The sequence below is a fragment of the Streptomyces sp. NPDC005393 genome (genome assembly GCF_040606675.1).
GTDB lineage: Bacteria > Actinomycetota > Actinomycetes > Streptomycetales > Streptomycetaceae > Streptomyces.
Genome location: NZ_JBEXFG010000014.1, coordinates 62461 through 119250 on the forward strand (window position 1 = coordinate 62461; position 56790 = coordinate 119250).

The window sequence follows — 56790 nt, forward strand, 5'->3', positions numbered from 1 at the left end:
CTGCGTGCGGCGCCGATCCCACCGGACGGCATGTACGAGGGGCCGCGCGACCTGCGGCGCCTGCCCGAGGGGTGGGAAGAGCGTCCGTACGAGCGGTTCGAACTGGTACCGCACGGGCGCGTCATCGGCGCCGGGATACGTGGCGTCGATCTCTCCCAACCGCTGGAGCCCGCGCTGCGCGAGGAGCTGAACCGCGCCCTGCTGGAGTGGAAGGTGCTCTTCTTCCGCGGTCAGCACCTCACATCGGCGCAACAGCGCGGCTTCGCCCGCCACTGGGGAGAGCTGGAGACCAACCCGCTCCTCGCCACGGGCTCCAGTGAGGATGTCGTCCGCTTCGACAAGAGCGCCGGCACCACCCCGACCTTCGAAAACGTCTGGCACACCGATGTCACCTTCCGCGAGCGGCCCGCGCTCGGCGCCGTGCTCCAGCTGCGCGAGGTCCCGCCCGTCGGCGGGGACACCCTGTGGGCCGACATGGCCGCCGCGTACGACAATCTGCCGCCCCAGGTGAAGGACCGTATCGAGGGCGCCACGGCCGTGCACGACTTCATCCCCGGCTTCGCCCGCTTCTACGGACCCGAGCGGCTCGCCGCGTTCCAGGAGGCGTTCCCGCCCGTGGAGCACCCGGTCGTACGCGTCCATCCGGAGACCGGGCGGCGGATGCTGTTCGTCAACACCTCCTTCACCACCCGGATCACCGGGATGGAGCGGGAGGAGAGCGACCGGCTGCTGAGCTTTCTGTGCCGGCAGGCGCATGTCCCCGAGTACCAGGTGCGTTTCCACTGGCAGCCGGGCGATGTGGCGTTCTGGGACAACCGGGCCACCCAGCACTACGCGGTCAACGACTACGCCCCGCACCGCAGGGTGGCCGAGCGCGTCGCCATCGAGGGCGACCGGCCCTTCTGACGGCGTCTCCGGTATAACCGTGTCCAACGTGGTCAGTTGACGATCCGATGAGAGGCGACGGGTGCGATACCGGGTCCTTGGGGCGCTTGAGCTGTGGGACGGCGACCGATGGACCTCCCTCGCCCCGGCCAAGTGGCGGACGCTGCTCGGGGTGCTGCTGTGCCACGCCAACCGGACCGTGACCACCGAACGGCTGCTGGACGAGCTCTGGGGCGGGGAGCAGACGCCCCAGAGCGCCGCCAAACTGGTGCAGACCTATGTCTCCCGGCTCCGCCAGAGCCTGGGCGACGATTCCGGGCAGATCCTGATCACCCACAAGCAGGGCTACAAGGCGCATGGCTACCGACTGGCCGTGGAGACGGCCGAGTTCGACGCGCACCGCTTCGAGCAGCTCGTCGAGGAGGGGCGGCGCGGGCTCGACCGGGAGGCCCCGGAGGCTGCCGCGGAGCGGCTGCGCGAGGGCCTGGCGATGTGGCGGGGCGACCCGTTCGCCGATGTGCCGACGACACCGTCCGTGGCGGCGGAGACCACCCGGCTCGAAGAGTGCCGGCTCCAGGCCCTGGACGCCCGGATCGAGGCGGATCTGCGCTGCGGCCGGCATGCGGCCGTCCTCGGCGAGCTGGAGGCGCTGACGGCCGAGCATCCCTTCCGGGAGGGGCTGCGCGGCCGGCTGATGCTGGCCCTGTACCGCTCCGGCCGGCAGGCCGATGCCCTGGCCGCCTACCGCGATCTGCACCGGGTGCTGGACGAGGAGCTCGGCGTCGAGCCGATCCCGCCGCTGCGACAGCTCCAGCAGCGGATCCTCAGCGCCGACGCCTCCCTGCTGGCGCCGCCGAACCCCGGGGCGGACCGGCCCGCCCCCGCCGCCGCTCCCCGTCCCGCCACCAGGGGACCGCGGCAGCTGCCGCCCGCCAGCCCCGCCTTCACCGGCCGCCATGGTGAAGTGGCCGTGATCGAGGCGCTGATGGAGGCGGACGCGGACGTCGAGGCCGAGACCAGCGCGGGCGGGCGGCCCGTGGTGATCGCGGCCATCGACGGCACCGGCGGAGTCGGCAAGTCGACCCTGGCCATCCACGCGGCCCACCACCTCGCCGACCGCTTCCCCGACGGCCAGCTCTACGTCGATCTGCATGGCGCCACCGCCGGGCTGTCGGCCCTCGACCCGGGTGAGGTGCTGGGCCGGTTTCTGCGCGCCCTCGGCATGGACGGATCGAGCGTGCCGAGCGACACCGACGAGGCGTCGGCCCAGTTCCGCTCGCTCGTGGCGGGCCGACGGCTGCTGGTCATCCTGGACAACGCGGCCGGTGTGGACCAGGTGCGGCCACTGCTGCCCGGGGGGACGGGCTGTGCCGCGCTGGTCACCAGCCGCGAGATGCTCACCACCCTCGAAGGCGCCACCCATCTCCATCTTGACGTCCTCCCCCGCGACCAGGCCGTCGCGCTGCTGGAGCGGATCGTCGGCGCGGAGCGGGTGCGGGCCGAGCGCGAGCGGGCCGAGGAGATCACCCGGCTGTGCGGCGGGCTGCCGCTGGCGCTGCGGATCGCCGGCGCCAGGCTGGCCGCCCGCCCCGCGTGGCCGCTGCGCACGCTGGTGGCCAAACTGACCGACGCGCGCGGCCGGCTGGACGAGCTGCGCTTCGGCGATCTGGCCGTCCGCACCAGCTTCCAGGTGAGCCACGACGGCTTCCGGCTCGGCCGACGCTCCGACGATCAGGACGCGGTCCGCGCCTTCCGGCTGCTCAGCACCCTGCATGGACCGGATGTGAGCCTGCCGGTGGCCGCCGCGCTGCTGGATCTGCCCGCCGACCGCACCGACAACGCGCTGGAGCGGCTGGTCGACGCACAGCTCCTGGAGAGCCCCGACTCCGTCCGCTACCACATGCACGATCTGCTGCTGCTGTTCGCCTCGGAGCAGGCGGAGCGGGAGGAGTCCGAGGCCGATCGCACGGCGGCGCTGGAGCGGGCGCTGTCCTGCTATCTGGCCACCACACAGCGCGCGGTGACCCTGATCGACCCGAGCCGCCCCTGGCCCCGGCAGCCCGTCGAGGGCCGTGTGGTTCCACTCCAGGACCGCGGCGAGGCCGAGGTCTGGCTGAAAACCGAGCTCCCCAATCTGCTGGCCGCCGTCGCCCACGCCGTGGACCCGGCCCGGCCCGAGCCACTCGTGCGCCTCGGCGTGGGGCTGACGCAGGCACTCCAGTGGTTTCTGTATCCGCGGGCACACGCCCAGGACCTCCAGACGGTCAATGAGCTGGCCATCCGGGCCGCCCGCCGGCTGGGGGACCCGGAGAGCGAGGCATGGGCACTGGACGGGCTCGCGGGTGCGTACTGGCTGCAGCACAGCTATGACGACGTACGGTCCGCCCTTCGGTCCGCGCTGGAGATCTGGCGCGCGCTGGGCCATCGCGAAGGCGAGCAGCGGTCCCTGTGCAACCTCGCGGACGCCCTGTCCGAGCTGGGGCTCTACGACGAGGCCATCGCCGTCCAGGAGCGTCAGCTGGCGCTCGCCCGGGAGACCGGGGATCTGACGGCCGAGGTGATCGGCCTCGGCAACCTCGGCCGGGCGCATCGGGGTCTCGGCCACCCGGAGACCGCCCTGAGCTGCTTCCGGGAGAGCCTGGAGCACGCCCGTCGGACCGGCAACATCCACCATCAGGGCTTCGCCCTGTACGAGATCGGGATCACCTACATGGAACAGGGGAAGTTCCCCGAGGGCCGGGCGCATATGGACCAGGCGCTGCCGGTGTGGAAGCGGCCCGGTACGCACGAGAGTTGGCGGGGGCACACCTGGAGCGGGCTCTTCCCCGCCTGTATGACGCTGCAGATCGGCCCCGGCCCCCGCTGAGGCGGGTTCCGGGGCGGTACGTCGGCGGGGCGGCGGGTCTTGCGGAGCCGGGGTGGCGGTGGTCGGGTGAGGTTGTGCGGGGGTGACGGTGTGCCGGCGTTACGGTTTGCGGGCCACCCCGCCGTAGGCCCACACCCGGCGCGGATCGGACTCGGCGCCTATGCCCGGACGCCACGCGGGCAGCTGCACCAGTCCCGGGGCGAGAAGGTCGAGGCCGGTGAAGAACGTCCCGATCTCGTGGCGGTCGCGCGAGACGACGGCGACCGGAGCCGCGAAGCTGAGGGCCTCCCAGTCCCGCTCGGTGTCCTCGGTGAAGTCACCGGTCGCATGGGAGAGGACCAGACAGCTGCCCGGTGCGGCCCAGTCCATGAGCCGGCCGATGAGGCCGACGGGGTCGTCCACGTCCTCGATGTAGTCGAGCACCAGGGTCAGCACGATCGCGACCGGCTGCCGGGGATCGAGCAGTCCGCGCAGCTCCTCATGGGCCAGGATCGCCGCGGGAGAGCGCAGATCGCCGCTGATCATCGTGGTGCCGCGGCCGGCGAGCCGGGCCTGTCCATGGCTGGCCACGATGGGGTCGTTGTCGACATAGGCGACACGGGCCCGTGGATTCACGGCCTGCGCTATCTCATGCACATTCGGGTTGACCGGCAATCCCGCACCGATATCAAGGAATTGATTGATTCCGGAACCGGCGAGATGCCGCACGGCGCGGTGAAGAAATCTCCGATTGGACAGCGCGGTGTCCCGAACCTCGGGGGCGACATCGAGAAACCGCTGGGCCTGCTCGTAATCGGCGAGATAGTTGTCCTTACCGCCGACGAGATAGTTGTAGACCCTGGCCGGATTCGCCTGGTAGACCGGATAGCGACCGTGATCGGACGGCTGCCATTTCCTTGTCCTGAGCCCGAGACCGGGCCCGCTGCTCATCATCCGAGATTCCCCTACCACTAGCACTGCCTCGCCTCACCGCTTTCCGATCCGGGTTCACCGCGGACGCGGTGCCGGACCGGGACGCCAGGTGACCGTTCTCCGCGGCCCCGGTTCGGCCCAGGCGACCGGGTCCTTGGACCACAGATGGAACGGCAGATCGACGTCCGCGGACACCCGGCTGAGCTGCCCCCAGGAATACGCGCCGGAGTGGACGGCCGTGGCCCGCAGCGCCGCTTCGAGGCAGGCGCGCGCGGTCCGCTCGGCGCGGCAGGTGCCGCTCGGGCCGGACCCTTCCTCTCCGCCGGAGACCTGGAAGGTGCTCCACGCGTACGCGTACAGGGCTTGGTCCTCGGCATGAGGCTGGTGCTGCTGGTCGACGTTCACGGGCCCTCTCCAGACGCATCCCCACCGGGCGGCTGTAGCGATGCGTCCAGCATCGGGGAGGGCAGATCAGCGGCGGTATAGCGGCGGTATAGGTGGCCGCGCCGGCTCCGCCGGTCGCGCCCACCCTTCCTCCCGGGCCGCGCTACGCGCCGAGCGTCACGTTCACTCGGCGAGCCACGCCAGGACCTCGCGGTTGATCCGCTCGGGCTGCTCCAGGTGCAGGAAGTGCCCGGCGCCGTCGACCAGTTCCATCCGGGAGCCCGCGGGGAGGTGGTTCTTCGCGCCCTGGACGACATCGGAGCCGATGCAGCCGTCGGCGGTGCCGTGCAGATAGAGGATCGGTGTCTCCCCGGTCGCGGTGATGGCCGCCTGCTCGGCCGCGTACGCCTCCACATGGCGCGACGGGTCGAACAGGGCCCGGTAGTACCCGATCGCGGCGGCCAGGTTGGCCGGGTCCCGCAGGCTCTCCTTGACGTGCTCGATGTCCTTGGCGGCATCGTGGTAGCCGGGCGACCAGTCGCGCCACAGACTGTCGATGAGGGCCATGTCGTGCGCCGCCGCCCCGGCCTCGGCCAGTGGCGTCTGGAACAGGAAGATGTAGAAGGAGCGCTTGAACTGCCCGTAGTCGTAGTGGAAGAAGTCGGCCAGCACCCCGCCCAGCGGAGGCACGGACATCGTGACCGCCTTCCGCCAGCGCTCGGGGGCGTGGCCGGTGGCGCCGTACGCGGCGATGGCGCCCCAGTCGTGGCCGATGAGCACGGCGTCACCGTCGCCGCCGAGCGCCTCGTGCAGCGCGTTGGCGTCGGCGGCGATCGCGCCCGCCTGATAGGCGCCGTCGGACGGTATGCCGGTGGGTGCGTAGCCCCTCATGAAGGGGGCGACGGCGTGGTAACCGGCGTCCGCGAGCGCGGGCAGCAGATGCCGCCAGCCGTGCGCGGTTTCGGGGAAGCCGTGCAGGCAGAGCGCCAATGGCGCGTCCGCCGGGCCCGCTTCGAGATAGCCGAAATCAAGTCCATTTGCGTTGACGTTCTTCACCTCTGTCACCCCGCAAACGTTAATGCACCGTCAGGAGACCGTCGATACTGGGGGATCCGGCTGCGCGCCGGGCGGGAAGAGTGGCAGACTGCGCGCCATACCGTCCGGAAATTCGCTGACGGCCACCTGTGTGATTCACCGGCCCAGCCCGAGGGAGGCCCCATGACCAGCCCGAGCAGCTCCGTCGCGGACCACCACGATGCCATGGTGCACCGTGGTTTCCTCTACCGTGACGAGGCCGAAGTGGTCGATGTCTGTGTCCCCTTCCTGCGCGAGGGGCTGGAGGCCGACGACGCCGTGGCCGTCGTGGCCGCCATGTCGAACATCACCGCCCTGCGGGACGCCCTCGGGCAGGACGCCGCGTCGGTGCAGTTCGAGGAGGCGCTCAACTGGTACCAGCATCCGGTCCGGACCATCGCGGCCTATGACTCCTTTGTGAAGGCCGAGGCGCCGCGCCGGGTCCGGGTCATCGCCGAGCCGGTGTGGCAGGGGCGCACCCCGCTCGAGGTCGTGGAGTGGGCGCGGTACGAGTCCATCGTCAACGCGGCCTTCGCCCACTCCGGCGCCCGCGCGATCTGCTGTTACGACCGGCGTCTGCTGCACCCCGAGATCCTCACCTATGCGCGCCGGACCCACCCCGAGATCATCGACGGCCAGGGTCCGGAGAAGAGCGACGCCTACACCGACCCCGGGCCCTTCAGCGCCACCTGCGACCGCCGCCCCCTCCCCGCCGCGCCGCGCACGGCCGAATCGCTGCCGATCACCACGGCCGATCCGGACACCGTGCGCACTTTCGTGGCCGAGCGGGCGAGCCGCCACGGCATGGGCCATGAGGCGCTGCGCAATATCGTGGCCGCCGTGGCCGAAGTGGCCACCACCGCCATCCGGCACGGCGGGGCGCCGGCGCGGCTGAGCGTCTGGGCGCAGGAGGGCGATCTGGTCAGCGAGATCGCCGGACCCGGCCACTGGTACCCCGACGCGCTGTGGGGCTTCACCCCGCCGGCCGACTCCGCGCCCGCGTTCGGGCTGTGGGGCGTCCGTATGCTGTGCGATGTGGTCCAGATGCAGGCCGACGCGGACGGTACGCTCATCCGGCTGCGCACCAGGATCTGACATCTCCTCGACCCTCGGCGCCGCGGCCTCAGCATGATCGTCCGCGGGACGGCGAAGGTCACCGGTACGGCCACCGACGCGGCGATCGGCGGGGCCGCGCGGTCCCCGGTGTGCGCGAGGTCGACCAGGACATCCACCCCCGCCGCCGGCGCCTACGGCCCTCGCCGGTGGCGGCCCCGGCCACGGCGGGTGAGCGAACGGGCGCCGGATGCGACGCGTCGGGCACGGCGTAACACTGGAAAAAGGGGGGGCGACCATCGCGAAGCGGGGTGTTTGCCTATGGGTGGGCTGCCGCCCGACCCGCGCCACCGGCGCCGGGGCGCGAAGGGCGTCCCGAAGGTCCGGGACCTGCCCACCCGTATCGACGCCACCGGCTACCGCCGCGAGACGGACTCGCTGGGGACGGTAGGGGTCCCCGCCGACCGGTACTGGGGCGCTCAGACCCAGCGGGCCCTGGTCCACTTCTCGATCGGCGACGACCGGATGCCCAAGGCCGTCTATCACGCCTACGGCTATGTCAAGAAGGCCGCCGCGCTGGTCAACGGCCGTGAGGGCCGGCTGCCCGGGTGGCTGGCGGATCTGATCGCCCATGTGGCCGACGAGGTCGTCTCCGGTGCGCTGGACGACCACTTCCCGCTCTATGTGTGGCAGAGCGGCTCCGGCACCCAGAGCAATATGAACGTCAACGAGGTCATCAGCAATCGCGCGATCCAGCTGGTCGGCGGCGCCATGGGCACCAAGGATCCGGTGCATCCCCATGACCACGTCAACATGGGCCAGTCCTCCAACGACACCTTCCCCACGGCCATGCACATCGCCGCGGTCCGCACCGTGCACGACCCTCTGCTGCGCCAGGTGAGCCTCCTCCAGGAGGCGATCGCCGCCAAGTCCCGCGCCTGGTACGAGGTGGTCAAGACCGGTCGCACCCATCTGCGGGACGCGCTCCCGCTCTCCGTGGGACAGGAGTGGTCCGGCTACGCGGCCCATCTCTCCGATGCGCTCGAACGGCTGCGCGCCACCCTGCCGGATCTGTACCAACTGGCCATCGGCGGCACCGCCGTCGGCACCGGGTGGGGCGCTCCCGAGGGGTTCGGCGCCGCGGTGGCGCGGGAGATCGCCGAGGCCACCGGCCAGCCGTTCCGGACGGCGGCCAACTCCTTCGCGGCGCAGGGCGGTCTGGACGCCATGGTCGCCGCCTCGGCCGGGCTGCGCGGCCTCGCCGTACCCCTGATGAAGATCGCCAACGATATGCGCTTGCTGGCATCCGGTCCCCGCTGCGGCATCGGCGAGCTCGCGCTGCCCGCCAATGAGCCCGGCAGCTCCATGATGCCGGGCAAGGTCAACCCGACCCAGTGCGAGGCGATGATGATGGTGTGCACGCAGGTGCTCTCCGAGGACAACACCGTCGCACTGGCGGGCAGCCAGGGCAACTTGGAGCTCAACACCATGCGGCCGATCGTCATCAACAACTTCCTGCACTCCGCCCGGATCCTGGCCGACGGCTGCGAGAAGCTGCGCATGTACTGCGTCGAGGGCACCGAGCTGAACCGCGAGCGGATCGACGCCTATCTCGCGCGGTCGTTGGCGCTGGTCACCGCGCTGGTCCCGCGGATCGGCCACGACAAGGCCGGTCAGATCGCGCACAAGGCGGCCGACGAGGGCACGACGCTGCGTGAGGCGGCCATCGCCAGCGGCCTCATCGGCGCCGAGGACTTCGACCGTCTCGTCGACCCCCGGAAGATGGCCCGCCTCACCGGCTGAGCTCCCGCGTCCCGTGGTCGGCCAGCGGCCCCACCTCCAGACCGGCCGCCCGGCATTCGGCCACCAGCGCGGGCAGCGCGGCCAGCGTGGCGCGCCAGCAGCCCGCCGCGGCCGTCCGGTCGGAGTCGTGCAGCAGTACGGTGGCGCCGCCGCGCAGATCGCGCAGTACGGTGGCGAGCACCGACCGCGGCGTGGCGTCCGCGGACCAGTCCCGGCCCCACGCCGACCACAGCACCGGCCTGAGCCCGGCCCGTGCCGCCGCGAGCCAGCGGCCGCCCGTCAGGATTCCGTACGGGGGCCGGTACCACCGCGGCACCGCGCCCGTGACCAGCCGTACGGCACGGGCCGCCTGGGCGACCTCGCGCACATCCCGGGCCACCGTCGGCAGCCACGGGCGGCTGTGGGTCCAGCCGTGGACGGCGAGCTCATGGCCGCGCCCGGCGATCTCGAGCGTCGTGCGCGGATAGCGCATCACGTCCTCGCCCAGGACGAAGAAGGTGGCCCGCACCGCGAGCTCGTCCAGGACGTCGAGGAAGCGCGGTGTGGCGTGGGGGTCGGGGCCGTCGTCGAAGGTGAGGGCCACATGGTCGGGCCGGCCGCCGCCGGCCAGGGCCGGGAAGAGGGCGCGCCGCGGCCCGGACAGCCAGGTGCCCGCCGGGGCGATGTGCGCGGCCGCCACCAGCAGCGCCGTGTTCCGCGCCACCGCACGGGACCGGTGGCGCGCGCTCACGGCCTCCTCCCGCCGTCGCCCGGGGTGTCCCGGCCGCCGGAAACCGGTGGCGGTGACGTCCCGGCGCTGCGCTCTGCCGTACAGGGCGGGTCGGGGACGGGGGTGGCCGCGTCCCAGCCGCCGGCCATGGCGGGCGAGCGGGTCAGTCCGACGATGCCGGCCGCCATCAGGGCGATGCCGACCACCTCGGGCAGGGTGCGCAGCCCCAGTTCGACGCGTTCGCCGAACAGCACCCAGCCCAGCGCGATGCTCACCAGGGCGTCGCCGAGGGTGAGTGCGGGCTGGGAGGCGGCCAGGGTGCCCGCGCGCAGTGCGCTCTGGAGCAGCAGAAAGCTCAGCAGGCCGAGGACACACACCGCGTAGAGCGGCCAGCTGGTGAGCACGGCGGCCACACCTCCGGAGAACCTGCCGGTGAATTCCTTGATCAGGGCCGCGGTGCAGGCGAAGCAGACGGCGGTGGCGCACCCGAGGACGGCGGCGCGTGCCGGGCCCCGCAGCGCGCGGGCCACCGCGAGCAGGGTCCCCACGACGAGGGCCACCGCCACGCCCACGGGGAGCCAGCGGCCGTTTCGTGCCATGGCCTCGCCGCGCGAGGGATCGGCCGCGGCGAGGAAGAGCGCGAGCCCGGCGGCGAGCATCACGAACGACAGCCAGGTCCGGCCGTCCGGGCGGTGGCGGAAGACGAGGCTGCCGACCACCAGGGTGAACAGCAGCTCGCTCACCAGCAGCGGCTGGACGACGGAGAGCCGGCCGACCGCCAGGGCGCCCACCTGGGCCACCGCCGACACCACCATCGCGGCGACTCCGGCCAGCCAGTACGGGTGCCGCAGCAGATGTGCCAGCCGCAGCAGGCTCGGCCTGATCCCCCGGGCGCCCTGCTGCTCCCGCTCCTGGTCCATCGCGGCCCGCCGCTGCAGTACGGATGCCGCGCCGTTGCCCAGGGCGGACAGCAGGGCCAGGAGGACGGCCAGGAGGTTCACCGGGGGTCACCCGAAGCGCGAGGCCAGCCGGTGGTACAGGCTCGGAGCCACGGCGCGGACCAGCGCGGGCAGGCGTATCCAGGCCGGTACGTACACCTCGTCGCGCCCTCGTTCGACCGCGTCCCAGACCGCGTCGGCGATCCGCTCGGGCGGCAGCGGGCGGGGCAGCCTACGGGTGTACGGGCTGCCGCGCCGGGCGAAGAACGGCGTGTCCACCACGCCGGGGACCACATGGGTGACGCGTACGCCGGCCCGGCGCAGCTCGTAGCGCAACGCGTCGGCGAAGACGCCGAGCGCCGCCTTGGCGGCGGAGTACACCGCCTCGCCCTGCACCCCGACGCTGCCCGCGACCGATCCGATCAGCACGATGTGGCCCCGTTGCTCGGCCACCATATGCGGCAGGACCACGCGCACGAGCCGCAGGGCGGCGAGCAGATCGACGCGGACCACCCGGTCGATGGCGCTGGGCGGCATCGCGCTGAAGGGGCCCGCCCAGCCCACACCCGCCCCCGCGATGAGCAGATCCACCCGCCCGGCGACCCGGAAGGCGTCCCGCACCAGGTCCCGGCTTCCCTCGGGCGTGGCCAGATCGGCGGGAAGGGCGATGGCCGAGGTCCGCGCGGCCACCCGGTCCAGACGCTCTCGGTCGCGGCCGCTGAGCAGCAGCCGCCAGCCGTCCTCGGCCGCGAACCGGTCCGCGATGGCGGCGCCGATACCCGAGGAGGCGCCGGTCACCAGCGCGACCTTGGTGCCCGTGGCAACGGGACTCCCCGTGTCCCGCACCGGGCCGCGAAGGAGGGGGGCGTCCGGGAGGGGACGGATCATGGCATCTCCCTGTCTCGCTGTCTCGCTGTCTCGCTGCCGGTCGGCGGCGGCGGTCATGGCACCGGCCGTCCGGCGCGCGGTTTGACGGCGCGCGGAGCGGATACCTCCAGTGAGCCATGACGAGCCGCACCTCGCACCATCGGAGGTGATCATGCGCCTGCCGTCCGACCGCGTCGGCGCCCCGGGTGCCGGGCGTGTCCTGGTCGTGAGCGCCGGCATGGGCGCCGGCCATGACGCGGTGGCCCGCGAGCTGGTGCGCAGGCTGGAGGCCCTGGAGTGCGGGGCGCGCCGGGTCGATGTGCTGGAGCTGCTGCCCGCCGGGATCGGGGCCGGGCTGCGTTCGTTCTACCGGACGACGATCCGCCACGCCCCGCTCGTCTACGCGGGCATCTACCGGGCGTTCTTCCGTCCGGGCAGCGGGCTGCGCCCCGGCAGCGCCCCGCTGGCGGCGCTGGCCGAGGACCGGCTGCTGGCCCTGGTCGGACGGGAGCGGCCGGATGTGGTCGTACCGGTGTTCCATCTGGCCGCTCAGCTCACCGGCCGGCTGCGGGCGCGCGGGGCGCTGACGGTGCCGAGCGCCGTCGTCGTCACCGATTTCGCGGTGCACCGCCAGTGGCTGCACCCCGGCAACGATCTGCATCTGTGTGTCACGTCCGAGGCCGCCGACACCGTGCGCCGGGCGTTGGGACGGCCCTCGGTGGCCACCGGCCCCGTGGTGGCCGCGCGGTTCTTCGGCCCGGCGCCGGGAGCGGCGCGGTGGCGGCGGCTCTTCGACGACCGTGCGCCCGGGAGGCCGCCGGTGCTGCTGTCCGTCGGGGCGTGGGGGGCCGGTACGCGGGTGGCGGCCACGGCGCGGCTGCTGGCCGGTGCCGGATATCTGCCGGTGGTGCTGTGTGGCCGGGACGAGCGGCTGCGCCATGAGCCGGCGCGGTCGCCGGGGGTGCTGGCCCTCGGCTGGGAGGCGGATATGCCCGGTCTGATGGCCGCCTCGGGTGCCGTGGTGGACAACGCCGCCGGGCAGACCGCGCTGGAGGCGCTGGCCGTCGGGGTCCCGGTGGTCGGCTACCGCCCCATCCCGGGCCATGGCCGGGAGGGCGTCCTCCGCATGGCCGCGCTGGGCCTGTCGGACCATGCGGCGGATTCATGGGATCTGCTGCGGCTGCTCGACGCGCTCACGGCGCCCTCCGCGATTCGGCGGCGCCGTATCGCGGAGGGCCGCCGGCTGTTCGCCGAGGACGCCGCCGTCCGGGTGGCCGCTGCGGCCGGGAGGACGGCGGCGCCGCGCTGAGACAGGCAGTCGGCGTCTAGCCGGCCTTCTTGACGAACTCGGTGGTGTACGTCTTCTTCAGGTCCACCGTGGCGTTCTTGAGGTTCGGGTTGAACGCCTTCAGGACGCGCTCGACGGTCGCCGGGCCGTCCGCCGGCATGAACCCGTCCTTCGTGAACATCGGCAGGGTGTCCTTGATGGCCTGCGCGTATAGCTTCGCGCCGCCCTGTGCGTAGTCGCCCGGCATCTTGGCGGCGATGTCCTCGGCGGAGTGCGTGGACATCCACTTCAGGGTCTTCACGAAGGCGTTGGCCAGCTTCTGCACCGTCTCCTTGTGGCCGTTCACCCAGTCGGCGTTCATGTAGAGGGAGGAGGAGGGGTACGGGCCGCCGAGCGCCTCCTTGGACCCCTCGGGCGTTCTCATGTCGATCAGGACCTTGCCGAGCTTCTGGTCCACGATCTGCGCCACCGTCGGATCGGTCGTCATCCCGCCCTGGATCGAGCCCTGCTTCAGGGCCGAGATGAAGGTCTGGCCCGCGCCCACGGCCACCGGGGTGAACTCACTGGTCTTCACCCCGCTGTCGACCGCGAGGTACTTGGTCAGGAAGTCCGTGGAGGAGCCGATACCGGTGACACCGAGCTTCTTGCCCTTGAAGTCCTTGGGGGACTTCATCTCGCCGGCCGCCTTGTTGGAGACCACCTCCACCTCGCCGGGGGCGTGGGCGAGCTGGACCACGGACTCCACCTGCTTGCCCTTGACCTGCAGATCGAGGGTGTGATCGTAGAAGCCGACGACCCCCTGCACATCGCCCGCGACGAGCGAGGTGGTGGCCTGCACCCCGGCGGGCTCGGTGAGCAGCTGGACATCGACGCCCTCGGCCTTGAAGTAGCCGAGCCGCTGAGTGAGCATCGCGGGCATGTAGATGACCTTGTCGAGGCCACCCACCATGATTTTCACCTTGCCGCCCTTGCCGCCTCCGGAGGCGCTGGAGTCGCCGCCGCAGGCGGTGAGGGTGGAGAGAGCGAGCGCCGCGGCGACCGCGGCTGCGGAGAACTTGGCAGTGCTGCGCATGGTCACGTCCTTGTGAGGAGGGAGGAAAAAGGGGACGAGGGGAGGAGAGGGGAAGGGAGAGGTCAGCGGTCGGAGCCGGGTTGGGCGGGCTTCCAGCGGAAGAGCCGTTTCTCCAGGAAGGTCAGCAGCCCCTCGGCGAGCAGCGCCACCACGGCGAGGATCGCCATGGCCGCGTAGACACCGGCGGCGTTGAAGGTGCCCTGGGAGGCCGACACCAGCAGCCCGAGCCCCTTGGTGGCGCCGATGTACTCGCCGACGATCGCGCCGATCAGCGCGAAGCCGAAGCTCACATGGAGGCTGGTGAAGATCCATGAGGTGGCGGAGGGAATGACCACCTGGAGCGTGACCTGGCGGTTGCTGGCGCCGAGGATCCGCGAGTTGGCCACCAGATTGCGGTCGACCTCCCGTGCGCCCTGGAAGGCGTTGAAGAAGACGGGGAAGAAGACCAGGACGACGGCCGAGGCGACCTTCGAGGCCGGTCCGAGGCCGAACCAGATGAGGAAGATCGGTGCGAGGACGATCCGCGGCAGCGCGTTGAGCACCTTGATGTAGGGGCCGAGCACATCGGCGAGGAAGGCGATCCTGCCGAACGCGATCCCCAGGACCACACCGGCCACCACGCCGATGCCCCAGCCGAGGAGCGCCTCGTAGAGCGTGTACCAGATCTGCTCCCACAGCGAGCCCTGCGCCGTGCCGTGCAGCGCCCACTGCTTCAGCTGGGCCCAGATCTTGGAGGGCATCGAGAAGTTGAACGGATCGATGACGGAGGCCCGGGCGAGCCATTCCCACAGCCCGATGACCCCGATGAGCACCAGCGCACGGGTGGACTGGACGAGGATCGCGCGGTTGCGGGCGGCCCGCGCCCTGGCCCGGGAGCGGTTCGTACCGGGGGTCTTGGCGATGGCCGGGCCGGCCGCGACGGCCACGGTCTCGGGCATGGCGTCAGGCATGGACGGCTCCCCTCGCGCGGGTGATGCGGACCTCTTCGCCGAGCGAGGACCAGATCTCCCGGTAGATCTCCACGAACCGCGGCTCCAGCCGCACCGACTCGACCTTGCGGGGCCGTGGCAGATCGATCTCGAAGACCTCCTTGACGGTGGCCGGTCCCGCCGTCATCACCACGACCTTGTCGGCGAGCGCGATCGACTCCTCCAGATCGTGGGTGACGAAGACGACGCAGGCGCCCGTCCCCGCCCACAGCTCCAGCAGTTCGTCCGACATCAGCGCCCGGGTCTGGACGTCGAGCGCCGAGAACGGCTCGTCCATCAGCAGGATCTCGGGGTCGTTGACGAAGGTCGCGGCGAGCGCCACTCGCTTGCGCTGGCCGCCCGAGAGCTGATGCGGATAGCGGTCCTCGAAGGACGTGAGTCCGACGCGGGCCAGCCACTCCCGGGCCCGCTCCTTGGCCTCGGCCTTCGGCACACCGCGGAAACGCGGACCGGCCATCACATTCGACAGCACGCTGCGCCACGGAAAGACCGCGTCCTGCTGGAAGACAAAGCCGACCTTCGAGCCGATGCCACGGACCGGCTCACCGGCCACCAGCACCTCGCCCTCGGTGGGCTCCTCCAACCCGCTGACCAGGGTCAGCGTCGTGGACTTTCCGCATCCGGTGGGGCCGACCACGGCGACGAACTCACCGGGCCCGACGGTCAGATCGAGATCCTTGACCGCGGTGTGGAGGGCCCCGGACGGAGTCCGGAACGCCTTGCTCGTTCCCCGCAACTCGATGGCAGGGCTGGTGTGACTGCTCATGGCCGGGAGGCTAGAAGTGACCCGGGCCACACCGGCAGTCTTATGGGCACAGTCTGCCCTTCCGCTCACAAACCCTGTTCTGCTCGTTTTGCTCGCGCCTGGGCAACGAATCCGCTACGGACACTGGGCATCCGGCCCGGTCACGCTTACGGTGCGTTCACAGCACCATAAACGGAGGAATCTCTACCGCTCACGTGCGGGGATGGCACGGGACCGGGAGACGGCGAAACAGGGGTGACCCACATGCGCATCCGCTGGCCTCGACGCGTCTCCGCCCAGGTGCTGGCCATTCAGCTGACCCTCATCGGCGGGGTGATGGTGCTCGCCACCGGTCTGTCTCTCGCCCCGCTCAGCTCCGAGATCGACAACCAGGCGATGCATCAGGCCCTCGCCATCGCCCAGACCACCGCGGCCGATCCGGATATCGCCCGGGATCTGACGACCACCGAGCCCACCGCGTCGGGACCGGTGCAGCGCGCGGCCGAGCGGATTCGCCGGGCCACCGGGGCGCTGTACATCGTGGTGATGGACTCCCGCGGGGTGCGCTGGTCGCACACCAACGCCGTGCGGATCGGTGAACATGTCTCCACCGATCCGAGCGCCGCGCTCGCCGGCCGCGAGGTCATGCAGATCGACGTCGGCACCCTGGGCCGCTCGGCCCGCGCCAAGGTGCCGCTGCGCACTGACGGCGGCAAGGTGGTCGGCGCGGTCTCGGTGGGCATCGGCTACGGCAGTGTGCGCGACCAGTTGCTGGCCACCGTGCCCCGGCTGCTGCTGTACGCGGGCGCGGCGCTCGCGGTGGGCGCGCTGGCCGCGGTCGCCGTCTCGCGCCGGCTGCGCCGCCGTACGCACGGGGTGGCGTTCGCCGACATCTCGGCGCTGCTCGACGAGCGCGAGGCGATGCTGCACGGCATCCGCGAGGGCGTCGTGGCCTTCGACCGGCGGGGCCGGATCCGCCTCATCAACGACGAGGCCGGCCGGCTGCTCAGGGTCGGCGCGGACGCCACCGGGCGCACCCTTGAGGAGGCGCTGCCCCCGGGCCGCACGACCGAGGTGCTGGCGGGACGGGTCGACGGGGCGGATCTGCTGACCGTCAGCGGCGGGCGGGTGCTGGTCGCGAACCGCATGCCGACCAAGGACGGCGGGGCGGTGGCGACGCTGCGCGACCGCACCGAACTGGAGCTGCTGGGCCGGGAGCTGGACAGCACCCGTGGGCTGCTCGACGCGTTGCGCGCCCAGGACCACGAACACGCCAACCGGCTGCACACCCTGCTCGGGCTGCTGGAGCTCGGACTGCACGAGCGGGCGTCGGAGTTCATCGCCGTGCTCACCAAAGCCCACCGTGCCTCCGCCGAGCAGATCTCCGAGCGGGTGCACGACCCGCTGCTGTCGGCGCTGCTCGTCGGCAAGTCGGCCATCGTGGCGGAGCGCGGGGTGTCCCTGCGTATCTCGCCCTCGACGCTGCTGCCCGGCCGCGTGGTGGACCCCCGCGATCTGGTGACCGTGCTCGGCAACCTCATCGACAACGCGCTGGAGGCCGTGGCCGGGCACCCTTGCCGCACCCCCGTCATCGAGGTCGAGCTGCGGGCCGAGGGCACCACCGCGGTGCTGCGCGTGAGTGACAACGGGCCGGGGGTGCCGCCCGCGACGCGCGACCACATCTTCACCGAGGGCTGGTCCACCAAAGAGCCGGCCCTCCCCCGGTCCCCGGATGCCGGCCGACGCCCCGACGAGGAGCCCGCCGCCGTACCGCCGCGTGGCCGGGGCATCGGACTGGCCCTGGTGCGGCGGCTCGCCGAGCGATACGGCGGCATGGCCCGGGTCACCGCCCGGGCTGGTGGCGGAGCGGTGTTCACCATCGTCCTGCCCGAGGCGCTCACCGGGGACGACACACCCACTCATGAGTTCACCGCAGCAGGAGAGTCACGATGATCGACGTACTTGTCGTGGACGACGACTTCCACGTCGCCGAGATCAACGCTGCCTATGTGGCCCAGGTGTCCGGCTTCCGGGTCACCGCCCGCGCCCATACCGCCGCCCAGGCCCTGGCCACCCTCGAGCGCGGCCATGTCGACCTCGTGCTGCTCGACCACTATCTGCCGGACGAGACCGGGCTGACGCTGGTGCGGCGGATGCGGCAGCTCGGCCACCACGCCGACGTCATCATGGTGACGGCGGCCTGCGATGTGGCCACCGTCCAGGCCGCCATGCGCTACGGCGCGCTGCAATATCTGGTCAAGCCGTTCAACTTCGCCGGGCTACGGGCCAAGCTCGACGGCTACGCGGCGCTGCGCCGCACCCTCGAAGGCCTCGGCGGGCGCGGCGAGACCGGGCAGGAGCGGGTGGACCGGATCTTCGGCGCGTTCGCAGCCGCCGACACATCCGGATCCACCCTCCCCAAAGGCCACTCCGCCCCGACCGTCGACCTCATTCGCCGGGCCCTGGACAAGGCCGACCATCCGCTCTCCGCCCATGAGGTGGCGGAGCGCACCGGTATCAGCCGCTCCACGGCCCAGCGCTATCTGAAGTACCTCGAGCACGCGGGCCGCATCAGCCTCACCCTCAAGTACGGCGACACCGGCCGTCCCGAACACCGCTACACCTGGGTGGCGGTGAACTGACCGGTGGGCCGCCCGGCGAACCGGCGGGGTGTTCAGCTCGTGGCCGTGGCCTCGTACAGGCCACGGCCGGAGCGCTGGGCCCGGTCCGTCGTACGCAGCCGCTCCAGGGTGTTGCGCACCGAGTTCACATTGGTGCGCGTCTCGTCGCGGCCCAGGGCGTCGTTGACCTCGGAGGCGCGCATGGGGCGGCCGGCCTTGCGCAGGGCGGCGAGCACATTCTCGGCGAGCCCGGTGGAGCGCTCGGACGCGGTGGCCGTCTCCTTGGGGGCCTTGTCGGCCGTCTTCGCCGTGGCCTTGGTGGCCTTGACCGTCTTCGCCGTGGCCTTCGTGCCCTGGGCGGTCTTCACCGCGGCCTTGGTGGCCTTGGTGGCCTTGGGGGCCTTCGCCGCGGCCTTCGCGGCGGTCCTCTTCGCGACGGCGGTCTTCTTGCTCGCGGTCTTGGTGGCCCGTCCGGCCGCGGGGGCCTTGGCCTTGCTGCGCTGACGGCCGATGGCGGCCTTGCGCGTGGCGGCGGGCGTCCGGGCCCCGGAGGCCGTCTCGGCGGCCGACTTCGCCTCCTCTTCCGTCACGGCCCCGGTGACCGCGTCCGCGACCGGGGCGGTGGCGCGGGACGTGTCCTCGGCGGTGAACTCCCCCACCGCCACCGCGGTCTCGCCGACGGCAGCCTCCGGCACCACCGCGGTGGAGAGCACCTGAAGGCTGCTCAGAGCGGTGCTGACCGCCTCCAGCCGCTTGGTGACGGCCGCCAAATCACCCTTGAGCGCCTCCTGTTGTTTCTGCAGCTGAGGAAGTTCGGCCTCCAGCGCCTCGATCGTCGATCCCACACTGCTGTCCGCGCTCAACGCGCTCAATGCGTTCACCATCAGTTCGTCCCCTTTCTGGGCGTCTGCGCCCATCGCAGCAGCGATTATGCCTGCTGTCAGAAGTGTGCGGTGCTTTGTGTGCCACTACACAAAACAACCACGTCCGTCTCAGCGCCCTGTCCAAGGCCAACTTCCCGTGAAGACACACCACGGGAACACCGCACTCGCATGAGTGATGTCATCCGGAAGGGTGGCGGCGCAACCGCCATGACGCCGCATCAGGCGCCCTCCCGGGCATCGGCCATGACATACGGCACCACCGCACACACCGCGGAAATCCTGTGTACATTAGGCGCCAGCCTAGAGGCTCTAGGTTTTTACCGATGGAGGTGGCGCATGGTGCGGGCCGGTCTGACGACCGAGCGTGTGGTGAGGGCGGCAGCGGACCTGGCGGACATCGTCGGGCTCGACAACGTGACGGTGTCCGCGCTCGCTCGGAGTTTCGGGGTCAAGGACGCCAGCCTGTACTCGCACGTCAAGAACGTCGCCGAGCTCCGGGCGCGGGTCGCGTTGCTGGCCGCCGACGAACTCGCGGACCACTTCGGCGCGGCGGTGGCGGGCCGGGCGGGCAAGGACGCCCTGATCGCGTTCGCCGACGCGTACCGCAGCTACGCGCTGGAGCGCCCCGGCCGGTACGCGGCCACACAGCTCCCGATGGATCCCGCCCTGCTCGCCGAGTCCTCCGGCGCGCTCCGCAAAATCGAGCTCACCTATTCGATGCTGCGCGGATACGGGCTGGCCGAGCCGGATCTGACCGACGCGGTACGGCTGCTGCGCAGCACCTTCCACGGGTTCATCAGCATCGAGGCCAACGACGGATTCGGACACTCCCGCGAGGTCCAGGCGTCCTGGGAGCGGGCCGTCGACGCGCTGCACATCGCTCTGGAGAACTGGCCCTCCCCAGCCGCCGAAGCACCTGCCGAACAGACGTCCTCCCGGACTTCCGGGACCAGCGGAAAGCGACGTACACCATGAGTGGACCGAAGACCGGCACCCTGCGGGTGCCCGGTGCGACCCTCCACTACGAAGTGCGCGGCACCGGCCCGGTGCTGCTGCTGATCCCCGCCGGGGCCGGCGACGCCGCCGCCTTCGACCAGGTGGCGCCGGGCCTCGCCGACCAGTACACGGTGGTGTCCTACGATCCGCGCGGCATGTCGCGCAGCCCGCTCGACGGCCCGCTCGCGGACCAGCTGGTCGAGGAGCACAGCGAGGACGCGTACCGCCTGCTCGACCTGGTCTCGCCGGGCGGGGAACCGGCGTATGTGGTCGGCTGCAGCTCGGGGGCCATCGCCGCGCTCGACCTGCTGGCCCGCCACCCGGAGCGCGTCCGGCTGGCGATAGCGCATGAGCCGCCGCTGGTGGAGCTGCTGCCCGACGCCGCGAAACAGCGGGCGTTCTTCGCCGAGGTACGCGAAGCCCATCGCCGGGAGGGCCTCGGGGCGGCGGTGGCGGTGATGAGCGCCGGCACCGGTCCGGCGGAGAGCGACGCGCCGCCCAAGGAGGAGAAGGAGGCCGCGGTGGAGCTGCCGCCGCGTCCGGCCGAGGTGCTCGACCGGATGATGGCCAACTTCCCCTACTTCCTGGAGCACATCCTGTGCCCGTTCACCTCCTACGCCCCGGATGTGGCGGCCTTGCGGGCCGCGTCGGAGCGGCTGGTGCCGGCCGGGGGACGGGACTCCCACGGGCTTCTCCTGTACCGGCCGGCCGCGGCGCTCGCGGAGCTGCTGGACACCGAGGTCATGGACTTCCCGGGCGGCCATTCGGGCCTCAGCGAGCATCCGGAGGAGTTCACCGAGGCGTTGAGGGAGACGCTGTCGCGTCGATGACCGCGGTCAGCCGGGCGGGTTCCCCCTGAGTGGTAGAAACAACGCACCCGCGGAGAGGTGAGGACGATGAGGCTGCGCTGTGCCGTGCTCGACGACTACCAGGACGTGGCGCTGTCCATGGCCGACTGGTCGAGTGTCCTCGACGCGGTGGACGTGGTGCCCGTCCAGAAGCACATCGCCGATCAGGAGGCGGTGGCCGAGGCGGTCGGGGACTGCGAGATCGTGGTCATCATGCGGGAGCGCACCCCCTTCCCCGCCTCGCTGTTCGCCCGGCTGCCGCGGCTGAAACTGCTCGTCACCACAGGGATGCGCAACGCGTCGGTCGATCTGGAGGCCGCCGCCCGGCACGGGGTCACCGTCTGCGGCACGGCCAGTAGCTCCGAGCCGCCCGCCGAGCTCACCTGGGCGCTGATCCTCGGACTCGCCCGCCATGTGGTGCGGGAGAGCACCGCGCTGCGCGACGGCGGGCCGTGGCAGAGCACGGTCGGCACCGATCTGCACGGCCGTCGTCTCGGACTGCTGGGGCTTGGCAGGACCGGCACCAAGGTGGCGCGGGTCGGCCTGGCCTTCGGCATGGATGTGGCCGCCTGGAGCCGCAACCTGACGGCCGAGCGCGCCGAGGCGGAGGGGGTCCGGCTCGCCTCCTCCAAGGAGGAATTGCTGGAGACCAGCGACTTCGTCTCGGTGCATCTGGTGCTCAGCGACCGGACGCGGGGGCTGCTCGGCGCGCCGGAGCTGAGGCGGATGCGCCCCACCGCGTATCTCGTGAACACCTCCCGTGCCGCGATCGTGGACCAGGCGGCGCTCGCCGATGCCCTGCGGGGCGGCTGGATCGCGGGCGCGGGGGTCGATGTGTTCGAGGAGGAGCCGCTGGGACCGGACCATCCCTTCCGTACGCTGCCGAATCTGCTGGCCACCCCGCATCTCGGCTATGTCACCCGGCGCAACTACGAGGGCTACTACCAGCAGGTGGTCGAGGACATCCACGCCTTTCTGACGGGCGAGCCGATCCGGTTGCTGAACGCGCCGAAGCCGGCCTGACCGGACCGGCGAAGGCCCTGTCACGGCGTCAGCGGCGATGGCGGCGGTGGCTGAGGGCCATTCCCATGGCGGGGACACCAGGGGGCGCCACTGACAGGGGCCTCGCCGCCGGCCCCGCCCAGGCGGGCGGGCCACGGGCGCCACCTACGCACCGGCATCCGCGTGTTGCCGCGCGGCCAGGGCATGGGCCGCCTCCCGTGTCGCCGGATACAGCTCGCGGTAGAGCCGGTAGAGGCCGTCGTATGTCCCGGCCATCTCCGGGTCGGGCTCCACCGTGTGCGCGACCGGGTTCCATTCCGCGATGTCCGTCGCCACCGCGTGCCCCGTGCCGACCGCCGCGAGGAAGGCGTCGCCGTAGGCGGCGCCCACGGTGTGCCGGGGGACGTCCTGGGGACGGCCCGTGACGTCGGAGACGATCCGGGTCCACAGCTCCCGCGCGCCGCCGCCGACGGCGACGAGGCGGCGGATGTCGCCGCCCGCCTCGTCCATGGCCGACAGATTGTGCCGTACGCCGAACGCCGTGGCCTCCAGGGCGGCGCGGTACAGATGACCCCGGCCGTGCCGGAGCGTCAGGCCGAGGACGAGTCCACGGGCGTCGGGGTCGAAGAGGGGGGTGCGTTCGCCCGCGAAGTACGGGAGCATCAGCAGCCCCTCCGCGCCCGGGGCGAGGGCGGTGGCCTCGGCCACCAGCGTGCCGTAGTCCGCGCCGGTGAGATCGCGCAGCCATCCGGTGACGGCACCGGAGGTGGCCATGCCCGCCGCCAGACAGTACGTATCGGGGAACGCGCCCCGGGTGGACCACAGATGAGGGTCGGGCGCGGGTTCGGTGACCACATTGACCAGGAACATCGTGGTGCCGTACATCAGCATCAGATCCCCCGGCGCGATGGCCCCCACAGCGCTCGCCTCGGTCCAGGCGTCGATGGTGCCCGCGATCACGGGGGTGCCCGCCGGGATGCCGGTGGCGGCCTGGGCCTCGGCGGTGATCTGGCCGGCCACCTCGGTGGGCCACACCAGCCGCGGCCACTCCAGATCCGGTGCGATCTCCTCGCACCACTCCCCGATCCAGGCGCCGCGCCGCAGATCGTAGAGCGGGGTGCACTGGCTGGCGGAATGGTGGTCGAGGACGTACGCCCCGGTCAGCCGGTGCACGAGATACGAACTCGCCATGAACCAGCGGCGGGTGCGGGCGTAGACCGCGGGCTCCTCCTCCCGTACCCAGGCGAGCTTGGGCCCGATGGCCTGGCTGGTCAGCGGCGAACCGCAGCGGTCGAGCACGCGCTGATCGCCGTAGCGCGCCCGCTGGGCGGCGATCTGGTCGCCCGCGCGGGTGTCCACCCCGTACAGGATCGCCGGGCGCAGCGGGGTGGCGTCGGCGTCGGTCGGCAGCAGACAGGGGCCGACGCCGCTGACGCCCACCGCCCCGATCCGCTCCCCGGCGGGGGCGGTGGCCAGCAGCTCCGCGCTGAGGGCCGTGAAGTCCCGCCACCACACGGCCCGCGCGTCGTGCTCGACCCAGCCGGGGCGCGGGGTGGCGGTGGTGTGCTCGCGGGCGGCCTGGGCGACCAGGGTGCCATCGGTCCGGACGAGAACGCCCTTGGAGCCGGAGGTGCCGATGTCGATGCCGAGCAGCAGAATCATGTCGTTCCTCGGAGTCCTCTCCTCGGCGCGCGTACGCACCTTGTACCCCCGTTCGTTCTACCCCCTTCCCCGGTGTCTCCTTCCCCGGCTCCTCCTTGAACCAAGCGTCATGGGGATTGCCATTGGCATGTGACCAGGCCGTCGGCCGTCCCCGTTGACGCGAATGCATGCTCGCGCTCTCCTGCCTGCGGTCCTTACGGGCGCGCTTCCCCGACGGCCGGCTGTACGCCGGTCTCGGAGCGCAGTCGCCGGGCGGGGCGCCGGCGGACCCGATGGAGATCCTGGGCCGGTTTCTGCGGGCGCTGGGAGTGCCACCGCAGCGGATACCCGCGGCCGTGGACGAACGGACGGATCTGTACCGGTCGTTGACCGCCGAGCGGCGGCTGGTGGTGTTGCTGGACGACGCCGCAACCGCCGCGCAGGCCAGACCCCCTGCTGCCGGGCGGACGGAATGTGGGGGTGGTGACCAGCCGCTGGAATCCTCTTCCGCACCTGACGGGTCGCCCAGCGCTCCACGTCCAGGCGGATGGGCACATGACGCCAAGGGACGTCTGCCACGACACTCATCGAACCCCTCCCGAGCCCTCGTCTGGGGGTGCGCGGACCGGCCGCGCACCGCCTCGGACCGGATGTGCCCCACTCCGTGGACGAACGACGTGCGGAAACCTTGCAACCGCCCTGCGGCGAGACCGTAGCCCGATTTGCGTGATCCGGGCGGTGTCTGCGCCCCTCTGCCTCGATGCGCCCCTGTCTGGGCAGGGAAATCGGCGCAACGGTGGAAGTGCCGGAATCGCGAAGAGCAGGGCCGACCGGCCGGGGGGATGCTGGTGGAACTCCGAGTCTTGGGACCCGTGGAGCTCTGGCACCAGGGCCGTCAGTGGACGCTGGGTTCGCCGAAGGAGCGGTGCGTGCTGGCGGTCCTGGGTGCCGCGGCGGGCGAACCGGTCTCCGTGGACGCCCTGGTGGACCGAGTCTGGGGAGATCGGCTGCCACTGACCGCCGCGGCCACGCTGCACAGCTATCTCTCCCGGCTGCGGGGCCGGCTGAAGCAAGTGGCCGGCGACGACACACGGCTGGAGCGCCCCTCACCGCGCACCTACCGGCTGCGCATCGCCCCCGAGGCCGTCGATCTGACACGCTTTCGGCAGCTGCGCGGGCAGGCCCGTCAGACGGTGGCGGGCGGCGCGGTGGAGCGGGCCGTCGATCAGCTGCGCGAGGCGGAGGGGCGACGCACGGCGCCGAGGCAGCCAGGTGCCATGCCCAGCGGGCCCTCGCGCTCTACCAGAAGCTGGGGGTGGCGGAGGAAGTGGAGCGGGTGCGGCGGTCACTCGCCGAGCGGCAGCCGAGCGGGCCGACTACCAGTACATGATGGGTTGGGGGAACTGTGCGATTGCAACCAACCCGGTGAACACGACAACGGCCAACAAGTCTCTCGTGCCCGCTGTGTACCCGCCGCCCGGCCCCGGCCGCCGCGCCGCCCGGGGCCGGATATGACGCATGCCCGACACCCGGTGGACACGATCCCGTTTCGCCTCCGCCAGACCGGAGAGGCTGCATGGCACGGACAACCCATCGGCCCGCAGAACACACCGGTGCCCGGTCCGGCCGGGCACCGCGGACGGAGGGAACGTGGCCCACAGCACACCCGGGAAGCGCACGCCGGAGGAGGCATCGACCCGGCAGGGCGTCGAACGGCTCGTGGACGGCGGCAGCCGCGCGAGAACGCCACCGCCGACCCGGCGTGGCATGCTCGCGGCGACCGCGGCGGCCGGTGTCGGCCTGCTCGCCGCCGGATGCGGCGATGAGCAGGCCGGTACCGGCTCCAGAGCGGGGGCCCAGGGTGCCAAGGGGTCCGCCGGCCCGTCCGAACCGGCGAAGCCCGCCAAGCCGTCCGCCACCTCGCCCTCGCCGACCGCGCGACCGCGGCCCGAGCTCCCCCGGGGTGGCCGGGAGCTGTCCCGGTACCGCCTGGTGGGCTACTGCGGACTGCCCGGCGCCGCCGCGCTCGGCCGCCTCGGCACCGGGGATCTCGACCAGCGCGTCCGGCAGATCGAGAAGACCGCCCGCGCCTACGCCGCGGACCGTCAGCCGCAGCCCGTACTCGAACTTCTGGCGACGGTCGCCAACAGCAGCGCGGGCCCCGACGGCACCTACCGCTCCCGTACGTCCCCCGATACGATCCGCCGCTTCCACGACATGGCCAAACGCCATCGGGCCCTGCTGCTGCTGAACATCCAGCCGGGCCGGGTCTCGGCCCTCGACGAGGTCAAGGCGGTGCGGGAGTGGCTGGTCCATCCCGATGTGGGGATAGCACTGGACCCGGAGTGGGACATGGGTCCGGGTGAGGTGCCGGGCGACAGCTACGGCCACACCAGCGGCGCGGAGCTGACCGATGTGGCCCGCTATCTCTCCGGAATCGTCGAGGAACACGATCTGCCGCAGAAGCCGCTCGTCTTCCACCAGGTGGCCGTCTCCGTCGTCCGCGACCAGTCCGCGCTGCGTCCACAGCCCGGTGTCGTCCTCATCAAGAGCGCGGACGGCATCGGATCGCCGGGCATGAAGCGGGACACCTGGCGCGAGCTCGTGAAGGACAAGCCCGACGGCCTGCACACCGGCTTCAAGCTCTTCTACGAGGAGGACACCGAGGGAAGCCGGCTGATGACCCCCGAGGAGGTGCTGGCGCTGCGGCCGCGGCCGGACTACGTCATGTTCGAGTGACCACGGCGACGAGGGGCCGCAGCACGGCCGCCCCCGGCCGACCGGGCGAAGCCGGCGGGAGCGGGGGCGGCGGGAGCGGGGGCGCGGGAGCGGGAGCGGCGGGAGCGGGGGCGGGGGCGGGGGCGGGGCTCAGGGGCGCGGGGCCGCCCGCACGGTGAGTGGCTCATGCGCGGCGGTCTCGCCGGGGCCGGGGCGGATGAAGCGCATGGCGACACAGGCACCCGCGTACAGCATGGCCACGACCAGAAGCAGGGCCTGATATCCCATGAGCAGGGCGAGATATTCGAGGGTGCCGCCCGTGAGGGCGCCCAGCAGATTGGCACCGAAGGCCGCCGTGGGGTCGGGGGCCACGGCCAGCCGGTCGGAGAAGATGAGATTGGCGCAGAAGATGGGGGCGAAGGCCAGCGCGATCGCGGCGGCCAGCCGCGCGGCGAACGGCAGCCCGAGCACCAGTTGGGTCGGGATGAGCCAGGCGATGGCCAAGGTGGCGAAGAGCAGGAGTTGCAGGGCGAGCTGATTGAGCCGGCGCATCCGCCGCCGCACTTCCACCGCGCACAGCACGGCGAGCAGCACACCCGCGAACACCATGGCGTTGACCAGCCAGGTGGTGCCGAAGTAGAGGGCGAAGCCGATCACGTTCTTGGTTTCGAGCAGCATGAAGGCGGCCCCGAGCAGGAACATGTCGGCGTAGGTGGCGGTCCTTCTGAGCCGGACCCCGGTCAGCCGCACCGACAACAGCGTCACCAGCAGGATCGCGCCCAGCACCCCGAGATAAAGGGTCGGGATGGTGCGGTGCAGCAGATAGGGGAACGGATGGTCGTCGGAGGCGGCCGAGGGCACCGGACCGGAGGGGCGCCATGCGGATGTGGCGCAGGACTGATCGCCCGACGTGACGCCCGCCACCAGGATCGCGGCCTTCTTGCCGCCGTAGTGGGTGATGCAGGGCGCGTGTCCGAAGACGGAGGTGAGGGTGGAACCGAAGCGGTCGATGAGCCAGTTCTGCCGGTAGTAGTTGTACATGGCGAACGCTCCGCCGGGGGCGAGATGGCGATGTGCCGCCTCGAACGCCTGCCGGGTGAACAGATAGCTCTCCAGGCGCAGATTGCTGGCCCCCGACACCAGGGTCAGGGAGTCCGGCAGCGCGAGGACGATCAGGTCGTAGCGGGCGTCGGTCTGCTCCAGGAAGGCCCGGCCGTCGTTGATGTGGACGTGCACCCGTGGGTTGTCGTACGGACGGGCCGGATGCAGTGACGCGCCGATCTCCTGCAGCCGGGGGTCGATCTCCACGGCGTCCACCCGCTGGGCCCCGTGCGCGAGGGAGAGGGCGACGTCGTTGCCGTTGCCCGCCCCGATGACCAGGACGCGACGGTGGGAGTTGTCCGGTGTCTCGCGGTAGGGCTGCTCATAGGGCGAGCCCGGCTGTGTCAGCGCCTTGAGCGGGGCGATGCTCTGGTGCGGAACGCCGTTGGCGGCGATGTTGTAGTCCCGGTCGGTCGAGGTCGAGCGTTTGACCTCGATCTTGTAGTACGGGGACCAGGAGACGCCGCCGGCCGCCGACTCGAGCGCCAGGACCGCCACCATCACCCCGAGCGGGACCGTGTACCGGACGGTGTTGCGGCGTCCGCCCAGGGCGAGCAGGGCCAGCGCGGCGACGGTGCCCCACACCACCGACGGCGCGCGCAGCCAGGACAGCAGCGCGAACGACACCGACCCGGTCAGCGAGCCGACGAGGTCGTAGCGGTACGCCTCCAGCGACGGCAGCCGCCGGAACAGATCCGCCGTCATCTTTCCGATCGCCATCATGATGAGCGCGGTCAGTCCGAACAGGACGGGCAGGGTCACCCACTGCGGCAGACCGGTGGTTTTGACCGCCGTGAAGTAGATGACCTCGCCGCTGGTCTGCCGGACCTGCACGGGGAACTCCCGCACCAGGACGACGAGGAGGGCGAGCGGCACGGGGGCCCAGCGGGTGAGCCACTGCCCACGGCCGGCCGGGATGAGGAATCCGAGGCCGATCCCGAGGAACGAGCCCAAGAGGATGAAGTTCGAGAAATAGCTCAGATGGACGATATTGGCGCCGGTCCACCGGATCAGCGCCAGCTCGACGAAGAGCATGGTGGCGCTGGCCAGCAGCAGCCTCGCGCGCACGTTTTGCGGTCCAGGGCTGTGCTCCATGTCGGCACACGCTGTCATCCGAAGCGGGGCAGGTCGAGCACCCGCACGGCCCGTGCCGTCGGCCGGATGGCGGGCACCCGGGCCGCCGGAAACCGCCCGGTCCACCGGCCTTCCGGCCGTACGGCGCATCGTCACCCCGCCTGGAAGAAGGACGTCTGCGCAGGTCAGCGGCGTGGCATACGGCCCGTCACCAGGGGAGTCCGGCAGTCGGCGGACAGACGGCCACGGGGAGCCCGGCCCCTCTCCCCCGGCCCCCGCGGTACGGCATTCGGGTCACGGCCGGGATCGCGTCCGTCACCTGATGGGGCCAACGCACGCCGCCCGCGCGGCGGAGGTGCCGGATGCGCCGGCGGTTCGTCCCAGCTCAAGAAGGCCCTGAGGCAGGAGACGAGGCGCCCTCGGCGAAGGCCGCCAGGGTCTCCAGCGACCACACCAGGCGGCCCGCGCGCAGATCCTCGATCACCGAGCGAATCCATGCCGGCTCGGCCGCGGTGACCGCGCGCAGATACTCGTCCTCCAGCGTGGTGACGCGCGGCAGCCCGCGCTCCCTCGCGCCGGCCAGGTCCGCGTCGAGCTCGGCCAGGGAGGCGGCGAGCTTGGCCGCGCGCGCCTCGTCCAGCTCCGGGCAGGGCGCCTCGCTCGCCGCCGAGAGCGCCGTCCAACTGGCCCGCTGTCTGCGTGACGCACCGTACGAGCGGGCCTTCGCGCGCTACGAGGAGCTACGGCGGCCCCGCGTCGAGCGGATCATCGCGAACGCCGCCCGCACCAACAGCGACAAGGCCGCCGGACCGGTCGGCCGGGTGGTGCGGGATCTGCTGATGCCGGTGGCCATGAAGCTGGTCTAGCCGGAGAAGTCGGCGTGGCAGTTCGACCACCGCGTCGACTGGGACGCCGTGGCGTGAGCGACCCCGTGGCTGAACGGTGTCGCGGCGTGAACGGTGTCGTGGCGTCAACGGTGCCGTGGCGTCAACGGTGCCGGCGGTCAGTGTTCCTGCGCGGTGGGGCGCACCATGAGCTCGTTGATCGCGGCATGCGGGGGCTGCGTGACCATAAAGGTGATGCAGCGGGCGATGTCCGCGGCGTGCAGCCATGACTCCCGCGGCACGCCACGGGCGACGGCGGCGATGCCGCGGTCGCCCGTCATCTCGGTCCTGGTCATGCCCGGCTCCACCACCCCCACCCGGACGCCGCGTCCGGTCACCTCCTGGCGCAGGGACTCACTGAAGGCGTTCACCGCGTGCTTGGTGGCGCAGTAGACACTGTTGTTGGGCCGTGCCAGCCGGCCGGCGGTCGAGCTGACGTTCACCAGGTCGGCGACCCCGCGCGCGCCGTCCACGGCCGCCGCCAGCAGATGCGGCAGCGCCTTCTGCGAGGTGTGCAGCACGGCCCTGACGTTGAGGTCGACCATCCGCTCCCAGTCCTCCGGGTCGCTGAACTCGACGGGGCCGACCGCGACATAGCCGGCGTTGTTCACCACCACATCGAGCCGTTCGAAGCGCTCCACGGCGTCCTCGACGGCCTGTCGCGCCTGCGCCATGTCCCGGAGGTCGGCGGTGAGGGCGACACACGAGCGGCCCTCGTCCCGGATGCTGGAGGCCAGGGCCTCCAGCCGGTCGGTGCGGCGGGCGACCAGCGCGACATCGGCGCCCTCCCGGGCCAGCGCCAGGGCGGTGGCCGCGCCGATGCCGCTGGACGCGCCGGTCACCACCGCCGCGCACCCCGCCAGCGGATGTTCGGCGTTCCCGGCGTGTCCGACGGTCCGGCCGTTCCCGGTGTTCGTATCCGTCACCCTGGGCTCCCTGGTGTCGCGGGCGGTGTAGAGGCGTACGCGGACGCGCGGCCTGGGGGTGTCTTGTGGATCATGCGGGGCGCCCCCTAGATCCGGTACCCCCTCCACGCCCGTTGATCGCCTCCGTTCCTCCCATCGGACCAGACGCCGGGTCACAGGCCGCTGAGCCCGGCGGCGAGGGTCGCGGTACGGGGCAGGGCGCCGATGAACACGACCGGCGTATGCCGGTAGGCCGTTGGGGTCGCGCTGCTGTCCAGCCTGTGCACCCTGCCGCCGCCGCGCGGCGACCATCGGTCCCTGAGCCTTCGCACCGCCGAGACCGGCGCATGACCACCGAGTCCACCCCGTCCACCACACTCGCCCAGGGAGCCGAGCTCATGCCCCAGTACTTCCGCGACTCGCCCGAGTCTCTCGTTCCCGACGCGCTCGCCGGCTTCGCCGCCGCCCACGCCGGCCTCGTCGAGCACCATCCGGACCATGGCTATCTCCGCGCCCGTCACACCGCGCCGACCCGCCGCGTCGGGCTGGTCTCGGGAGGCGGCTGCGGCCATGAGCCGCTGCACTCCGGCTTTCTCGGCGCGGGGATGCTGGACGCCGCATGCCCCGGCCGGATCTTCGCCTCGCCCCACAACCGGCAGATCTTCGAGGCCAGCCGTGCCGTCGCCGGGTCCGACGGCGTCCTGCACATCGTCAAGAACTACACGGGCGATCGCATCAACTTCGGCATCGCCGCCGAACGCCTCGCCCACGAGGGCATCCGCTGCGCCCGCGTCCTGATCGACGACGACCTCGCCACCGACTCCGACGACATCGCGGTCGGCCGGCGCGGCACCGGCGCCACCCTGATGGTCGAGAAGATCCTCGGCGCCGCCGCCGACGAGGGGCGCGGTCTGGACGAGCTGGTCGCCCTCGGCACCGGTCTGACCCGCCGGGCTCGCAGCCTCGCCGTCGCCTCCGCCGCTCATACCGCGCCCGCCTCCGGCGCCCCGGCCTTCACCCTTCCGGACAATGTGCTGGAGTTCGGGGTCGGCATCCACGGCGAGCGCGCCGAGTCGACCACCCCGCACGCACCGCTCGGCAAGCTCGTCGAGACCATGACGGACCAGTTGCTCGCCGCCCTCCCCGACACCGTCGAGCCACGGGTGCTCGCCCTGGTCAACGGGCTTGGCGCGATCACCTCGCTGGAGCTGTACGGCATCCGGCACGCCCTCGCCAAGGCCCTGGACGACCGGGGCGTCACCCTCGACCGGTCCCTGACCGGAACCTTCGTCAGCGCCCTCGATATGCGTGGCTTCTCGCTGTCCCTGCTCGCCACCGACGACGAGGCGCTACGGCTGTGGGACGCCCCCGCCCGTACCCCGGCCTGGCCCCTGTGACCCCGCGATCACCCCAAGGAGCTCCCGCACCCATGTCCGACCACCCCGGCCCGTACGCCCTCACTCACGCCGCCGTCATGGACTGGCTGACCCGCTTCGCCGCCACCGTGCGCTCCGTCGAACCCGAGCTCACCTCGCTCGACCAGCAGGCGGGCGACGGGGATTTCGGCGCCAACCTCACCACCGGAATGGACGGCGTCCGCCGCGCGCTCGACGCCCTCGCGGCCGAACGCACGGACGCCAAGAACGCCCGGAACGGCCAGGGCGGCCCCGATGCGCCGCTCGCCGCCGCCGCGCGGGTCTTCCTCGACGACGTCGGCGGCACCAGCGGTCCCCTGTTCGGCCTGCTCTTCCAGGAGCTCGCCGACGCGCTGCGCATGGCCGCCCCCACCCCGCCCGGGACCGCCGCGCTGGCCACCGGCACCGCCGCCGGGGCGGCCGCGATCCAACGGGTCGGCGAGGCCGAGGTCGGCGACAAGACGATGGTCGACGCCCTCGTCCCCGCCGCGCACGCGCTCGCCGCGTGCGACCCGGCCACCGACCCCGCACACGCGCTCCACCTGGCCGCGGTCGCCGCCTACCGGGGCGCCCGCTCCACCACCGGACTGCGCGCCCGGCGCGGCCGCGCCAGCTACACCGGCGACCATGCGCGTGGCGTCCCCGACCCCGGCGCCCTGGCCGTCGCCCTGCTGTTCGCCTCCGCCGAAGACGAGCTGACCGCGCTGAGCCGGCTCCCGCAGTCCTGATGGCCGCATCGGGGGCCCGCGCGGTGAACCCGGGCGCCGTGGCGCGCGTACTGGCCCTTGAGTCTGGACGTGTTCTGAGCCTCGAAGTCCCGGGCCGCCGCATGGGACGGGCCGAGCCGGGCAGGCGACCAGGATTCGTTGTCGGCTCGTTCGAAGGTGCCCGGGAGACTCAGTGCAGCAGGACACCCGTACCCGTGTGACCACGCCCCCGGCCGCCCCGCGGCCGCGGGGCGACGCCGCGTCGGCAGGCCGCACCCGCGACGCGTACTTCGACAATGCGAAGTACCTCACCATCGTGCTGGTGGCCTGTGGCCACGCAGGGGAGCCGCTCACGTACGGCAGCCGGGCCGCCACCGCGATCTATCTCACGGTCTACGCGTTTCACATGCCCGCCTTCGCTCTCATATCGGGCTATTTCTCGCGGAGTTTCGATACGGGGCCCGGACGGCTGAAACGGTTGCTCACCGGGGTCGTCGTGCCGTACATCGTCTTCGAGGTCGCGTACACCCTCTTCTACCGCTGGGCCCAGGACGACCCGGGCTATCCCATCAGCCTGCTCGACCCCTGGTATGTGATGTGGTTCCTGGTCGCGCTGTTCGTGTGGCGGATCACCACGCCCCTGTGGCTCTCCCTGCGCCATCCGGTGCCGGTCGCGCTGGCCGTCTCCGCGCTCGGCTCCCTCTCGCCGGACACCGGCGGCGATCTCGCCCTGCAGCGGGTGCTGGCGTTCCTTCCCTTCTTCGTCCTCGGGCTCACCCTGCGGCCGGACCACTTCGCCCGGCTGCGCACCCGGCGGGCGCGGCGGATCGCCCTGCCGGTCGGGGTCGGCGCGCTGTGCGCGGCGTACGTGGTGGCGCCGTGGTTCAACGCGGAGTGGTTCTACCACCGCAAGAGCGTCGCGGACCTGGATGTGCCCCGCTGGGCCGGTCTTCTCACCACCCCCGCTCTCTTCGCTCTGGCGCTCGTGCTGACGGCCTGCTTCCTGGCCTGGGTGCCGGGGCGCCGGACCTGGTTCACCACGCTCGGCGCGGGGACGATGTACGGCTATCTGCTGCACGGCTTCATCATCAAGTCGTCCCGCTTCTGGGGCTGGTACGACCATCCGTGGCTGCACACCCCGCTCGGCGAGCTGACCGTCACCGCCGCCGCGGTGGCCATGATCACCCTGCTGTGCACCGACCCCGTACGGCGTGTGCTGCGCTGTGTGGTCGAGCCGCGCATGGCGTGGGCGTTCCGGCACACCGGGAAGTGAGCCCTCAGCGGCGGACTCGGGTCGGCGTTCCGCGGGTCGGTCCGGGTGTCACAGCCCATGGCGGCGGTCGCCGAGGACGCGTTCGCACACCTCGCGCTCGCTCTGCGGGGAGAACGGGGCGCGGCGGGCCGCGATGGCCCGGCGGGTCTCCTCGGCGATCAGATCGGCGTTGATGGCCGCCGCGGCGCGGACACCCGCGGCGGCGGCGCTGACCACCTGCTCGACGGGGGTGATGACATTCCCCGCCACCCACACACCGGGGACGGCGGTCGCGCCGGTCGCGTCGGCGGGGACGGCGCGACCGATCACATGGCCGGCCATCTCCTGGTCGTCGATCACCAGCACCGAACGCCGGGCCCGCCCCAGGGTCAGCGCCCCGCTCAGCCCAGCGGCGCCGGCTCCGACCACCACGACCCCGTAGCGTCGCTCACCGTCCCGGCCCCGGGCCACCGTCTGTCCTTCGTATGCACTCACGCGCACTACCTCCGTTTCTGCGAGGAGGGTGCGCGCACCCGTCGGCGCTTGACAAACTTCGTTGCCGAGGCGGCAAATGGGGGTATGGCTGACGACGACCTCACGGATGTGCTGACCGCCGTAGGGCCACGGCTGCGGACCCTGCGCCACACCCGTGGCACCACACTGGCGCAGCTCAGCGAGGTGACCGGGATCTCACTGAGCACGCTGTCGCGGCTGGAGTCGGGGCAGCGCAAGCCGGCGCTGGAGCTCCTGCTGCCGCTGGCGAAGGCGTACGGGGTGCAGCTGGACGAGCTGGTCGGCGCACCCGCCCCCGGGGATCCCCGGATCCATCCGCGGCCCTTTACCCGGCACGGCCAGACCTTCGTGCCGCTGACCCGCTACCTGGGCGGTCTGCACGCCTACAAGCAGATCATCCCGGCCCGGCAGTCGGCCGAGTGCGCCCGGCCCGAGCAGCGCGTGCACGAGGGCTATGAGTGGCTCTATGTGCTGTCCGGGCGGCTGCGGCTGGCGCTGGGCGAGCACGATCTCGTCCTCACCGCGGGTGAGGCCGCCGAATTCGACACCCGCACCCCGCACGGCTTCGCCAACGCCGGGGACCGGCCCGTGGAATTCCTCAGCCTCTTCGGGGCGCAGGGCGAGCGGATGCACGTCCGGGCCCGCCCCGCCGCCACCTGACCAGTACGCGCGGGCTCACCCCGAGGGCTCATCCGGGACGGGCTGCTCGGGGTGCACGCTTCCCGTCTGCGGCCTCCCCTGCCGTCCCGTCCCGGACTCGTCCAGATCGGGGACGTCGTCCGCGTGGTCCGGCGCCTCGCCGGCATCCTCCACATCCAGGGGGTCGGGCCCGCCCCGCGCCTGCTGGTCGGGCAGATCCCTCGGGATGGCGCGATCGTGTTCGCCTGATTCTTCGCGTCGCCGGTCGTCGCTCACGATGCCGCTCCTTTCCTCGGTGAACAGGGCACATGGCCTCCAGTACCCCGCACACCACCGCCAATGCACCACCGGCCCCGGGAAGGACCATCGCGGGCCCCACCGGGCTGCCGATCTCGGCGGCCCGGGCGCCCCTCAGCCGTGCTCGGCGAAGGCGGCGGCGATGTCCTCGCGGCCGGCGCCGGTTGCCAGCAGCAGCCGGAGCAGCACCCTTGCCTTGTACGGATCGAGCAGCCCGCCGTCGATCAGCCCGCGGCGCCGCAGATCGGCCTCCGATCCGGCCGCGCCGTAGGTGTTCCGCAGCACCGATCCGCTGCCGGTACGTGAGGTGAGCGCCACCGGGATGCGTTCGGCGAGGGCGCCGAGCACCGGCGCGAGCTCGCCCGGCACATGGCCGACGCCGAACCCGGCGACGACCAGGCCCTGATGGGCCTCGGCGAGGCCGTCGAGCAGTACGCCGTCGTCGTCGAGCGTGACGGTGTACAGCGCCACCCGGGTCGCGTCCAGCCGCGCCGCCCCGGGCCGGGCCGGCCATGGCTCGCGGCGGGGCGGCCGCGCCAGGACACGCACCCGCCCCTCGATGACATGGCCGATCGGGCCGGTGTTCGGGGAGGCGAAGGTGGCCGTGCTGGTGGCATGGGTCTTGCGGACCCAACGCGCCGCGTGGATCTCGTCGTTGAAGACCACCAGCGCCCCGAGCCCGTGCGCAGGGGGCGAGGCCGCGACGCGCGCGGCGGCGAGCAGATTGGCCGGGCCGTCCGCGCCCGCGAGCGTGGGATTGCGCATCGCGCCCGTGAGCACGAACGGGGCCTTGTGCGACCACAGGAGGTCGACGAGGAACGCCGTCTCCTCCAGGGTGTCGGTCCCCTGTGTCACAACGACACCGACGGCGCCGTCGGCCACCGCACGGGAGGCGGCGTCGACCACATCGATCACCTGAGGGAACGTCAGATGAGCGCTGGGGACGGCGTGGGTGTCGCGCACATCGAGCGGCACCCCGAGGCCGTCGAGCCCAGGAACCGCCGCGGTGAGCTCGGCGCCGGTCAGCCGCGCCACCACGCCGCCGGAGCCGTCACCGGACCGCCCGGCCATGGCGATCGTGCCGCCGAGGGTGAACAGGGAGACACCCACCGGCCCTCGCCCGGCCCCGGAGGTGCCCTTCGACCGCTCCCCCACCGTGCTGTGAACTGGGTCCATCGGCCGTCGCTCCCTTCGACGCTGCTGCCCGGCCGATGCTAACGTCCGTTCACGGTCAATGGTCGAACGTGAACCAGTTGACGTTCACGAACGCGGCAGGTTGGCCACTGGTGAAGGTCAGATAGACGTCATGGGTGCCGGTGACGCCGCTGATGTTCGCCGGTATCGTCCTCCAGCTCTGCCAGCCACCGGTGTTGGCGACCGAGAAGCTGCCGATGGGAGCGCTGGTGCGGCTGTCGAGCCGTACCTCGACCAGCCCGCTGACGCCGTCGGCGGCGCCGCCGGCGACACGGCCCCGGAACTGCGTGGCCGGGGTGGAGCCGAAGGAGACGCCCTGGTAGAGCGCCCAGTCGCCGTTCTCCACGGCGCCGACGTTCTGGCCGCCTCCCGTGTCCATGGTGGCCTCGGTGGCAAGGCCCGTCTGCTGGTCGTAGGACTCGGCCTGGATGGTGCCGTACGCGTCACGGCCGCCGGGGCCGGGCGGGGTCGTGCCCCCGTCGCCGGCCGCCTGGAGCACCGAGACATAGTCGACGACGAGCGGATGGCCGGGAACGGTGCCTGCGTCGGGGCCGCCGCCGAAGGCCGCGGGGAACTGACCGCCCATGGCGACGTTGAGGATGATGAAGTAGCCGTGGTTGGTCGCGTTGGCCCAGGTGGTGGCGTCGACCTGATTCTGCTTCACGGTGTGGAAGGTGACGCCGTCCAGCGAGAAGCGCATCTCCTCGAGGCTGGTGGACCGGTCCCATTCCACGGCGTAGGTGTGGAAACCACCCTGGCAGGTGGTGCCGGAGCAGGCGCGCTGGCCGCCGATGCCGGACGTCTCGTTGCACGGGCCCCCGGGGCTGGTGCCGCAGTGCAGGGTGGCCCAGGTGTTGTTGAGGCCCTGGACGTTCTCCATGATGTCCAGCTCGCCGATGCCCGGCCAGTTCCACCAGTTGCCGCGGTAGGGGGCGCCCAGCATCCAGAACGCGGGCCAGTAGCCCTTGGCGGCGTCGCCGGTGACGTCGGGCATCCGGAGGCGCGCCTCGACGCGCAGCTCTCCGCCCGCGGACGGCTGGAAGTCGGAGCGCTTGGTCTCGATGCGGCCCGAGGTCCACTGCCCGGAGCCATCGCGCCGGGGTGTGATCCGCAGATTCCCGGCGCCGTCGAGCGCGACGTTGGAGGGGTCGGCGGTCATCGTCTCGACCTCGCCGGTGCCGAAGTTGGCGGGCCCGCCCGGATAGCTCGTGCCGGTCGTGTACTGCCAGTTCTGGGTGTTCACCCCGGACCCCGCGGGCCCGGTGAAGTCGTCCAGGAAGACCTGGGACCAGCCCGACGGGACCGGCGGCGCCGAGGCGCTCGCCGGCTGGACGACGGCCCCGGCGGCGGCCGTGGCCAGGCTCAGCGCGCCGAGCGCGGCGATGACGGCTCGTCGGACGGGGCCGCGTCTGCCGGATGATCTCCGCTTTCTCCTCATGGGAGCCTCCTTGGGGGGGAGCGGTGCACAAAGGCTGTGAGAGCGCTCTCAAGCCGCAGTTGCGCGGTTACTGTGCTCCCCGCCCTACGAGACGTCAAGGGTGAAGGGCCGGCCAGGACGGCGGAGCGGATCGCCGCATAAAGATCTCCTAAATCAATCTGAACACAACGCGTGCCCCGCCCGTATCAACAGCCGGGTCGAGCCTCTTCCCTTGCGGACGAACAATCCGTAACCCCCCAGCAGGAGGTCATGAGTTGAGCCATAAGCGCGTACCGAAGCGAAAGATCGTGTTCGCGGGGGCCGGGGCCGCCGCGGTCGCGGCGGCCGCGATACTGCTGCCCAACGCCAACGCCTCGCAGGACGACAAGGCGGACGCCCAGCCCAAGAAGGTCAACGCCGCGGCGGCGGCGGACATCGCCTCGGAGCTCGCGTCGAAGCTGGGCGAAGCCTTTGGCGGGGCCTACTACGACAAGGACAAGCAGCAGGTCATCGTCAATGTCGTCGGCGACAGCAACAATGTGAACGTCGAGGTCAAGAAGGCCGGGGCGGTGGCAAGAAGCGTCAAGAACAGCACCGCCGACCTCAAGACCGCGGCCAAGACGCTGAAGACGAAGGCCACGATCCCGGGCACCGCGTGGTCCGTCGACCCCAAGACCAATGAACTGCGGGTCACCGCGGACTCCACCGTCACCGGCGCGAAGTGGGACACCGTGCAGTCGACCGTGAAGTCGCTCGGCGCGGGCATGGCCACCGTCAAGCGGTCCGCGGGCGAGTTCAAGACGTTCGCCGCGGGCGGCGACGCCATCTTCGGCGGCGGCGCACGCTGCTCCCTCGGCTTCAACGTCACCACCGACAGCGGCGCCCCCGGCTTCATCACCGCCGGCCACTGTGGGGTCGCCGCCAAGGAGTGGTCGGACTCGCAGAACGGCGCGCCGGTCGCCACCGTCCAGAAGGCCACCTTCCCCGGCAACGGCGACTTCTCGCTGCTCACCTACGACGACGCCAACACCAACGCCCCGAGCACGGTCAACACGGGCGGCGGTAAGACCGTGAACATCACCCAGGCCGCCGAGGCCACGGTGGGCCAGCAGGTGGAGCGCATGGGCAGCACCACCGGGTTGCACGACGGCACGGTCACCGGCCTCGACGCCACCGTCAACTACCCCGAGGGCACGGTCAGCGGGCTCATCCAGACCGATGTCTGCGCGGAGCCCGGCGACAGCGGCGGGTCCCTGTTCACGCAGGACGGCAGCGCGATCGGGCTGACCTCCGGTGGCAGCGGAGACTGCACCGCCGGTGGCGAGACCTTCTTCCAGCCGGTGACGACGGCACTGGCGGCGGTCGGCGCCCAGATCGGCGGCGGCGCGGCCGACAACGGCGCGGGCGCGGCCGACAACAGCGCAGGCGCGGCCGACAACAGCGCGGGCGCAGCCGACAACAGCGCAGGCGCGGCCGACAACAGCGCGGGCGCAGCCGACAACAGCGCAGGCGCGGCCGACAACGGCGCGGGCGCAGCCGACAACGGCTGACGACCCCCGCGACCCGGGTGTCCCGCGCCGTCACCGCGGGACACCCGGGGGCCAGTGGACCCGGAAGCGGCCCAGGGCCGGGCGGCTGTCAGCGGGTGGCCAGCCCCTCGCGTACCCGCTCCAGCGTGATCGGCAGGTCGCGTACGCGCACACCCGTCGCGTGATGCACCGCGTTGGCGATCGCCGCCGCCGTGCCGACGATACCCAGCTCCCCGACGCCCTTGGTACCCATCGGGTTGAGCTCGTCGTCCTCCTCCTCCATCCAGTGCGCCTCGACATCCCGGATATCCGCGTTCGCCGCCACATGGTACGTAGCGAGGTCATGGTTGGCGAAGTCACCGAATCCGGGGTCGAGTTCAAGATTTTCGTGCAGCGCCATCGACAGGCCCATGCACATCCCGCCGCGCAGTTGCGACCGTGCTGTCCGGGGGTTGACGATGCGTCCGGCGGCGAACATCCCCAGCAGCCGGTCGACCCGCACCTGACCGGTGTCGGCGTTCACTCGCACCTCCGCGAACTGGGCGCCGTAGGCATGGCGCGAGAGCTGTTTCCGCGCCTCGACGTCCTCGGTGGTGTCCGCCACGGCCTCGATTCCGCAGGGCGGGATCGCACCGGTCATCTCGTCGACTTTCTTGGCCAGCACCCGGCACGCCTTGCTCACCGCCCACCCCCAGGAGCTGGTGCCCATCGAGCCGCCGGCAAACGGGGCCGAACCGTAGGCGCTGCGGCCCACGTCGAGGGTGACCCGGTCGAGCCACACCCCGAGTTCGTCCGCCGCCACCTGGGTCAGCGCGGTGCGGGCTCCGGTGCCGATGTCGGCCGCGGCGATCCGTACGACGAAGCTGCCGTCGGGCTCGGCCCGGGCGCTCGCGGTGGCAGGCCAGGTGATGGCGGGGTAGTTGCCCGCCGCCACTCCGGTGCCCACCAACCACTGCCCCTCCCGGCGGCGGCCCGGGGCGGGGTCGCGCCCCGCCCAGCCGAAGCGGGCGGCGCCCTCGCGCAGACACGCCACCAGGTTGCGGCTGCTGAAGGGGTGTCCGGACTCGGGTTCGACGGAGGGCTCGTTGACCACCCTGAGCTCGACGGGGTCCATCTCCAGTGCGCAGGCCAGCTCGTCCATCGCGCTCTCCAGCGCGAACATCCCCGGTGCCTCGCCGGGGGCCCGCATCCACGAGGGGGTCGGTACATCCAGCTGCGCCAGGCGGTGGGTGGTACGGCGGTGGGGCGCGGCATACATGACGCGTGTGGGGGTGACGGTCTGCTCGCAGTACTTCGTGAGCGTGGAGCTCTGCTGGAGTGCGTTGTGCGAGATCGCGGTGAGGCGGCCGTCGCGCTCGGCGCCGAGCCGGACGCGCTGCACGGTGGGTGTCCGGTACGAGACCATGGTGAACATCTGCTGCCGGGTCGCCGCCACCTTCACCGGGCGTCCCACGGCGCGGGCGGCCAGCGCGGCGAGCACCGTGGGCGGGCGGGGAATCGCCTTGGAGCCGAAGCCGCCGCCGACGTGGTCCGCCACGACCCGTACGCTCCCCTCGGGGAGGCCGAACAGCCCGGCCAGCGTGGTGGCCGTCATCCAGGGGCCCTGGTCGCCGTTGTAGAGGGTGAGGGAGTCGCCGTCCCAGACCGCGACGGTGGCGTGCGGCTCCATCGGGCTGGTGTGCTCCGGGGGCGTGGTGTACGTGACATCGACGACGACCGGAGCTGCGGCCAGGGCGGAGTCCACGTCGCCGGTCTCCGTCTGTCCGGGGTAGCCGGCATTGACCGTGTCGGGCACGAAGATGCGCGGATCGCCGTCCCTCAACTCGACGTCGTGGTCGTCCACGTCGTACTCGACGCGCACCGCCGCCGCGGCCTGGCACGCCGTCTCGTAGGTGTCCGCGACCACGGCGGCCACGATCTGCCCGCGGTAGGCCACATCGGCGGACTGGAGCACGAAGAGTTCGGGATCGTCGGTCGGGTGCAGCCGTTGCACATTGCCGGTGTCCAGTACGGCGAGGACGCCCGGCAGGGCGAGCGCGGCACCGCCGTCGACCGAGCGCACCCGGCCACGTGCGATGGTGGACTGCACCGCCCAGGCGTAAAGGGCGTCCGGCACCGGGTATTCGTAGGCGTAGAGCGCGGCTCCGGTGACCTTGTCGCGCCCCTCGACCCGGGTCACCTCCACGCCCACGGTCCGCTGGAGCGTGGTCATCGCCCCTCCCCTCCGACGAGGTCGCGTACGACGGCGGTGATGAGATCAGCGGCGAGGCCGACCTTGAAAGCGTTCTGCGGCAGCGGGCGCGCCGACGCGAACTCCTCGCGCGCCGCTGCCCTCAGCGCCTCCTCGGTCGGCCGCTCCCCGGTCAGCAGCCGCTCGGCCTTCGACGCCCGCCAGGGCCGCGGGGCCACTCCGCCGAGCGCGAGCCGGATCTCGCGCAGGGTGCCATCGGCCGCCGTGGCGGCCACGGCGGCGACCGACACCAACGCGAACGCGAAGGACCAGCGGTCGCGGACCTTGCGGTAGCGCATGACGGCGCCCTCGGGGGGCGGTGGCAGCTCGACGCCGGTGATCAGGTCGCCGGGCTGCAGCACCGTCTCGCGGTCGGGGGTGTCGCCGGGCAGCAGATAGAAGTCGGCCAGCGGCACCGGGCGCGGGCTGCCGTCCACGCGGCGCAGATGGACCACGGCGTCGAGCGCGATCATCGCCACCGCCATGTCGGACGGGTGGGTGGCCACACACGCGTCGGAGGTGCCGATGACGCCGAGGTCGCGATGGCTGCCCCTGATGGCCGAACAGCCCGTTCCCGGCTGCCGTTTGTTGCACGGCTTGGTCACGTCCTGGAAGTAGACACAGCGGGTCCGCTGGAGCAGATTGCCGCCGGTCGTCGCCTGGGCCCGCAGCTGTCCCGAGGCCCCGGCCAGCACCGATTCGGCGAGTGCCGGGAAACGTTCACGGATGCCGCGGTCGCCGGAGAGCTCGCTGTTGGACACCAGCGCGCCGATCAGCACACCGCCGTCGGCGCGGTGCTCGATGCCGTCATACGGGAGCCGGGTGATGTCGACGACCGTGGCGGGTTCGGTCACCCCGAGCTTCATCAGGTCCACGAGGTTGGTGCCGCCGGCCAGATACACCGCCTCGGTCGAGTCCGCCACCAGCGTGGCGGCGGCCTCGGGGGCGGTGGCGCGTTCGTAGGCGAAGGGCTTCATCGCACACCTCCCCGGGCCGTGGTGCGGGCCGCGGACCCGCCGCCGTTCGCTGCGGCGGTCTCCCGGATCGCGTCCACGATGCCCGTATAGGCCGCGCAGCGGCACAGGTTGCCGCTCATGCGCTCACGGATCTCCTCGGCGTCCAGTGCCTGTGGGGAGGGGACACCGGCGGCCACGTCCTCGGTGACATGGCTGGGCCAGCCGCGCCCGGCCTCGGCGAGCGCGCCGATCGCCGAGCAGATCTGGCCCGGTGTGCAGTAGCCGCACTGGAGGCCGTCGTGTTCCAGGAACGCTCGCTGCAGCGGATGGAGTTCCTCGGGAGCCGCGAGCCCCGCGACCCCCTCGATGGTGGTGATGTCACGGTCCGCGGCCGCCACGGCGAACACCAGGCAGCTGTTGACCCGCTCGCCGTCGATCAGGACCGTGCAGGCTCCGCACTGCCCGTGATCGCACCCCTTCTTGGACCCGGTCAGCGCCAGGTGCTCACGCAGGGCGTCCAGCAGCGTCACCCGGTTGTCGAGCGTGAGGGACCGGTCAGCACCGTTGACACGCAGCGTGAGATCGCTGTGATACGTATGAGCTGTCACATCCATCAGCGTGGCATCGGGGTGAGGGGACCGCATCTTCAGCCGTGATGGCCACCGGGCCACCCCGGTCATGCGTCGGTCGGCGGCGGCATCCGCAGATGGGCCAGGTCCGGGGGGACCGGGGAGCGCGGGCGGTAGAACGGCGGGGCCGGGTCCGCGGCGGGCGAGTCGGCCAGCCCGAAGCGCTCGCGCAGCCGCCGGTAGAACTCCGTCGGCGCCAGCCGCACCAGCCGCAGCCGGTCCGGCGCCCGGTAGGCCGCCGCCCAGTCGCCCGGCTCCAGCACCCCGCGCAGCTGTCCGTCGATGCTGACGGCCACCCGGCCCGAGGTCGGCAGCACCCGTACGGCGACGGCCTCGTCCACCGCCGCCACCACGCTGCGGTCGAAGGCGATGTGCGGCGCGACCGGGGTGAAGATCAGCGCGTCCATATGAGGGGAGACGACGGGCCCGCCGGCGGAGAAGCTGTAGGCGGTGGAGCCGGTGGGGGTGGCCACGATGATCGCGTCGGCCGCATAGGAGGCGAGCAGTTGCCCCGCCACATACACGGCCAGCCTGGCCTGGCGGTCGCGGGCGAGCTTCTCGAAGACCACGTCGTTGACGGCGACGACATCCAGCGCGACGCCCCAGCCGACCTCCTCGGGACTGCCCGGACGAACCCTCGGCGGGGGCAGGGCGGGACCCCGTCCATAACGCAGCAGCGCCTCCATGCCCTCGGGCAGCTCCAGCGGCCGCGACGCCCGCAGCGTGAGCATCATGCGCTCCTCGACCGTGGTGCGATTCCCGTGCACGGCGTTCAGCGCGTATTCCACCTCATCGGCGGTGATCTCGGTGAGAAAGCCGACCCGCCCCACATTCACCCCCAGAGCCGCGGCCCCACTCCTGGCGGCGATCCGCGCGCCGCGCAGAAAGGTGCCGTCCCCGCCGAAGGTGACGACCAGGTCGGGGCGTCCGGCGGCCTCGGACTCCTCCTGTGCGCTGCGCCGCGGCTGGTCGCCGCGCCAGACGTCGATCTCGACGCAGGGTATGCCGTGGGCGGCCGCCCACGCTCTGGCCGTGTGCGCCGCCGCGACGGCGGTGGGGCGGGCCTGGTGGACCACCAGGCCGAGCCGGTTGACAGGCATGGCCCTTCCCACCGTAGTCGCACCCGGTCCACGGCGCCGCGCGGCGCGGGGCCACGACCTGCACCACCGGCCGCCTTGGCGGCGAACCAACGCACTGATCTGTGGTGTTGCGGACGGACGAACTGTGTGGAACCACCGCATCCGTACGGAGCCAGGGATGGTGCAGCAGATGGAGAGCCGGAAACGTACCGCGCTGGTCGAGGAGCTGATGGGACGGCTTCCCCCAGGTGCCCCGGGAAGCCGTCCTCAAGGAGGATCTGCTGCGCGGGGGCATGGCGTTCGACGAGTCCGCGCTCAGCGGCAACGAGGACGGCGACGTCAAGCCGAAGTCGTACTTCATCTTCTCCTTCGACCACCGCACCCTGCCGGAGCTGGGCGCGGCCGCCCTGAACCGGCCGCCCGAGGAGATCGTGCTGACCGGCGGGCCGTACGAGCTGCGCCGCACCGTGGTGTCGGTGCGCGTCAATCCGGAGTCGCCGTATGTGGTGCGGGCCGGGGAGGACGGCGCGCTGGGGCTGTATCCGGACGGTGCGCGGATCACGGATGTGGGCCTGCCGCCGATGCCGGACTACTACCGCCACCCGCTGTCGAACGGCAAGTCGGTCTTCGGTCTGAGCTCGCCTCCCGGGTACGGTCCGCCCGGGCCGGGGCGGGCCGTGTTCTCCGTCAGCTCGTTCATGGACAGCCTGCCCGCGGCGGACCCGGAGCCGGTGGCCGAACCGTCAGCGACCTGACGCGGCAGGTCCGGGAGGCATCACTCCAGGCCGGACGCCTTGAGCACGGCGCGGGCCGTGCCGCCGTCGATGCGCTCGCCCAGCTGCCGCAGTACGGTCGCCCCCTGCCGCAGGGTGCCGCGTTCGCGGGAGCGGCGGGCGCCCGCGTCGAGCCGGTGCCACAGCAGCGGATTGGCGACCAGCACATCGGGGTCGAGCTCCACGCAGCCGCCGTACGCGTCGCGCAGGACGAGGCGCATGGTGACGGAGCCGTACTGGCACACCGCGACCAGGGCGTCGGTACGCACCCGGCGCTCGTGCAGCAGGCCCCGTACGGCGAGCCAGCCGTCGCCCGCGGTGACGCGGGGCGGGCGCAGCACGATGAACACCACGGCACCCAGCGCCGCCCAGAGATCGGCGCGCAGCGGGGTGAGCCCGTCCGAGCCCCAGTCGAGCAGGGTCGTCGACACGGCGAACGCCAGCGCGCAGTACGCGGCGCACCGGGCGTCCGCGTGCCAGTGGCGGTCGCCGTCGGGCTGCCGTCCCATACCTGCCACGCTAGACAGCCGGGGCGCGTTGGCGACTCCTGGGATTCAGCCGACGTGGACATGGGGGCGGCGGTTGCGTTCGGGTTCGGCCTCGCGGAGCACCTCGCGGGTGACGGGTGCGACCTCTCCCTGGCCGAAGAGGAAGAAGCGCAGGAAGTGGGCGAGCGGATTGCCCTCGGTCCACTCGAAGTAGATGTGCGGCCGCTGGCCGGTCAGGTCCCGTACCTGCAGGAGCAGGGCGGCGAGCGCGTTGGCGACGGTGGCGTGCTGAAGGGTGAGCACCCGGTAGCGGCCGTGCGCCACCTCTCCGTGCACCTGCAGCTCGCTCTCGAACTCGGACGGGTCGGCGACGGTGACCTCGACGAAAATCATGTCCTCGTCGGCCGGGATGTCGTTGTCTTCCCGGATCTGGTGCAGCTTCTCCCGGTATTCGGCCAGGTCGCGGGCTTCGGGTTTGTTCGCGATGAAGCGGATTCTGCGGTGGGCGATGTCGCGGACGAACCGCTCGGCCATGGGGTCGAAGGTCACGCTGGTGACCCGCAGCTCAAACGCGCGGGCGACCCGGGACAGCAGCGATACGGCCATGATCCCGGTAATGAAACAGGCACCGATCTTGACACCGTCGGGCCGCTCGATGACATTCACCGCCGTCGTGTACAGAAACACCACCGAGATGGCCCCGAAGGCGGTGGTCCAGCCGCGCTGCCGGGCGCGCCGCGCGGCGATGGTGACGGCGATGGCGGCGGAGGTGATCAGTACGAGGACACCGGTGGCGTACGCGCCGCCCTGAGCATCCACATCCGCCCTGAAGAGCCAGGTCACCAGAAAGGCGATGAGGATGAAGACCAGCACCATGGGGCGGACGGCACGCGCCCAGTGCGGTGCCATGCCGTAGCGCGGGAGATAGCGCGGCATGAGGTTGAGCAGTCCGGCCATGGCCGAGGCGCCGGCGAACCAGAGGATGGTGATGGTGGAGGCGTCGTAGACGGTGCCGAAGGCGGACCCCAGATACTCATGGGCGAGATACGCCAGGGCGCGCCCATTGGCCTGGCCGCCCGCCTTGAACTCGTGCTGCGGGATGAGCAGGGTCGTGATGAAGCTGGAGGTGATGAGGAAGACACTCATGATCACCGCAGCGGTGGTCAGCAGCTTTTTGGCGCCCTGGATACGGCCGATGGGGCGCTCCTCGGTGTCGCCGGGCTTGCCCTCGATATGCGGCATGACGGCCACGCCCGTCTCGAATCCGGACAGGCCGAGGGCCAGCTTCGGGAAGATCACCAGGGCCACCCCCACCATGACCAGGGGGCTGCCGCGTTGTGCGGTCAGGGCGTGGGACCAGTCGGGAACCACATGCGGCGCGCTGAAAATATGCCACAGCCCCACCGCCACCACGACGGCGTTGAGCAGCAGATAGACGGCGACCAGCGCCACCGCGAGCCCGATGGCCTCGGTGAATCCCTTCAGGAACACCGCGCCGAGCATTCCGACGAGGATCAGCGTGACGGCCACCTCATGGCCGTGCAGGACGTCGGTGAGGTGCGGGTTCTCCACCAGGTGGGCGGTGGCGTCGGCGGCGGACAGGGTGATGGTGATGAGGAAGTCGGTGGCGGCGAAGCCGAGCAGGGTGAGGACGAACAGCTTGCCCTTCCAGAAGGTCAGCAGCCGCTCCAGCATCGCGATGGAGCCCTGGCCGTGCGGGCTCTCCTCGGCCACCCGCCGGTACACCGGCAGCGCGCCGACCAGGGTCACCACCACCAGGACGACGGTCGCCAGCGGGGACAGCAGTCCGGCCGCGAGGGCGGCGATGCCCGGCTGATAGCCCAGGGTGGAGAAGTAGTCGAGGCCGGTGAGACACATGACCCGCCACCACGGCTGGCCCCGGTGGGCGTCTTCGGGCTCGGCGTGCGGACCGGGCTGGCGCTTGGCCAAATCGGTCAGCCCCTCCAGCAGCCACGCGCGAAGGCGCTGCCGCAGCCCGTCGTCGGGGGCGGCGCCTTCAGGGGTCGAGAAGGCCACCGTGTGCTCCTGTCGTACCGGTGCAGCGAAAGGTTCAGGCCAGCGGTGAGACCTCCGGCCAGCGTATGCGGACCGGCCGACACCCACCCGGTCGGCGCCTCCGGCAGAAGGACGAAGACCCCACCCGTGCCCCGTAGACATCGCTTTCTCAGCCGACTCTCATCTTGGGTACCTACGGTTGCGGCAATGGACACCAAGACCGATCAATCGACCGCCCCCGCAGCGCAGCCCGCAGAAGCCGAAGAAGCAACGGCGGAGGGTGTCCCGAGCGCTGCACCGGACCGTCAGGAACCGTTTGACGAGGCCCCCGCCGGGGACGGCCTCGACGCCCCCGCCACCACTCCCCGGGCGGCCTCACCCGGAGTCCTGTCGGGTGCCGCCTCGGTCGTCGGCGCGGGCCTCGGGCTCGCGTCGCTCACCGGCACCTGGCTGGGCACCATGCTGCAGGAGCGCGCGCAGCTGACCGGGCAGATCAAGGCCCAGTCCGGGTCCGCCACCGACCAGATCTCCGCCGTGTACGGCGCTCCTTGGCACACCACTGCCCTTTTCAACGGGCTGTTCGCCCTGGCCGCCGTAGTGATCGCGGGTGCGGTGCTGCTGCGGCAGCGGCTCGCGTCGGCCACGGCGCCGTGGGTCACGGCGGTGGCCTGGGGAGCCGTGGCGCTCGGGGTGATCGGGCTGCTGATCGCCGCGGCAATGGGGCTCGACGTCTTCACCGCGCTTCCGAAGGTCCCCGCCGCCCCCGGCGGCGGCGGCCCCACCGGCTGATCCGGGCCCCGCACGACCGGACGCGCCCCGTGGGCCTCACCCGTCCACGGGGCGCCTCACCGGCGGACGTGTGACGATTAACGTCCCGGTAGCGGGACAGTCGGAGGGAGAAGGGCCCGTCCGGCCGCTCCCGGCGGGGAGGGCCGCGAGGACGAGGCATGGAGTTTCCCCCGATGAGCGAATCCGCAACGCGACCCCTCGATCAGCCGCACACCCCAGACCCTCGGGACACCCAGGACACCCAGGACACCCGGGACCCTGGGGACACGCCGTCGGACCGGCCGCGGGGCAAGGACGCCAAGACCGCGGTCACCGTCTTCGTCGCGCTCGGCGCCAATCTCGTGATCGCGCTGGCCAAGGCGGTCGGCGGGGCCTTCACCGGCTCCCCGGCGCTGCTCTCCGAGGCCGCTCACTCCGTCGCGGACAGCCTCAACGAGGTGTTTCTGCTCGCCTCCCTCAAACGCAGCAAGCGCTCCTCCGACGCCCGGCACCCCTTCGGCTACGGCAAGGAGCGCTACTTCTGGTCGCTGCTCGCCGCCGTCGGCATCTTCGTCATGGGCGGCTGTTTCTCCTTCTTCGAGGGCGCCCAGGCGCTGCGCTCGGGCAGCTCGGAGGAGCACAGTGGTTATGTCATCGGCCTCGCGGTCCTGGGCGTGGCGCTCATCGCCGAGGGCTCCTCGCTGGTCCGGGCGCTGATCCAGGTCCGCGGCCACGCCCGGGAGGCGGACCGCGGCATGTTGGCCGAGCTCCGCAGGGGCGACGACCCCGCACTGCGGACCGTACTGGCCGAGGACTCCACCGCCTGCCTCGGTGTGGTGTTCGCCCTCCTCGGCATGTGGCTTCACATGGTCACCGGCGATGTGGTCTATGAGTCGACGGCATCGTTCCTGATCGGTGCGCTGCTCGTCTATGTGGCCTACCGGCTGGCCAAGGAGTCGCGCGGCAGGCTCATCGGCGAGGCGATCGACCCGGCCCAGCGCCTGGAGCTCCGGCGGTTCCTCGAGGAGCAGCCGGAGATCGACACCGTGACCTCGCTGCTGACGATGCGTATGGGCAACGACTCGGCGCTGGTCGCGGCGCGGATCGATCTCGTCCCCGGTCTCGACAGCGAGGAGGTCGAGGAGGTCCTCGTACGCGTCAAGAAGACGATGGCGAGGACATGGCCGGAGGCCGACCAGACCTTTCTCGATGTCACCGACGCCTCGACCAGGGACCGCGAGAAGGCCCGCGCGGACCGCCGGGCGCTCGGTGAGACGGTGGCCGCCGAGGCGGCGGGCGGCAGCTCGTGAGATTGACGTACGTGAGTGCGGGTACTCGGCATCATACAGGCCGGGAACAGCCAACTTGTGTACGGAGGCAAATACTCATGGGCTTGGGTGGTTGTATCCTCATGATCGCGGTGGGAGGCATTCTCACCTTCGCGACGGACTGGAACGCCAATGGACTCAACGTGCACTTGGTCGGCCTGATCCTCATGGCAGTCGGCATCATCGGCACGTCGGCGTACGTCAGTGTCTACAAGCGTCGGCGGGTGATCGAGCCCACCGTGGCGCCCCCTGTGGTCGAGGATCCCGATCATCACCACCGGCACCATCACACCTACTGAGTGCCGGACAGCACCCCATCCGACGAGGTGGCCCCCGCCACGGCGGGGGCCACCTCGTCGTCCGGATCCCCCGGGAGGACACGATGAGCAGCGAATACAGCGGAGACAGGGATACCGGTGGCCGCCGGGCCGCGCTGTTCGATGTGGACGGCACGCTCATGGACACCAACTATCTGCACACCGTCACCTGGTGGGAGGCGTTCCGGCAGGCAGGGCACACGGTGTGCATGCGGGAGATCCATTACTCCATCGGCATGAGCTCCGACAAGCTCCTCGGCCGTCTGCTGGGCGAGAACCGGGACCGGTCCCAGGACGACCGGCTCAGCTCCGCGCACAAAACCCTGTACGCGCAGTACTTCACCCGGCTGCCCGCCCTCGAAGGCGCCGGGGATCTGCTGCGCGCGGTGGCCGACCGCGGCTGGTACGTGGTGCTGGCCAGCTCCGCGAGCAAGGGCGAACTGGCCGTCATGCGCGCCGCCATCGGCGCCGACGAGGCCATCGGCGCCGCGCTCAGCTCGGACGACGTCAAGGAGGGCAAGCCCGCCCCGGATCTGGTCATCCGGGCCCTGGAGCGCGCGGGCGGCCCGCCCGAGAGCGAGGTCTTCGTCGGTGACACCATCTGGGACGTCAAGGCATGCGAGAAGGCCGGGGTGCGCTGTATCGCGCTGCTGTCCGGCGGCATCGCCCGCGAAGAGCTGAAGGACGCCGGCGCCGAGGAGGTCTACCGCGATCCGGCGGACCTGCTCCGCCATCTCGACCGCACTCCGCTGGGACGCTGACTGGCGTCATGTTCGCCCGTCCGGCCCTCGGGCGGCGACAGTACGGCTGGCTCCGGGGAATGCAAGCGGCATGCACGACACCGCACTCATCGTCATCGACATGATCAACCCATACGAGCACAAGGACGCGGAGCTGCTGATCCCCTCCGTCCGCGAGGCGCTGCCCGCGATGCGCCATCCGGTGACCCGGGCCCGTGAGACGGGCGTCGAGGTCTCCGCCCTCGACGCCCATATCCGCCATCTGACGGCGGTCGTGCCGCCTGACGCGGTCGCGCATATCCGCCGTGACCTGGCCGACGCCGCGCTGCAGATGATGGAGCGGAACATGAACGTCGAGATCTGCGCGGCGAACGAGTTCCGGCCGTAGCGGCAGGGGAAGCCGGCCGCGGGGCTCTTTGCAGGTTCTACCGGATGGCCACGAGCGTCTGCGAGCTCGGCCGCCATCTGGTCATGGGCAGCCTGCTGGAACGCGGCATCGCGGTGTGCGCGCTGCCTGCGCCACCGCCCCCGGCGCCCTGAGCCGGCGAGCAGGGGATGGCCCGGCGTCAGGGCACGATCGCGTCCACGTATCCGCCGTCCACCCTGAGCGCGCCTCCGGTGGTCGCCGATGCCTGTGGTGAACTGAGGTAGACGACCATGTGGGCGATCTCCTCGGGCTCGATGAGCCGTTGCAGCAGGGACTGCGGACGGTGCCGTCGCATGAACTCGCGCTGGGCCTCCTCCCACGGCAGGTCGGTGCCGACGAGATCGCGCACGAAGTCCTCCACTCCCCCGGTGTGGGTCGGGCCCGCGATCACGGAATTGACCGTGACGCCGGTCCCTGCGGCCTCCTTGGCGAAGCCGCGGGAGACGGCGAGCAGCGCGGTCTTGGACGTGCCGTAGTGGATCATCTCGGCCGGGATGACGATCGCGGAGTCGCTGGCGATGTTCTGGATCCGCCCCCAGCCGCGTTCCCTCATGCCGGGCAGATAGTGGCGGATCAGCCGTACGGCGCTGAGGACATTGGTGTCGAAGTAGGCACGCCACTGGGCGTCGGTGATCTCCAGGGGCGGCTGTGCGCCGAAGATGCCGAGGTTGTTGACGAGGATGTCGGTGGCGGGGACCGCGTCGTACAGCGCGGCCGCCCCCTCCTCCGCCGCCAGGTCGCCGACCACCGTGGTGATCTCCGCCGCGGGCACCCGCTCGCGCAGCCGGTCCGCCGCCGTGGCCAGGCGGTCCGCGTGACGGCCGGTCAGGATCACGGCGGCGCCGGACGCGGCCAGGCCGGTGGCGATGGCGTGGCCGATGCCCTGAGAGGATCCGGTGACGACAGCGGTCCTGCCGGTGAGGTCGATGTGCACTGCTCCGTCCTTCCACTCGCCTGTCGCTTGGCGGTACGCACGCCCGACCGTACGCAACCGCCCCGGTCTCGCACCGGATCGGCGGCCACGGCGCGCCGGACGGCGAGGGCGAGGGCGAGGCGGGGCTCAAGGATCGGCGCGCAATCCGGCCTGGGCCGGCTCACCCCCACCCGGTGGAGTAGTCGCGGTACCGGCGGCGCCGGCTGGGACGGATGGCGAAGGTCGAGAGAATCCCGATGAACCCCGCGGCGATGACCAGCAGCCCGGGGCCGAACCGCCGGCCGTACGCCACGATGTCGTCGACCGTCGGCAGACCGCCCACGGCTTCCGAACTCCCGGGCGCCGCCGCGCCGTTGACCGGTGCGCCCGGTGCGCCGGCCGGGCTGGTGCCCTGGGCCATGGTGCCCGGGATGCTCACCCCGAGGGCCGTCAGCGCCTTGGTCACCGGCTGGAAGAAGGTCACACCGCCCCTGGTGCAGTCGCCGCTGCCGCCGGAGGTGATGCCGAGCGCCACGCCCTGGGAGAAGAGCGGGCCTCCGCTGTCGCCCGGCTCGGCGCACACAGTGGTCTGGATCAGACCGCCGACACTGCCCTCGGGGTAGTTGACCGTCGCGTTCAGTCCGGTGACCTTGCCGGAGTGCAGCCCGGAGGTGCTGCCGCTGCGGAAGACCTCCTGGCCCACGACGGGGTCGCCGACCCCGGTGACCCGCACCGCCTGACCGTTGCCGACGTCCAGGACGCTGCTCTGGTCGAGCGAGCGGTTGTCGTACCGCACCAGCGAGAAGTCATTGCCGGGGAAGCTGCTTTGGACCGTGGTCCCGATGTTCGTGGATCCCGAGGTGTCGGTGAACCAGGGGGTGCCGGTGGGCCCGCAGTGACCCGCCGTCAGGATGAAGCCGGTCTGGCCGTTGGTGACATTGAAACCGGCGGAGCAGCGGCTGCCGTTGGTGAAGATCGGGGCGGCGCCGGCGGTCCTGGTGGTGAAGGAGCCCGTCGTCCGCTCCATGCTCACCTCGCTGCCCACCCGCGCGCCGAGGTCCTTCATCCGTGACCAGCGGGCGGCGGGGACGGTGCTGTCGCCGAGCACCACCACCTTGTTGGACGCGGGGTCCACCATCCACGCGGTGCCCGCCACCCGGGGCGCCGAGCGCAGCGTCTCGGTGGCGGAGTCCAGCTCATTCATGCTGTACCGCACCCGCTTGGCCTTCGCCCCCGCCCGGCTGACCTCGGCCGCCGCGTCCGCGTCGGTCACCGCGACCACCGGGCGCCCGTCGGAGCCGATCCAGTTGCCCGCCGTACGGGAGGTGCCGAGCCGGGACACCAGACGCCCGCCCAGATCGTCGCTCCGCGCCCCCAGGACGTGCGTGCCGTCTCCGGTCGCCCCGTGAGCCGATCCCGATGCACCCGGTGCGGACTGCGCGACCATCACGCCGCCGCAGACCAACGCCCCGACGGCCGCGAACCGTACGAGTCGGCGTCCACCTCGCCGCATGTGCTTCACCACCCTGCCTCCTTACGTCGATCCAGCCCCGGGGCCTCGGACGGTGAAGACCCTCTCCCTCATACGGGCGGAACCGGCGTCGCGCTCACCGCGGGCGGCGGGCGTCTACGGAATGCGCGGGACGCGCTGGTGGAAGCAGATCCGGTCGAGGCCCGGACCGTCGTAGTCGCTGTGCACGGGCAGACTGTCGATCTCGCGGTCGCCCGGCTCAAGGGCGCGGACCCGGCGTCGCGCGGGCAGTGCGTGGCACGCGGAGCGTCGCCATCGCGGCGGCGGCGCAGACGATCGCGAGGGCGGGGCGGGGCTTGGCCGTGGGTAACGCCATCACGTCACAGAAGTCCATCCGATGGGGGCGCGCCATCGGAGAGATCGTTTCGTTACGACGAACGCGATGAGCGCGACGGACCGCCCGGCCACCGAACCGGTTTCCCGGGACCGGGGTGAGCGCCTAGTCTGGGCCGTGCAGCTGGTTCGCCCTGTCCGCCAGGCAGGCGCGTCGTAAGAGGGAACCCGGTGGGAATCCGGGACTGCCCCGCAGCGGTGAGCGGGAACGACCGCCGTCATACGCACTGGGCCCGGCAGCCGGGTCTGGGAAGCGACGGCCAGTAGATGCCTCGTGGGGACACGAGGCGCGCCCGCGAGTCCGAAGACCTGCCACTGCCCGTGCGCGTCGGACGCGCGCGGTCTCTCGGTGACCTCGAGGGCGGGTCGGCGGCGCGGGCGGGCACCATGCGGTGTTTCCGGGGTCCGCGCCATCCCTTCGCGCCCTGTGCCCGGTCCCCGGGAGCTCATGACGAGTGCTCGCGAAGGAGAGTTCCGTGACAACGCACGCGACGGCGGCGGCCAGGGCCACCGTGTACGGCTACCCCCGCCAGGGGCCGGACCGGAAGCTGAAGAAGGCCGTCGAGGGGTACTGGAAGGGCCGGGTCACCGCCGAGGCCCTCCGGGAGACAGCGGCGGGCCTGCGCCGTACCACCTGGCGGCAGCTGGCCGACGCCGGTCTGCACGAGGTGCCCACCGGCGACTTCTCGATGTACGACCATGTGCTGGACACCAGCGTCATGGTCGGCGCCGTCCCCGACCGCCACCGCGCCGCCGTCGAGGCCGATCCGCTGGACGGCTACTTCGCGATGGCGCGCGGCACCCGGGAGGTGGCGCCGCTGGAGATGACCAAGTGGTTCGACACCAACTACCACTATCTGGTGCCCGAGCTCGGCCCCGACACCGTCTTCCGCGCCGACTCCGCAAAGCAGGTGGCCGAGTTGAGGGAGGCGGTCGCGCTCGGCCACACCCCCCGCCCGGTGCTGGTCGGCCCGGTCACCTATCTGCTGCTCGCCAAGCCCGCACCCGGAGTGGACGGCTCGTTCGTACCGCTCACCCTCCTGGACCGGCTGATTCCGGTGTACGCGGAGGTGCTGGCCGATCTGCGGGCGGCCGGCGCCGAGTGGGTCCAGCTGGATGAGCCGGCGCTGGTCCAGGACCGCACGGCGGCCGAGCTGAACGCCGCCGCCCGCGCCTGCCGTGAGCTGGGCGCCCTCACCGACCGGCCCAAGCTGCTGGTCGCCTCGTACTTCGACCGGCTCGGCGAGGCCCTGCCGGTGCTGGCCAAGGCGCCGGTCGAGGGGCTGGCGCTCGACTTCACCGGGCCTGCTTCGGCCAACCTCGACGATCTCGCCGCGGCCGGCGGGCTGCCGGGGAAGCGCCTGGTCGCGGGCGTCGTGGACGGCCGCAATGTGTGGATCAACGACCTGTCGGCGTCGCTGTCCACCCTCGGCACCCTGCTCGGTCTCGCGGGCCGGGTGGATGTGGCCGCGTCCTGCTCCCTGCTGCATGTCCCGCTGGACGCGACGGTCGAGCGCGAGGTGGATCCGCAGATCGCCCGCTGGCTGGCGTTCGCCCGGCAGAAGACGGCCGAGATCGTCACCCTCGCCCGCGGGCTGAGCGACGGTACGGACACCATCGCCGCGCAACTCGCCGCCAACCGCGCCGATCTGGCCTCCCGGGCCGGCTCCGCGCTGACCCGCGACCCGGCCGTACGCGCCCGCGCCCAGGCCGTCACCGGGGCCGACGCCCGCCGCTCACGGCCGTACGCCGAGCGGGTCGCCGCCCAGCGCGACCGGCTGCGGCTGCCGCAGCTGCCGACGACCACCATCGGCTCCTTCCCGCAGACGGCCGAACTGCGCACCGCCCGCGCCGATCTGCGGGCCGGGCGGATCGGCACCGCCGGTTACGAGGAGCGGATCGAAGCCGAGATCCGCGAGGTGGTCTCCTTCCAGGAGAAGGCCGGACTCGATGTCCTGGTGCACGGCGAGCCCGAACGCAACGACATGGTCCAGTACTTCGCCGAGCGGCTCACCGGATATCTCGCCACCCGGCACGGCTGGGTCCAGTCCTACGGCACCCGCTACGTCCGCCCGCCGATCCTGGCCGGCGACATCTCCCGCCCGGAGCCGATGACGGTGCGCTGGACGGCCTACGCCCAGTCCCTCACCGACCGTCCGGTCAAGGGCATGCTCACCGGCCCGGTCACCATGCTCGCCTGGTCCTTCGTCCGCGACGACCAGCCGCTCGCCGAGACCGCCCGCCAGGTCGCGCTGGCGCTGCGCGACGAGGTGGCCGACCTGGAGGCGGCCGGGACCTCGGTCATCCAGGTCGACGAGCCCGCCCTGCGCGAAACCCTGCCGCTGCGCGCCGCCGGCCGCCCCGGGTATCTGGCCTGGGCCACCGAGGCGTTCCGGCTCACCACGGCGGGGGTGCGCCCGGACACCCAGATCCACACCCATATGTGCTACGCCGAGTTCGGCGACATCCTCCAGGCCATCGACGACCTCGACGCCGATGTCATCAGCCTGGAGGCGGCGCGGTCGCATATGCAGGTGGCCGGGGAGCTGGCCGAGGCCGGCTATCCGCGCGAGGTCGGCCCCGGTGTCTACGACATCCACTCCCCCCGGGTACCGAGCGCCGAGGAGGCGGCCGCCCTGCTGCGCAGGGGGCTCGAGGCCATCCCGCCCGAGCGGCTCTGGGTCAACCCGGACTGCGGGCTGAAGACCCGCGGCTGGCCCGAGGTCCGTACGTCGCTCAAGCACATGGTGGCCGCCGCGAGGGAGGTACGGGCCGTGCTGGACGGCACCGCGTCCTGACTCATGAGTCCTGAGTCCTGAGTCCTGAGGGCGGGGCGCCTGGGGGCCGTCGCGGGCGCGTGTGCTCGCGGCGGCCCCCGGCCCCTTACCGCGACGCGGCCAGCGGCCGACCGCAGCGCAGATTCCACCGTCCCGAGCGGCCGCTGAGCTCGGTCGCGGTCAGCGGGGCGACATCGAGGCGCCAGAAGGTCCGCGCGGGGATGGCGAGGGCGTGGACGAGGGCGGCGCGGACCACGGCGGGC

At 71.8% G+C, this 56790-nt stretch carries 50 protein-coding genes, 2 pseudogenes and 1 riboswitch (2 of these 53 cut by a window edge); of the genes and pseudogenes, 26 read left to right on the forward strand and 26 right to left on the reverse strand.

The genetic code is table 11. The features are described from left to right. Together ABZS71_RS14890 and ABZS71_RS14895 are read left to right on the forward strand one after the other, a co-directional pair. Positions 1 to 906, forward strand: the 3' portion of a protein-coding gene (locus ABZS71_RS14890; protein ID WP_356210108.1) for a TauD/TfdA family dioxygenase. Its footprint begins 30 nt before the window's first position; the window shows 906 of its 936 coding nt (coding positions 31–936); the start codon falls outside the window, past its left edge; the stop codon is at positions 904 to 906. Positions 907 to 967: 61 nt separating this feature from the next. Further along, positions 968 to 3751: a BTAD domain-containing putative transcriptional regulator gene (locus ABZS71_RS14895; protein WP_356210111.1), complete on the forward strand. Its 2784-nt coding sequence runs from the start codon at positions 968 to 970 to the stop codon at positions 3749 to 3751. Positions 3752 to 3850: 99 nt separating this feature from the next. Here ABZS71_RS14895 and ABZS71_RS14900 read toward each other — a convergent pair whose 3' ends face one another. The 3 genes from ABZS71_RS14900 to ABZS71_RS14910 form a co-directional block, all read right to left on the reverse strand. Further along, positions 3851 to 4684 carry an SAM-dependent methyltransferase gene (locus ABZS71_RS14900; protein WP_356210114.1) on the reverse strand — a complete coding sequence of 278 codons (834 nt, stop codon included), beginning with the start codon at positions 4682 to 4684 and terminating at the stop codon, positions 3851 to 3853. 54 nt (positions 4685 to 4738) lie between these two features. Continuing rightward, positions 4739 to 5068: a hypothetical protein gene (locus tag ABZS71_RS14905; RefSeq protein ID WP_355852174.1), complete on the reverse strand. Its 330-nt coding sequence runs from the start codon at positions 5066 to 5068 to the stop codon at positions 4739 to 4741. A gap of 162 nt (positions 5069 to 5230) precedes the next feature. Continuing rightward, a complete protein-coding gene (locus tag ABZS71_RS14910) occupies positions 5231 to 6112 on the reverse strand; it encodes an alpha/beta hydrolase (protein WP_356210117.1) in 882 nt (293 codons plus the stop codon). Positions 6113 to 6265: 153 nt separating this feature from the next. Between ABZS71_RS14910 and ABZS71_RS14915 the strand changes: the two genes are divergently transcribed. Further along, the gene (locus ABZS71_RS14915; RefSeq protein WP_356210119.1) at positions 6266 to 7216 is read left to right on the forward strand and encodes an MEDS domain-containing protein; all 951 of its coding nucleotides are present in this window, start codon (positions 6266 to 6268) and stop codon (positions 7214 to 7216) included. Between the two features lie 279 nt (positions 7217 to 7495). Beyond that, a complete protein-coding gene (locus tag ABZS71_RS14920) occupies positions 7496 to 8977 on the forward strand; it encodes a class II fumarate hydratase (protein ID WP_356210121.1) in 1482 nt (493 codons plus the stop codon). On the opposite strand, the gene ABZS71_RS14925 is transcribed toward ABZS71_RS14920, so the two are convergent. The 3 genes from ABZS71_RS14925 to ABZS71_RS14935 are packed head-to-tail and all read right to left on the reverse strand — an operon-like array spanning position 8967 to position 11512. Continuing rightward, the gene (locus tag ABZS71_RS14925) at positions 8967 to 9707 is read right to left on the reverse strand and encodes a polysaccharide deacetylase family protein (protein WP_356210123.1); all 741 of its coding nucleotides are present in this window, start codon (positions 9705 to 9707) and stop codon (positions 8967 to 8969) included. The two genes, ABZS71_RS14920 and ABZS71_RS14925, sit on opposite strands and share 11 nt — an antisense overlap. Beyond that, complete coding sequence (locus ABZS71_RS14930; protein ID WP_356210126.1) at positions 9704 to 10687, reverse strand: DMT family transporter; 984 nt, start codon at positions 10685 to 10687, stop codon at positions 9704 to 9706. The genes ABZS71_RS14925 and ABZS71_RS14930 overlap by 4 nt, the downstream gene beginning before the upstream one ends. A 6-nt stretch (positions 10688 to 10693) precedes the next feature. Next, a complete protein-coding gene (locus tag ABZS71_RS14935) occupies positions 10694 to 11512 on the reverse strand; it encodes an SDR family NAD(P)-dependent oxidoreductase (RefSeq protein WP_356210129.1) in 819 nt (272 codons plus the stop codon). A 151-nt stretch (positions 11513 to 11663) separates the two neighbouring features. On the opposite strand from ABZS71_RS14935, the gene ABZS71_RS14940 reads away from it, so the two are divergent. Next, a complete protein-coding gene (locus ABZS71_RS14940) occupies positions 11664 to 12800 on the forward strand; it encodes a galactosyldiacylglycerol synthase (RefSeq protein ID WP_356210132.1) in 1137 nt (378 codons plus the stop codon). Between the two features lie 16 nt (positions 12801 to 12816). Here the strand turns inward: ABZS71_RS14940 and ABZS71_RS14945 are convergent, their stop codons facing one another. From ABZS71_RS14945 to ABZS71_RS14955, 3 genes are all read right to left on the reverse strand, one after another. Further along, the gene (locus ABZS71_RS14945) at positions 12817 to 13851 is read right to left on the reverse strand and encodes an ABC transporter substrate-binding protein (RefSeq protein ID WP_355852150.1); all 1035 of its coding nucleotides are present in this window, start codon (positions 13849 to 13851) and stop codon (positions 12817 to 12819) included. A gap of 62 nt (positions 13852 to 13913) precedes the next feature. Next, positions 13914 to 14789 carry an ABC transporter permease gene (locus ABZS71_RS14950; protein ID WP_355852226.1) on the reverse strand — a complete coding sequence of 292 codons (876 nt, stop codon included), beginning with the start codon at positions 14787 to 14789 and terminating at the stop codon, positions 13914 to 13916. Between the two features lie 4 nt (positions 14790 to 14793). Beyond that, positions 14794 to 15606, reverse strand: coding sequence for an ABC transporter ATP-binding protein (locus ABZS71_RS14955; protein ID WP_355852147.1), 813 nt, complete (start codon positions 15604 to 15606; stop codon positions 14794 to 14796). A gap of 243 nt (positions 15607 to 15849) precedes the next feature. Between ABZS71_RS14955 and ABZS71_RS14960 the strand changes: the two genes are divergently transcribed. Further along, positions 15850 to 17538, forward strand: coding sequence for a sensor histidine kinase (locus ABZS71_RS14960; protein WP_356210134.1), 1689 nt, complete (start codon positions 15850 to 15852; stop codon positions 17536 to 17538). Beyond that, positions 17535 to 18227, forward strand: coding sequence for a response regulator (locus ABZS71_RS14965; RefSeq protein WP_355852141.1), 693 nt, complete (start codon positions 17535 to 17537; stop codon positions 18225 to 18227). The genes ABZS71_RS14960 and ABZS71_RS14965 overlap by 4 nt, the downstream gene beginning before the upstream one ends. Positions 18228 to 18259: 32 nt before the next feature. Here ABZS71_RS14965 and ABZS71_RS14970 read toward each other — a convergent pair whose 3' ends face one another. Continuing rightward, positions 18260 to 19090, reverse strand: coding sequence for a prephenate dehydrogenase (locus tag ABZS71_RS14970; RefSeq protein WP_356210137.1), 831 nt, complete (start codon positions 19088 to 19090; stop codon positions 18260 to 18262). Between the two features lie 336 nt (positions 19091 to 19426). Here ABZS71_RS14970 and ABZS71_RS14975 point away from each other — a divergent pair, with 336 nt between their 5' ends. The 3 genes from ABZS71_RS14975 (at position 19427) to ABZS71_RS14985 (ending at position 21957) form a co-directional block, all read left to right on the forward strand. Further along, positions 19427 to 20065 (forward strand): WHG domain-containing protein, encoded by a 639-nt coding sequence (locus ABZS71_RS14975; protein WP_356210139.1) that lies wholly within the window; start codon positions 19427 to 19429, stop codon positions 20063 to 20065. Beyond that, the gene (locus ABZS71_RS14980; RefSeq protein ID WP_356210141.1) at positions 20062 to 20916 is read left to right on the forward strand and encodes an alpha/beta hydrolase; all 855 of its coding nucleotides are present in this window, start codon (positions 20062 to 20064) and stop codon (positions 20914 to 20916) included. Before ABZS71_RS14975 ends, ABZS71_RS14980 begins: the two co-directional genes overlap by 4 nt. 66 nt (positions 20917 to 20982) lie before the next feature. Continuing rightward, on the forward strand, positions 20983 to 21957 hold the full coding sequence (locus ABZS71_RS14985; protein ID WP_356210143.1) for a D-2-hydroxyacid dehydrogenase family protein: 975 nt from the start codon (positions 20983 to 20985) through the stop codon (positions 21955 to 21957). Positions 21958 to 22101: 144 nt separating this feature from the next. Here ABZS71_RS14985 and ABZS71_RS14990 read toward each other — a convergent pair whose 3' ends face one another. Further along, entirely contained in the window at positions 22102 to 23598 is a 1497-nt protein-coding gene (locus tag ABZS71_RS14990; protein WP_356210146.1) for an FGGY-family carbohydrate kinase, read from the reverse strand. 170 nt (positions 23599 to 23768) lie between these two features. Here ABZS71_RS14990 and ABZS71_RS14995 point away from each other — a divergent pair. The 3 genes and pseudogenes from ABZS71_RS14995 to ABZS71_RS15005 all read left to right on the forward strand — a co-directional run. After that, positions 23769 to 24072: pseudogene (locus tag ABZS71_RS14995) on the forward strand (regulator); the annotation flags it as partial. Positions 24073 to 24419: 347 nt separating this feature from the next. Further along, positions 24420 to 25403 carry a winged helix-turn-helix domain-containing protein gene (locus tag ABZS71_RS15000; protein WP_356210148.1) on the forward strand — a complete coding sequence of 328 codons (984 nt, stop codon included), beginning with the start codon at positions 24420 to 24422 and terminating at the stop codon, positions 25401 to 25403. Continuing rightward, positions 25345 to 26316 (forward strand): hypothetical protein, encoded by a 972-nt coding sequence (locus ABZS71_RS15005; protein ID WP_356210150.1) that lies wholly within the window; start codon positions 25345 to 25347, stop codon positions 26314 to 26316. Before ABZS71_RS15000 ends, ABZS71_RS15005 begins: the two co-directional genes overlap by 59 nt. Before the next feature lie 129 nt (positions 26317 to 26445). On the opposite strand, the gene ABZS71_RS15010 is transcribed toward ABZS71_RS15005, so the two are convergent. After that, a complete protein-coding gene (locus ABZS71_RS15010; protein ID WP_356210152.1) occupies positions 26446 to 28464 on the reverse strand; it encodes a spermidine synthase in 2019 nt (672 codons plus the stop codon). A 623-nt stretch (positions 28465 to 29087) separates the two neighbouring features. Here ABZS71_RS15010 and ABZS71_RS15015 point away from each other — a divergent pair. After that, complete coding sequence (locus tag ABZS71_RS15015) at positions 29088 to 29336, forward strand: hypothetical protein (RefSeq protein ID WP_356210155.1); 249 nt, start codon at positions 29088 to 29090, stop codon at positions 29334 to 29336. Between the two features lie 137 nt (positions 29337 to 29473). Here the strand turns inward: ABZS71_RS15015 and ABZS71_RS15020 are convergent, their stop codons facing one another. Continuing rightward, entirely contained in the window at positions 29474 to 30280 is an 807-nt protein-coding gene (locus tag ABZS71_RS15020; protein WP_356210157.1) for an SDR family NAD(P)-dependent oxidoreductase, read from the reverse strand. A gap of 377 nt (positions 30281 to 30657) precedes the next feature. On the opposite strand from ABZS71_RS15020, the gene ABZS71_RS15025 reads away from it, so the two are divergent. The 3 genes from ABZS71_RS15025 (at position 30658) to ABZS71_RS15035 (ending at position 33654) form a co-directional block, all read left to right on the forward strand. Further along, positions 30658 to 31656: a dihydroxyacetone kinase subunit DhaK gene (locus ABZS71_RS15025; protein WP_356210260.1), complete on the forward strand. Its 999-nt coding sequence runs from the start codon at positions 30658 to 30660 to the stop codon at positions 31654 to 31656. 32 nt (positions 31657 to 31688) lie between these two features. Further along, entirely contained in the window at positions 31689 to 32402 is a 714-nt protein-coding gene (locus tag ABZS71_RS15030) for a DAK2 domain-containing protein (RefSeq protein WP_355852105.1), read from the forward strand. Positions 32403 to 32598: 196 nt separating this feature from the next. Next, positions 32599 to 33654: an acyltransferase family protein gene (locus tag ABZS71_RS15035; RefSeq protein WP_356210263.1), complete on the forward strand. Its 1056-nt coding sequence runs from the start codon at positions 32599 to 32601 to the stop codon at positions 33652 to 33654. A 48-nt stretch (positions 33655 to 33702) separates the two neighbouring features. Here the strand turns inward: ABZS71_RS15035 and ABZS71_RS15040 are convergent, their stop codons facing one another. Continuing rightward, complete coding sequence (locus ABZS71_RS15040) at positions 33703 to 34278, reverse strand: NAD(P)/FAD-dependent oxidoreductase (RefSeq protein WP_356210160.1); 576 nt, start codon at positions 34276 to 34278, stop codon at positions 33703 to 33705. On the opposite strand from ABZS71_RS15040, the gene ABZS71_RS15045 reads away from it, so the two are divergent. Continuing rightward, positions 34213 to 34806: a cupin domain-containing protein gene (locus ABZS71_RS15045; protein ID WP_356210163.1), complete on the forward strand. Its 594-nt coding sequence runs from the start codon at positions 34213 to 34215 to the stop codon at positions 34804 to 34806. The genes ABZS71_RS15040 and ABZS71_RS15045 overlap by 66 nt on opposite strands. 15 nt (positions 34807 to 34821) lie before the next feature. Here ABZS71_RS15045 and ABZS71_RS15050 read toward each other — a convergent pair whose 3' ends face one another. The 3 genes from ABZS71_RS15050 to ABZS71_RS15060 all read right to left on the reverse strand — a co-directional run bounded on the left by ABZS71_RS15050 (position 34822) and on the right by ABZS71_RS15060 (position 37714). Beyond that, positions 34822 to 35061, reverse strand: coding sequence for a hypothetical protein (locus ABZS71_RS15050; RefSeq protein ID WP_356210165.1), 240 nt, complete (start codon positions 35059 to 35061; stop codon positions 34822 to 34824). A 135-nt stretch (positions 35062 to 35196) separates the two neighbouring features. Beyond that, the gene (locus tag ABZS71_RS15055) at positions 35197 to 36192 is read right to left on the reverse strand and encodes an asparaginase (protein WP_356210265.1); all 996 of its coding nucleotides are present in this window, start codon (positions 36190 to 36192) and stop codon (positions 35197 to 35199) included. A 121-nt stretch (positions 36193 to 36313) separates the two neighbouring features. Further along, a complete protein-coding gene (locus tag ABZS71_RS15060) occupies positions 36314 to 37714 on the reverse strand; it encodes a glycoside hydrolase family 16 protein (protein WP_356210168.1) in 1401 nt (466 codons plus the stop codon). 254 nt (positions 37715 to 37968) lie between these two features. Here ABZS71_RS15060 and ABZS71_RS15065 point away from each other — a divergent pair, with 254 nt between their 5' ends. Then, a complete protein-coding gene (locus ABZS71_RS15065) occupies positions 37969 to 39243 on the forward strand; it encodes a S1 family peptidase (RefSeq protein ID WP_356210171.1) in 1275 nt (424 codons plus the stop codon). Positions 39244 to 39331: 88 nt separating this feature from the next. On the opposite strand, the gene ABZS71_RS15070 is transcribed toward ABZS71_RS15065, so the two are convergent. From ABZS71_RS15070 to ABZS71_RS15085, 4 genes are all read right to left on the reverse strand, one after another. Beyond that, on the reverse strand, positions 39332 to 41434 hold the full coding sequence (locus tag ABZS71_RS15070) for a xanthine dehydrogenase family protein molybdopterin-binding subunit (protein ID WP_356210173.1): 2103 nt from the start codon (positions 41432 to 41434) through the stop codon (positions 39332 to 39334). Next, complete coding sequence (locus ABZS71_RS15075) at positions 41431 to 42429, reverse strand: xanthine dehydrogenase family protein subunit M (protein ID WP_356210175.1); 999 nt, start codon at positions 42427 to 42429, stop codon at positions 41431 to 41433. Before ABZS71_RS15075 ends, ABZS71_RS15070 begins: the two co-directional genes overlap by 4 nt. Next, complete coding sequence (locus ABZS71_RS15080; protein WP_356210178.1) at positions 42426 to 43022, reverse strand: 2Fe-2S iron-sulfur cluster-binding protein; 597 nt, start codon at positions 43020 to 43022, stop codon at positions 42426 to 42428. The genes ABZS71_RS15075 and ABZS71_RS15080 overlap by 4 nt, the downstream gene beginning before the upstream one ends. A gap of 62 nt (positions 43023 to 43084) precedes the next feature. After that, on the reverse strand, positions 43085 to 44137 hold the full coding sequence (locus ABZS71_RS15085) for an NAD(+)/NADH kinase (protein ID WP_356210181.1): 1053 nt from the start codon (positions 44135 to 44137) through the stop codon (positions 43085 to 43087). 169 nt (positions 44138 to 44306) lie between these two features. On the opposite strand from ABZS71_RS15085, the pseudogene ABZS71_RS15090 reads away from it, so the two are divergent. Beyond that, positions 44307 to 44754, forward strand: a pseudogene (locus ABZS71_RS15090) (radical SAM protein); the annotation flags it as partial. Positions 44755 to 44891: 137 nt separating this feature from the next. Here the strand turns inward: ABZS71_RS15090 and ABZS71_RS15095 are convergent. Together ABZS71_RS15095 and ABZS71_RS15100 are read right to left on the reverse strand one after the other, a co-directional pair. Continuing rightward, positions 44892 to 45398 carry a hypothetical protein gene (locus ABZS71_RS15095; protein ID WP_356210184.1) on the reverse strand — a complete coding sequence of 169 codons (507 nt, stop codon included), beginning with the start codon at positions 45396 to 45398 and terminating at the stop codon, positions 44892 to 44894. Positions 45399 to 45443: 45 nt separating this feature from the next. After that, positions 45444 to 47414, reverse strand: a complete 1971-nt coding sequence (locus ABZS71_RS15100) for an amino acid transporter (RefSeq protein WP_356210187.1) — start codon at positions 47412 to 47414, stop codon at positions 45444 to 45446. 186 nt (positions 47415 to 47600) lie between these two features. On the opposite strand from ABZS71_RS15100, the gene ABZS71_RS15105 reads away from it, so the two are divergent. From ABZS71_RS15105 to ABZS71_RS15125, 5 genes are all read left to right on the forward strand, one after another. Further along, complete coding sequence (locus ABZS71_RS15105) at positions 47601 to 48182, forward strand: hypothetical protein (protein ID WP_355852073.1); 582 nt, start codon at positions 47601 to 47603, stop codon at positions 48180 to 48182. Positions 48183 to 48355: 173 nt separating this feature from the next. Continuing rightward, the gene (locus tag ABZS71_RS15110; RefSeq protein WP_356210190.1) at positions 48356 to 49471 is read left to right on the forward strand and encodes a cation diffusion facilitator family transporter; all 1116 of its coding nucleotides are present in this window, start codon (positions 48356 to 48358) and stop codon (positions 49469 to 49471) included. 77 nt (positions 49472 to 49548) lie between these two features. Then, on the forward strand, positions 49549 to 49788 hold the full coding sequence (locus ABZS71_RS15115; RefSeq protein ID WP_356210192.1) for a hypothetical protein: 240 nt from the start codon (positions 49549 to 49551) through the stop codon (positions 49786 to 49788). Between the two features lie 83 nt (positions 49789 to 49871). Continuing rightward, the gene (locus ABZS71_RS15120; RefSeq protein WP_356210194.1) at positions 49872 to 50567 is read left to right on the forward strand and encodes an HAD family hydrolase; all 696 of its coding nucleotides are present in this window, start codon (positions 49872 to 49874) and stop codon (positions 50565 to 50567) included. A 70-nt stretch (positions 50568 to 50637) separates the two neighbouring features. After that, a complete protein-coding gene (locus ABZS71_RS15125; RefSeq protein WP_356210197.1) occupies positions 50638 to 50934 on the forward strand; it encodes a hypothetical protein in 297 nt (98 codons plus the stop codon). Between the two features lie 178 nt (positions 50935 to 51112). On the opposite strand, the gene ABZS71_RS15130 is transcribed toward ABZS71_RS15125, so the two are convergent. Together ABZS71_RS15130 and ABZS71_RS15135 are read right to left on the reverse strand one after the other, a co-directional pair. Then, positions 51113 to 51907 carry an SDR family oxidoreductase gene (locus ABZS71_RS15130; protein ID WP_356210200.1) on the reverse strand — a complete coding sequence of 265 codons (795 nt, stop codon included), beginning with the start codon at positions 51905 to 51907 and terminating at the stop codon, positions 51113 to 51115. Between the two features lie 160 nt (positions 51908 to 52067). After that, positions 52068 to 53408, reverse strand: coding sequence for a S1 family peptidase (locus ABZS71_RS15135; protein WP_356210267.1), 1341 nt, complete (start codon positions 53406 to 53408; stop codon positions 52068 to 52070). A gap of 467 nt (positions 53409 to 53875) precedes the next feature. Then, positions 53876 to 54065: riboswitch (cobalamin riboswitch) on the forward strand. A gap of 161 nt (positions 54066 to 54226) precedes the next feature. Between ABZS71_RS15135 and metE the strand changes: the two genes are divergently transcribed. Then, entirely contained in the window at positions 54227 to 56548 is a 2322-nt protein-coding gene (gene metE, locus ABZS71_RS15140) for a 5-methyltetrahydropteroyltriglutamate--homocysteine S-methyltransferase (protein ID WP_356210203.1), read from the forward strand. 85 nt (positions 56549 to 56633) lie between these two features. Here the strand turns inward: metE and ABZS71_RS15145 are convergent, their stop codons facing one another. After that, positions 56634 to 56790, reverse strand: partial view of a histidine phosphatase family protein gene (locus tag ABZS71_RS15145; protein WP_356210207.1) — the end only. The gene runs 413 nt beyond the window's last position; only the last 157 of its 570 coding nucleotides appear in the window; its start codon lies off the right edge, out of view; it ends in the stop codon at positions 56634 to 56636.

Bases quoted from the DNA above. Each gene is read 5' to 3' on its own strand.
- ABZS71_RS15105 (WP_355852073.1), top strand. From the start codon at position 47,601: ATGGACACCAAGACCGATCAATCGACCGCCCCCGCAGCGCAGCCCGCA.
- ABZS71_RS14985 (WP_356210143.1), top strand. From the start codon at position 20,983: ATGAGGCTGCGCTGTGCCGTGCTCGACGACTACCAGGACGTGGCGCTG.
- ABZS71_RS15005 (WP_356210150.1), top strand. From the start codon at position 25,345: ATGCTCGCGGCGACCGCGGCGGCCGGTGTCGGCCTGCTCGCCGCCGGA.
- ABZS71_RS14940 (WP_356210132.1), top strand. From the start codon at position 11,664: ATGCGCCTGCCGTCCGACCGCGTCGGCGCCCCGGGTGCCGGGCGTGTC.
- ABZS71_RS15095 (WP_356210184.1), bottom strand. From the start codon at position 45,398: ATGGGACGGCAGCCCGACGGCGACCGCCACTGGCACGCGGACGCCCGG.
- ABZS71_RS14900 (WP_356210114.1), bottom strand. From the start codon at position 4,684: ATGATGAGCAGCGGGCCCGGTCTCGGGCTCAGGACAAGGAAATGGCAG.
- ABZS71_RS15030 (WP_355852105.1), top strand. From the start codon at position 31,689: ATGTCCGACCACCCCGGCCCGTACGCCCTCACTCACGCCGCCGTCATG.
- ABZS71_RS14935 (WP_356210129.1), bottom strand. From the start codon at position 11,512: ATGATCCGTCCCCTCCCGGACGCCCCCCTCCTTCGCGGCCCGGTGCGG.
- ABZS71_RS15070 (WP_356210173.1), bottom strand. From the start codon at position 41,434: ATGACCACGCTCCAGCGGACCGTGGGCGTGGAGGTGACCCGGGTCGAG.
- ABZS71_RS14960 (WP_356210134.1), top strand. From the start codon at position 15,850: ATGCGCATCCGCTGGCCTCGACGCGTCTCCGCCCAGGTGCTGGCCATT.
- ABZS71_RS14980 (WP_356210141.1), top strand. From the start codon at position 20,062: ATGAGTGGACCGAAGACCGGCACCCTGCGGGTGCCCGGTGCGACCCTC.
- ABZS71_RS15110 (WP_356210190.1), top strand. From the start codon at position 48,356: ATGAGCGAATCCGCAACGCGACCCCTCGATCAGCCGCACACCCCAGAC.
- ABZS71_RS14920 (WP_356210121.1), top strand. From the start codon at position 7,496: ATGGGTGGGCTGCCGCCCGACCCGCGCCACCGGCGCCGGGGCGCGAAG.
- ABZS71_RS14975 (WP_356210139.1), top strand. From the start codon at position 19,427: ATGGTGCGGGCCGGTCTGACGACCGAGCGTGTGGTGAGGGCGGCAGCG.
- ABZS71_RS14915 (WP_356210119.1), top strand. From the start codon at position 6,266: ATGACCAGCCCGAGCAGCTCCGTCGCGGACCACCACGATGCCATGGTG.
- ABZS71_RS15025 (WP_356210260.1), top strand. From the start codon at position 30,658: ATGCCCCAGTACTTCCGCGACTCGCCCGAGTCTCTCGTTCCCGACGCG.
- ABZS71_RS15000 (WP_356210148.1), top strand. From the start codon at position 24,420: ATGCTGGTGGAACTCCGAGTCTTGGGACCCGTGGAGCTCTGGCACCAG.
- ABZS71_RS15085 (WP_356210181.1), bottom strand. From the start codon at position 44,137: ATGCCTGTCAACCGGCTCGGCCTGGTGGTCCACCAGGCCCGCCCCACC.
- ABZS71_RS14965 (WP_355852141.1), top strand. From the start codon at position 17,535: ATGATCGACGTACTTGTCGTGGACGACGACTTCCACGTCGCCGAGATC.
- ABZS71_RS15075 (WP_356210175.1), bottom strand. From the start codon at position 42,429: ATGAAGCCCTTCGCCTACGAACGCGCCACCGCCCCCGAGGCCGCCGCC.
- ABZS71_RS14950 (WP_355852226.1), bottom strand. From the start codon at position 14,789: ATGCCCGAGACCGTGGCCGTCGCGGCCGGCCCGGCCATCGCCAAGACC.
- ABZS71_RS15115 (WP_356210192.1), top strand. From the start codon at position 49,549: ATGGGCTTGGGTGGTTGTATCCTCATGATCGCGGTGGGAGGCATTCTC.
- ABZS71_RS15060 (WP_356210168.1), bottom strand. From the start codon at position 37,714: ATGAGGAGAAAGCGGAGATCATCCGGCAGACGCGGCCCCGTCCGACGA.
- ABZS71_RS15125 (WP_356210197.1), top strand. From the start codon at position 50,638: ATGCACGACACCGCACTCATCGTCATCGACATGATCAACCCATACGAG.
- ABZS71_RS14990 (WP_356210146.1), bottom strand. From the start codon at position 23,598: ATGATTCTGCTGCTCGGCATCGACATCGGCACCTCCGGCTCCAAGGGC.
- ABZS71_RS15120 (WP_356210194.1), top strand. From the start codon at position 49,872: ATGAGCAGCGAATACAGCGGAGACAGGGATACCGGTGGCCGCCGGGCC.
- ABZS71_RS14945 (WP_355852150.1), bottom strand. From the start codon at position 13,851: ATGCGCAGCACTGCCAAGTTCTCCGCAGCCGCGGTCGCCGCGGCGCTC.
- ABZS71_RS14970 (WP_356210137.1), bottom strand. From the start codon at position 19,090: ATGGTGAACGCATTGAGCGCGTTGAGCGCGGACAGCAGTGTGGGATCG.
- ABZS71_RS15045 (WP_356210163.1), top strand. From the start codon at position 34,213: ATGGCTGACGACGACCTCACGGATGTGCTGACCGCCGTAGGGCCACGG.
- ABZS71_RS15080 (WP_356210178.1), bottom strand. From the start codon at position 43,022: ATGGATGTGACAGCTCATACGTATCACAGCGATCTCACGCTGCGTGTC.
- ABZS71_RS14955 (WP_355852147.1), bottom strand. From the start codon at position 15,606: ATGAGCAGTCACACCAGCCCTGCCATCGAGTTGCGGGGAACGAGCAAG.